This window comes from Lentzea fradiae (assembly GCF_900100955.1).
Classification (GTDB): Bacteria; Actinomycetota; Actinomycetes; order Mycobacteriales; family Pseudonocardiaceae; genus Lentzea; species Lentzea fradiae.
In genome coordinates, this window is record NZ_FNCC01000006.1 from 173015 (window position 1) to 229158 (window position 56144).

50 protein-coding genes and 4 tRNA genes (2 of these 54 running past the window's edge) are annotated in these 56144 nt (G+C 70.6%); 33 read left to right on the top strand and 21 right to left on the bottom strand.

The window, feature by feature from the left end; translation table 11 throughout:
• Both BLT23_RS15360 and BLT23_RS15365 read left to right on the top strand, forming a co-directional pair.
• Positions 1-591, top strand: partial view of a carbohydrate-binding protein gene (locus BLT23_RS15360; protein WP_245743972.1) — the final stretch only. 639 nt of this gene lie to the left of the window's left edge; only the last 591 of its 1230 coding nucleotides appear in the window; its start codon lies beyond the left edge, outside the window; its stop codon occupies positions 589-591.
• Positions 592-644: 53 nt separating this feature from the next.
• Positions 645-719 (top strand) — tRNA-Val (locus tag BLT23_RS15365).
• A gap of 52 nt (positions 720-771) precedes the next feature.
• Here BLT23_RS15365 and BLT23_RS15370 read toward each other — a convergent pair.
• From BLT23_RS15370 to BLT23_RS15380, 3 genes are read right to left on the bottom strand one after another with little or no spacing between them, the layout of a single operon-like run.
• Entirely contained in the window at positions 772-3606 is a 2835-nt protein-coding gene (locus tag BLT23_RS15370) for a DEAD/DEAH box helicase (RefSeq protein WP_090049742.1), read from the bottom strand.
• Positions 3581-4903, bottom strand: a complete 1323-nt coding sequence (locus tag BLT23_RS15375; RefSeq protein WP_090049744.1) for an ATP-binding protein — start codon at positions 4901-4903, stop codon at positions 3581-3583. The genes BLT23_RS15370 and BLT23_RS15375 overlap by 26 nt, the downstream gene beginning before the upstream one ends.
• A complete protein-coding gene (locus BLT23_RS15380) occupies positions 4900-6993 on the bottom strand; it encodes a tellurite resistance TerB family protein (RefSeq protein WP_176946763.1) in 2094 nt (697 codons plus the stop codon). The genes BLT23_RS15375 and BLT23_RS15380 overlap by 4 nt, the downstream gene beginning before the upstream one ends.
• A 511-nt stretch (positions 6994-7504) precedes the next feature.
• Here BLT23_RS15380 and BLT23_RS15385 point away from each other — a divergent pair.
• The 3 genes from BLT23_RS15385 (at position 7505) to BLT23_RS15395 (ending at position 13160) form a co-directional block, all read left to right on the top strand.
• Positions 7505-8746 carry a metallophosphoesterase family protein gene (locus BLT23_RS15385; RefSeq protein WP_245743973.1) on the top strand — a complete coding sequence of 414 codons (1242 nt, stop codon included), beginning with the start codon at positions 7505-7507 and terminating at the stop codon, positions 8744-8746.
• The gene (locus tag BLT23_RS15390) at positions 8746-12399 is read left to right on the top strand and encodes an AAA family ATPase (RefSeq protein ID WP_090049748.1); all 3654 of its coding nucleotides are present in this window, start codon (positions 8746-8748) and stop codon (positions 12397-12399) included. The genes BLT23_RS15385 and BLT23_RS15390 overlap by 1 nt, the downstream gene beginning before the upstream one ends.
• 110 nt (positions 12400-12509) lie before the next feature.
• Positions 12510-13160, top strand: a complete 651-nt coding sequence (locus BLT23_RS15395; protein ID WP_090049750.1) for a helix-turn-helix domain-containing protein — start codon at positions 12510-12512, stop codon at positions 13158-13160.
• Here the strand turns inward: BLT23_RS15395 and BLT23_RS15400 are convergent.
• Entirely contained in the window at positions 13142-13969 is an 828-nt protein-coding gene (locus tag BLT23_RS15400) for a hypothetical protein (protein ID WP_090049752.1), read from the bottom strand. The two genes, BLT23_RS15395 and BLT23_RS15400, sit on opposite strands and share 19 nt — an antisense overlap.
• Positions 13970-14122: 153 nt before the next feature.
• On the opposite strand from BLT23_RS15400, the gene BLT23_RS15405 reads away from it, so the two are divergent.
• From BLT23_RS15405 to BLT23_RS15430, 6 genes are read left to right on the top strand one after another with little or no spacing between them, the layout of a single operon-like run.
• Positions 14123-14518, top strand: coding sequence for a hypothetical protein (locus BLT23_RS15405; protein ID WP_218133759.1), 396 nt, complete (start codon positions 14123-14125; stop codon positions 14516-14518).
• Positions 14519-14534: 16 nt separating this feature from the next.
• A complete protein-coding gene (locus tag BLT23_RS15410) occupies positions 14535-15107 on the top strand; it encodes a DUF3558 family protein (protein WP_090049754.1) in 573 nt (190 codons plus the stop codon).
• A 16-nt stretch (positions 15108-15123) separates the two neighbouring features.
• Positions 15124-15696 (top strand): DUF3558 domain-containing protein, encoded by a 573-nt coding sequence (locus BLT23_RS15415; protein WP_090049756.1) that lies wholly within the window; start codon positions 15124-15126, stop codon positions 15694-15696.
• Positions 15697-15712: 16 nt separating this feature from the next.
• Complete coding sequence (locus BLT23_RS15420) at positions 15713-16267, top strand: DUF3558 domain-containing protein (protein WP_176946764.1); 555 nt, start codon at positions 15713-15715, stop codon at positions 16265-16267.
• A gap of 41 nt (positions 16268-16308) precedes the next feature.
• Positions 16309-17604 carry a PPE domain-containing protein gene (locus BLT23_RS15425; protein ID WP_176946765.1) on the top strand — a complete coding sequence of 432 codons (1296 nt, stop codon included), beginning with the start codon at positions 16309-16311 and terminating at the stop codon, positions 17602-17604.
• A 9-nt stretch (positions 17605-17613) separates the two neighbouring features.
• Positions 17614-18393, top strand: coding sequence for an ESX secretion-associated protein EspG (locus BLT23_RS15430; RefSeq protein WP_090049762.1), 780 nt, complete (start codon positions 17614-17616; stop codon positions 18391-18393).
• 4 nt (positions 18394-18397) lie between these two features.
• On the opposite strand, the gene BLT23_RS15435 is transcribed toward BLT23_RS15430, so the two are convergent.
• The 6 genes from BLT23_RS15435 to BLT23_RS15460 all read right to left on the bottom strand — a co-directional run bounded on the left by BLT23_RS15435 (position 18398) and on the right by BLT23_RS15460 (position 25089).
• The gene (locus BLT23_RS15435) at positions 18398-19558 is read right to left on the bottom strand and encodes a lactate 2-monooxygenase (RefSeq protein WP_090050354.1); all 1161 of its coding nucleotides are present in this window, start codon (positions 19556-19558) and stop codon (positions 18398-18400) included.
• A gap of 58 nt (positions 19559-19616) precedes the next feature.
• Entirely contained in the window at positions 19617-21776 is a 2160-nt protein-coding gene (gene secD / locus BLT23_RS15440) for a protein translocase subunit SecD (RefSeq protein WP_090049764.1), read from the bottom strand.
• A 43-nt stretch (positions 21777-21819) separates the two neighbouring features.
• Positions 21820-22149 (bottom strand): hypothetical protein, encoded by a 330-nt coding sequence (locus BLT23_RS15445; protein ID WP_090049766.1) that lies wholly within the window; start codon positions 22147-22149, stop codon positions 21820-21822.
• Positions 22149-23102 (bottom strand): tetratricopeptide repeat protein, encoded by a 954-nt coding sequence (locus BLT23_RS15450; protein WP_090049768.1) that lies wholly within the window; start codon positions 23100-23102, stop codon positions 22149-22151. The genes BLT23_RS15445 and BLT23_RS15450 overlap by 1 nt, the downstream gene beginning before the upstream one ends.
• 45 nt (positions 23103-23147) lie before the next feature.
• Complete coding sequence (gene rox / locus BLT23_RS15455) at positions 23148-24575, bottom strand: rifampin monooxygenase (RefSeq protein WP_090049772.1); 1428 nt, start codon at positions 24573-24575, stop codon at positions 23148-23150.
• Between the two features lie 121 nt (positions 24576-24696).
• Positions 24697-25089 (bottom strand): NUDIX hydrolase, encoded by a 393-nt coding sequence (locus tag BLT23_RS15460; protein ID WP_090049774.1) that lies wholly within the window; start codon positions 25087-25089, stop codon positions 24697-24699.
• Between the two features lie 236 nt (positions 25090-25325).
• Here BLT23_RS15460 and BLT23_RS15465 point away from each other — a divergent pair, with 236 nt between their 5' ends.
• Together BLT23_RS15465 and BLT23_RS15470 are read left to right on the top strand one after the other, a co-directional pair.
• Complete coding sequence (locus BLT23_RS15465; RefSeq protein WP_090049776.1) at positions 25326-25526, top strand: hypothetical protein; 201 nt, start codon at positions 25326-25328, stop codon at positions 25524-25526.
• A gap of 52 nt (positions 25527-25578) precedes the next feature.
• Positions 25579-27111 carry an AMP-binding protein gene (locus tag BLT23_RS15470; RefSeq protein WP_176946766.1) on the top strand — a complete coding sequence of 511 codons (1533 nt, stop codon included), beginning with the start codon at positions 25579-25581 and terminating at the stop codon, positions 27109-27111.
• Positions 27112-27278: 167 nt separating this feature from the next.
• Here BLT23_RS15470 and BLT23_RS15475 read toward each other — a convergent pair whose 3' ends face one another.
• Positions 27279-27620 carry a hypothetical protein gene (locus BLT23_RS15475; protein ID WP_090049778.1) on the bottom strand — a complete coding sequence of 114 codons (342 nt, stop codon included), beginning with the start codon at positions 27618-27620 and terminating at the stop codon, positions 27279-27281.
• A gap of 102 nt (positions 27621-27722) precedes the next feature.
• On the opposite strand from BLT23_RS15475, the gene BLT23_RS42040 reads away from it, so the two are divergent.
• The 3 genes from BLT23_RS42040 (at position 27723) to BLT23_RS15485 (ending at position 30092) form a co-directional block, all read left to right on the top strand.
• Complete coding sequence (locus BLT23_RS42040) at positions 27723-27854, top strand: hypothetical protein (protein ID WP_281248846.1); 132 nt, start codon at positions 27723-27725, stop codon at positions 27852-27854.
• Between the two features lie 214 nt (positions 27855-28068).
• Positions 28069-28557, top strand: a complete 489-nt coding sequence (locus tag BLT23_RS15480) for a PH domain-containing protein (RefSeq protein ID WP_342713663.1) — start codon at positions 28069-28071, stop codon at positions 28555-28557.
• Positions 28554-30092 (top strand): PH domain-containing protein, encoded by a 1539-nt coding sequence (locus BLT23_RS15485; protein ID WP_245743974.1) that lies wholly within the window; start codon positions 28554-28556, stop codon positions 30090-30092. Before BLT23_RS15480 ends, BLT23_RS15485 begins: the two co-directional genes overlap by 4 nt.
• 10 nt (positions 30093-30102) lie before the next feature.
• On the opposite strand, the gene BLT23_RS15490 is transcribed toward BLT23_RS15485, so the two are convergent.
• A complete protein-coding gene (locus BLT23_RS15490) occupies positions 30103-31038 on the bottom strand; it encodes a GlxA family transcriptional regulator (protein WP_090049780.1) in 936 nt (311 codons plus the stop codon).
• Positions 31039-31115: 77 nt separating this feature from the next.
• On the opposite strand from BLT23_RS15490, the gene BLT23_RS15495 reads away from it, so the two are divergent.
• A complete protein-coding gene (locus BLT23_RS15495) occupies positions 31116-32375 on the top strand; it encodes an MFS transporter (RefSeq protein ID WP_090049782.1) in 1260 nt (419 codons plus the stop codon).
• Here the strand turns inward: BLT23_RS15495 and BLT23_RS15500 are convergent.
• Positions 32307-33827, bottom strand: a complete 1521-nt coding sequence (locus BLT23_RS15500) for a helicase HerA-like domain-containing protein (protein WP_090049784.1) — start codon at positions 33825-33827, stop codon at positions 32307-32309. The genes BLT23_RS15495 and BLT23_RS15500 overlap by 69 nt on opposite strands.
• Positions 33828-33898: 71 nt before the next feature.
• On the opposite strand from BLT23_RS15500, the gene orn reads away from it, so the two are divergent.
• The 3 genes from orn to BLT23_RS15515 all read left to right on the top strand — a co-directional run bounded on the left by orn (position 33899) and on the right by BLT23_RS15515 (position 36328).
• A complete protein-coding gene (orn, locus tag BLT23_RS15505) occupies positions 33899-34504 on the top strand; it encodes an oligoribonuclease (RefSeq protein WP_090049786.1) in 606 nt (201 codons plus the stop codon).
• 66 nt (positions 34505-34570) lie between these two features.
• Positions 34571-34643, top strand: a tRNA-His gene (locus tag BLT23_RS15510).
• A 59-nt stretch (positions 34644-34702) separates the two neighbouring features.
• A complete protein-coding gene (locus BLT23_RS15515; RefSeq protein WP_090049788.1) occupies positions 34703-36328 on the top strand; it encodes an ABC-F family ATP-binding cassette domain-containing protein in 1626 nt (541 codons plus the stop codon).
• 4 nt (positions 36329-36332) lie between these two features.
• Here BLT23_RS15515 and BLT23_RS15520 read toward each other — a convergent pair whose 3' ends face one another.
• Positions 36333-37472: a L,D-transpeptidase gene (locus BLT23_RS15520; RefSeq protein ID WP_245743975.1), complete on the bottom strand. Its 1140-nt coding sequence runs from the start codon at positions 37470-37472 to the stop codon at positions 36333-36335.
• Between the two features lie 280 nt (positions 37473-37752).
• Between BLT23_RS15520 and BLT23_RS15525 the strand changes: the two genes are divergently transcribed.
• From BLT23_RS15525 to BLT23_RS40030, 5 genes are all read left to right on the top strand, one after another.
• A tRNA-Lys gene (locus BLT23_RS15525) sits at positions 37753-37826 on the top strand.
• A 216-nt stretch (positions 37827-38042) separates the two neighbouring features.
• Entirely contained in the window at positions 38043-38561 is a 519-nt protein-coding gene (locus tag BLT23_RS15530) for a YbaB/EbfC family nucleoid-associated protein (protein ID WP_090049792.1), read from the top strand.
• A gap of 34 nt (positions 38562-38595) precedes the next feature.
• On the top strand, positions 38596-38892 hold the full coding sequence (locus BLT23_RS15535) for a type VII secretion target (RefSeq protein ID WP_245743976.1): 297 nt from the start codon (positions 38596-38598) through the stop codon (positions 38890-38892).
• Positions 38889-43433: an RHS repeat-associated core domain-containing protein gene (locus tag BLT23_RS15540; RefSeq protein WP_090049794.1), complete on the top strand. Its 4545-nt coding sequence runs from the start codon at positions 38889-38891 to the stop codon at positions 43431-43433. Before BLT23_RS15535 ends, BLT23_RS15540 begins: the two co-directional genes overlap by 4 nt.
• Positions 43433-43822, top strand: a complete 390-nt coding sequence (locus tag BLT23_RS40030) for a hypothetical protein (protein ID WP_143035945.1) — start codon at positions 43433-43435, stop codon at positions 43820-43822. Before BLT23_RS15540 ends, BLT23_RS40030 begins: the two co-directional genes overlap by 1 nt.
• A 509-nt stretch (positions 43823-44331) precedes the next feature.
• On the opposite strand, the gene BLT23_RS15550 is transcribed toward BLT23_RS40030, so the two are convergent.
• The 3 genes from BLT23_RS15550 to BLT23_RS15560 all read right to left on the bottom strand — a co-directional run bounded on the left by BLT23_RS15550 (position 44332) and on the right by BLT23_RS15560 (position 46482).
• Positions 44332-44562, bottom strand: coding sequence for a hypothetical protein (locus BLT23_RS15550; protein ID WP_090049797.1), 231 nt, complete (start codon positions 44560-44562; stop codon positions 44332-44334).
• 64 nt (positions 44563-44626) lie between these two features.
• Positions 44627-45283: a response regulator gene (locus BLT23_RS15555; RefSeq protein WP_090049798.1), complete on the bottom strand. Its 657-nt coding sequence runs from the start codon at positions 45281-45283 to the stop codon at positions 44627-44629.
• Positions 45271-46482, bottom strand: coding sequence for a sensor histidine kinase (locus BLT23_RS15560; protein WP_090049801.1), 1212 nt, complete (start codon positions 46480-46482; stop codon positions 45271-45273). The genes BLT23_RS15555 and BLT23_RS15560 overlap by 13 nt, the downstream gene beginning before the upstream one ends.
• 185 nt (positions 46483-46667) lie before the next feature.
• Here BLT23_RS15560 and BLT23_RS15565 point away from each other — a divergent pair, with 185 nt between their 5' ends.
• The gene (locus BLT23_RS15565) at positions 46668-47804 is read left to right on the top strand and encodes a serine hydrolase domain-containing protein (RefSeq protein WP_090049803.1); all 1137 of its coding nucleotides are present in this window, start codon (positions 46668-46670) and stop codon (positions 47802-47804) included.
• A gap of 121 nt (positions 47805-47925) precedes the next feature.
• Positions 47926-49128, top strand: a complete 1203-nt coding sequence (locus BLT23_RS15570) for a serine hydrolase domain-containing protein (RefSeq protein WP_218133761.1) — start codon at positions 47926-47928, stop codon at positions 49126-49128.
• A 64-nt stretch (positions 49129-49192) separates the two neighbouring features.
• Here the strand turns inward: BLT23_RS15570 and BLT23_RS15575 are convergent, their stop codons facing one another.
• Positions 49193-50431 carry an NADH:flavin oxidoreductase/NADH oxidase family protein gene (locus tag BLT23_RS15575; protein ID WP_090049805.1) on the bottom strand — a complete coding sequence of 413 codons (1239 nt, stop codon included), beginning with the start codon at positions 50429-50431 and terminating at the stop codon, positions 49193-49195.
• A gap of 77 nt (positions 50432-50508) precedes the next feature.
• Here BLT23_RS15575 and BLT23_RS15580 point away from each other — a divergent pair, with 77 nt between their 5' ends.
• Positions 50509-51084, top strand: coding sequence for a TetR/AcrR family transcriptional regulator (locus BLT23_RS15580; protein ID WP_176946767.1), 576 nt, complete (start codon positions 50509-50511; stop codon positions 51082-51084).
• A 58-nt stretch (positions 51085-51142) separates the two neighbouring features.
• Here BLT23_RS15580 and BLT23_RS15585 read toward each other — a convergent pair whose 3' ends face one another.
• Complete coding sequence (locus tag BLT23_RS15585) at positions 51143-51796, bottom strand: fasciclin domain-containing protein (RefSeq protein WP_090049809.1); 654 nt, start codon at positions 51794-51796, stop codon at positions 51143-51145.
• A gap of 120 nt (positions 51797-51916) precedes the next feature.
• Here BLT23_RS15585 and BLT23_RS15590 point away from each other — a divergent pair, with 120 nt between their 5' ends.
• The 3 genes from BLT23_RS15590 to BLT23_RS15600 all read left to right on the top strand — a co-directional run bounded on the left by BLT23_RS15590 (position 51917) and on the right by BLT23_RS15600 (position 53906).
• On the top strand, positions 51917-53113 hold the full coding sequence (locus BLT23_RS15590) for an amidohydrolase (protein WP_090049811.1): 1197 nt from the start codon (positions 51917-51919) through the stop codon (positions 53111-53113).
• A gap of 33 nt (positions 53114-53146) precedes the next feature.
• Positions 53147-53755, top strand: a complete 609-nt coding sequence (locus BLT23_RS15595; protein ID WP_090049813.1) for a lysoplasmalogenase — start codon at positions 53147-53149, stop codon at positions 53753-53755.
• 77 nt (positions 53756-53832) lie between these two features.
• Positions 53833-53906 (top strand) — tRNA-Lys (locus BLT23_RS15600).
• A 67-nt stretch (positions 53907-53973) separates the two neighbouring features.
• Here BLT23_RS15600 and BLT23_RS15605 read toward each other — a convergent pair.
• The gene (locus tag BLT23_RS15605) at positions 53974-54639 is read right to left on the bottom strand and encodes a Type 1 glutamine amidotransferase-like domain-containing protein (RefSeq protein WP_090050369.1); all 666 of its coding nucleotides are present in this window, start codon (positions 54637-54639) and stop codon (positions 53974-53976) included.
• Positions 54640-54943: 304 nt separating this feature from the next.
• Between BLT23_RS15605 and BLT23_RS15610 the strand changes: the two genes are divergently transcribed.
• A complete protein-coding gene (locus tag BLT23_RS15610) occupies positions 54944-55171 on the top strand; it encodes a hypothetical protein (RefSeq protein ID WP_143035947.1) in 228 nt (75 codons plus the stop codon).
• 11 nt (positions 55172-55182) lie between these two features.
• Here the strand turns inward: BLT23_RS15610 and BLT23_RS40035 are convergent, their stop codons facing one another.
• Complete coding sequence (locus tag BLT23_RS40035) at positions 55183-55575, bottom strand: SigE family RNA polymerase sigma factor (RefSeq protein WP_143035948.1); 393 nt, start codon at positions 55573-55575, stop codon at positions 55183-55185.
• A 164-nt stretch (positions 55576-55739) separates the two neighbouring features.
• On the opposite strand from BLT23_RS40035, the gene BLT23_RS15615 reads away from it, so the two are divergent.
• Positions 55740-56144, top strand: the 5' portion of a protein-coding gene (locus tag BLT23_RS15615; RefSeq protein ID WP_218133762.1) for a DUF6518 family protein. It continues 150 nt past the right edge of the window; 405 of the gene's 555 nt are visible here — the first part of the coding sequence; its start codon is at positions 55740-55742; its stop codon lies off the right edge, out of view.

Genomic DNA, 56144 nt, shown 5'->3' on the forward strand with positions numbered 1-56144 from the left:
ATGCTGCTCAACCTCGCGATGGGCGGCGCGTTCCCGAACGCGCTGAACAACAACCAGCCGACCCCTGTCGCGGCCACCCAGTCCGGCCACTCCCTCGTGGTCGACTACGTGGCCGTCTACTCGACTGGTGGCGGGACCACCACTCCCCCGACGAGCACGACCACGACCACGTCGAACCCCGGCGGCGGGGGCTCCGCGTACAACGAGCTGCAGGCGGAAAGCGCCTCGGAACGGTCGGGCGGTTCGGTGTCACCGGGTGACGGCGGCTCCGGCGTGCACCAGATCGCGAACGGCGGCTACCTGAAGTTCTCCGGCGTCAACTTCGGCTCCGGCCCGGCGCGGCAGTTCTACGCCCGCGTGGCCTCCGGCGCGGGCGGCGGCGTCAGCGGCCTGATCGAGGTGCGGCTCGGATCGCGCACCGCGGCACCGGTCGGCTCCATCGCGGTCGGCAACACCGGCGGCTGGGAGGCGTGGAAGACCATCCCCGCGAACATCTCCAACATCTCCGGCACGCACGACGTCTACATCACCTTCACGAGCGGGCAGCCAGCTCCGTACGTGAGCGTGAACTGGGTGAAGTTCGGAACCTGACCCCCGGCTTCGCGGTGGCCCGTCCGTCCGCTAGGATTTCGTCCGTTCGCCGCGGACGATTAGCTCAGCGGGAGAGCACTACCTTGACACGGTAGGGGTCACTGGTTCAATCCCAGTATCGTCCACCAGAAGTACACCCGGAGGGCCTGTCGGTGATCATCACCGGCAGGCCCTCCGGCGTCACCACGAAACGCCGTGCTCTGGTCCGATGACGACCTTTCGTACCTCGTGGGGCGCATGGGCCAGGTAGTGGCGCAGCAGATCCGCGGTCGCCTTGGCATCAGCCAAAGCACGATGGGCCGCGCCATGGCCACCGGGCACGCCGACCGCCGCCAGGCAGTCCGGCAACCTGCGGCGCCCCGCCTGATGGATGCTGCTGTCGAGCTTCATCGTGCACAGCGACCCGCGAGGGGTGAATGGGTGACCGGCGCGGGCGAACTCCGCGTCCAGGAAGTTCAGGTCGAACGAAGCGTTGTGGGCCACGACGACGGCGCCTTCCAGGTGGATGGCGAGAGTGGGCGCCACGTCGGCGAACACCGGGGCACCGGCCACCTCGTGCTCGGTGATGCCGTGGACCTCCATGGCCGCGAGTGGGCGCTGGGGATCGACCAGTGAGCTCCATTCGCTGAGCACGGTCCCGTCCGGGGCGACGCGGACGACCGCGACCTCGATGATCCGGTCGTGACCCCTGGCGGCGAAACCGGTGGTCTCGATGTCGACGACCGCGTAGACCGCCGGGGTGGTGATGAGGGGCGGCGGGACGTGAGGAGTTCCGGTGATGACATCCACGTCGTACTCGGGCAGCCGGCCGACCAGGTCCACGAGGGCGGAGCGGGCTCCTGCCATGTCGAGGTATCCCGCGGCATAGGCGCGGGTGCGCAAGTGCTCGCCGAGGTGGACGTCGTGCTTCTCGACCACGGTGTCGGGCAATGCGGCGGCGATGTCCTCGGCGGTGGTGTCGTCCTCCAGCAGCAACTGCTGGAAAATCGCGCGCAGCTGCGCCGGGGTGCACTTCGGCACGGTGAAGGCGACGCCGTCCCGGGCGGCCTGCACACCGGCGCGGGTCAGCCAGGCCGTGAGGGTGTTGAGAACGCGGTCGCCGCGCCAGGGGAACACGATGGTGTCGTCACCCCTGGCGAGTGCACCGTTGCGAGTGAGGTCGAAGCGGCGGTAGGCCGCACGCCCCTCGTCGAGCAGCCGTTGAGCGGTGGCGTCGAGGTAGGCGGGGACGTCGTCGGACTCGTACCAGGTGCGCATGCGACGGCGGACCTCGTCGTGGATCTCGGCACGGCCGCCGGCGAACCTGGGCGCCCGTCCGCCGTGGGAGGGCTCGACCTGGATCAGGGACGCCCGGTCGTCCACGGAGACGACCTTCCAGCGCCTGCCCGCGAAGATGACGAGTGAACCGACCTCGGTGGGCGTGGTCACGTGCAGCGTGCCGAGCGTGCGGGAGCCGTGGACCAGCCGGTACTCCTGCTTCTCCGCGAACACGGCGTAGAACGAGTAGCGGTCGACGATCTGCTCCCCGACCTTGCCGAGCAGGAGCAAGCCGTCGGGTTCCTGCTGGACGATTCCGGCGTGGCCCAGGTCGCGCAGGAGTGCCGCGAAAGTCGCCTTGTCGACGTGTGAGAACGGCCCGGAGAGGCACAGCGCCCGGAACAGCTCGACCGGATGAGCTCCCTGGTGCTGGGCGATGACGGACATGACCTGCTGCACGAGCGTGGACAGATGCAACGAGGACGTGTCCGCTGGCTCGTACCAGCGCTCAGCGAGCAGACTCATCATCGCCACGGCTTGGAACAGCTCCGCGCGCAGTTCGTCCTGGGGCGTGATGTCGGCCGTGATTTCCTGAGCGGTCACGTACATGCGCAGCACGGCGGGTTCGCCCCGCCGCCCGGAACGGCCGATGCGTTGCCGCAGGCTCGCCACCGAGGGCGGCGCCCCGACCTGGGCGACCGAGGTGAGGGTGCCGATGTCGATGCCCATCTCCAGAGTGGAGGTGCACAGCACGGTGACGGGGCGGCTGCTCTTGAGCAGGTCTTCGACGTGCTCCCGCACGTCTTTGGCGAGGCTGCCGTGGTGCGGGAAGAACTCGTTCGGCACGGCGCGTTCCTCGCTGCGGCGGCGCAGCCGGTCCGCGTACAGCTCGACGTCGCCGCGCCGGTCGAAGAACATGAGGTTGTTGCCACCGCGCAAAGCGGTGAAGACGTGCTCGCTGATCCGCTCGACGGAGATCCCCACGTCGGACTCGTCGTCGTCCCCGGCGGTGGCCGCTTCGTTCACGTACCCGCGGAGGATGACGCTGATGTCGCTGCTCTGGTGTGACGCGGTCAGCAGATGGACGTTCCCGCCGTCGCCGGGGCGCAGGTAGTCGCGCGCCGACCCCATGTCGCCCAGGGTGGCCGACAACCCGATGCGGGGAACCCTGCGGCGGACGACGAGCTCGACGCGGTGGAGCAGGGACTGGAGCTGCGCGCCGCGCTCGGTGCCCATGAAAGAGTGCATCTCGTCGACCACGACCCACCGCAGGGCCCGCAGCAGCCAGCCGATCTCCGTGCCCCGCAGGACGAACATGGCCTCCAGCGACTCCGGCGTGATCAGCAGGACGCCCTCGGGCTTGGTGAGCACCTTGGCCTTGGCCGAACCCGGTACGTCACCGTGCCAGCGGTGCACCGGCAGGTCGAGGCTTTCGCACAGCTCGTCGAGGCGGCGGTGCTGGTCGTTGATCAGCGCCTTGAGCGGTGACACGTAGAGCACCTGGACGCCACCCTCGGACACCTCGTCGAGCAGGGCGGAGCAGATCGGCAGGAACGCCGCCTCCGTCTTGCCCGACGCGGTGGCCGCCGAGACGATCACGTCCTCGGTGCCCTTGAGCACCAGGGGGATCGCCTGCTCCTGGGCGTCGTTGAGCTTCGGCCACCCCTGGCGGTAGACCCAGCGCTGGACCTTCCGGTGCAGGCGGAAGAACTGCGAGGACGCCGGCGAGGTGTCAGAGCCGGAAGGTGGCCAGCTCATCGTCCACTCTCGACTCGTCCGGCTCCGCCGCCTCGATCGGTTCGAGGTCGGGGTTCCGCTCCGCCTCGAAGCGCACTCCACCGATGAGCGGTTCCCACGGCTGGCCGGGGTTGTTCTCCAGCACCGACAGCAGGTTGAGGAACTCGCGGATCGTGGTGCGCGGGGTGCGGAAGTAGGCGTCACCGATGTTCTGCGAGCAGTGGTGCATGAACGCGTGCAGCGCCTCGTCGGGCACGAGGTACTGCTGCGGGTCGCCCGAGGCGTGCACGTGGCGCAGCTTGGTGAGCAGGATGTAGAAGTCCTCCTGGGTGAGGTTGGTCAGCCGCAGCACCGGGCCCGAGTGGTCGACCAAGCCGTTGGTGGCGAAGGCGTTCTCCGCCAGGCGCGACTGCAACGCCTCGTAGGAGTACAGGCCGCGGCGGGTGTCCATGAGGAACTCGGGCGTGCCGCCGAACAAGAAGCCGACATGGGTGCTGATGCCCTGGAGGCTGTCGTTGACGATGCGCAGGATCTGCTCGTAGTTGGCGGACCGGGCCTGCGAGGAGGTCAGCTTGTAGAGGTTGACCATCTCGTCCAGGCACACCAGCAGTCCGCTGTACCCGGCCATGCGCACGAACCGGGAGAGCAGCTTGAGCTGGTCGTAGAAGCTCGCGTCGTCCACGATCGTGCGCACGCCGAGCGCGGCGCGGGCCTCGGTCTTGGTGGTGAACTCGCCGCGCAGCCAGCGCACCGCGTCGATCTTGAGCTGTTCGTGGCCGGTGTCGTGGCCCCGCCAGTACGCCTCGACCACCGTGCCGAAGTCGTAGCCGCCGACCAGTTCGGACAGCTCGGCCATGCGCTGCCGGATGACGATCTCCGGTGCCACGCCCTGTTCGCGCGCGGTGGTGAGCGCCTGGGAGACGAACCGCTCGACGATGCCCGCCAGCGCGCCGCCGTCCGGCTTGGCCGAGGTGGAGGTGTTGCGGGCCAGTTCGGCGTAGAGGCTGCGGGCCTGGCCGCCGGTGGCGTGCAGACGGCGATCGGGCGCGAGGTCGGCGTGCATGGTGACCAGGCGCTTCTTCAACGCGGCCGCGCGGATGAGGTTCAGGAAGAACGTCTTGCCCGAGCCGTACTCGCCGATGACGAAGCGGGCCGTGGAACCGCCGTCGGCGACGCTGTCAAGGTCCCGCAGCAGCGACTCGACCTCGCGGGCACGTCCGACCTGGACGTGCTGCTGGCCCGACCGGGGCACGACGCCTGCCCGCAGCGACTGGATGATCGCGTCGCGGTCCCTGGGCCGGATGCGCGTGTCGTTCATGCGAGCAGTTCTCCCATTGCGTAGTCGTTGATCACGAGCTTGTCACCGTCGTCCTCGACGACCGGTTCGTCGGCCACCTCGATCGCCGCTTCGTTGAGCACGTCCAGCGCGCCTTCCGGCAGCAGCGCGGTCTCGGCACACAGGGCGTCGAAATCCGCACGGCTCCAGGACGGGTGGGCGGCCAGCTTTCTCAGCAAGGTCGAGTGGGCCGCGTCGAGGGGACCGACGAGCTCCACCTCGACGACCGGTGCGGGTGGCTGTGGTGCCGTCTCGTCCGGTTCGTCGTCGAAGACGTCGGCGAGCAGGGCCGCGACCGCGGCGCTCTCCCGCATCTTGGCCTCCACCAGGGCGGGGTCCAGCCGGATGGCTCCGGCCGGTGGCTCGGGCTTCGGCGGCGGCGGGATGAGGTGGCCGGTCGGGCCGGTGTCCGCGGGCACGACGACCACCGGTTCGGTGGCGGGTGCGGGCCGGGCCGGCGTGGCGGTGAGGGCGTGCAGTTCGGTGTACACCGAGTCCGGCTCCTGCCCCAGCAGCTTGTAGATCTTGCGCAGCGTGTCGACCTCGGCGGGCGAGACGACGCCGTCCACGGCCGCGATGGCGGTGGCGAACTCGGCGACGTGGCTGCGCTGGGCATCGGTCAGGGCGCCCAGGCGCTTGGTGAGCCCGGTCAGCTTCAGCTTCGAGGCCAGCAGCCAGTCCAGGTGGGCGGTCAGCCTGCACCGCTCCCCCGGCGTCAGGTGCAGGCTCGACTCCAGGTGGGAGACCAGGTGGTCGCGTTCGGCAGCGGACACGTCGTCGTCGGCGGCCGAGACGACCGCGGCGAGGTGTAGCAACGTCGTGGCGGCGGTGTACTCGGGTGTCGCGGTCGTGGGCTGCGCGGCGGTGACCCGGAACAGCACGGCCGGTCCCGCACTGTGCACGGAAGCGCCCATGCGCACGTCGGGCTCGATGCCGACGCCCAGCTTGTCCAGCAGCTGCGCCAAGCCGACCGCGTCGGCCTTCGCGAACTTGCCGGGGGTGCGGGACGGCCAGAGGGAGGTCAGGTCGGCCAGTTCGAACCGTGCCTGCCGCACGTCGTCCGGGAGAGTCCGGCCGACCAGGTCGCGCACCGGGCGCAACCCGTCGAGGTCGCCGGTGAACAGTTCGTCCGGCAGCAGGGCCAGCGCGGGAAGCGTTCCCGCTGCCTCGGGTTGACGGCCGATCAGGCGGCTGTAGGCGTCCAGGTCGTCGGTGCACGACTCGACCAGCGCCTTGAGCGCCTTCGTCGGCGCGGCGGCGGTGAGCACGTCGGGCACGTCCAAGGACAGGCTGGTCGTGCCCAGCCCTCCACTGGCAGGGCGGTAGGAGAGGGCCACCCGGCCTTTGAGCGGGCGGACCTTCATGCCATCGGTGTAGCGGGCCTGGTAGCGGACGTTGAACAGCGCACGGAACTCGTCGGGGCACCGCGTCACGGGCGTCCGCGGGTAGATCTCGGGGTGGAGCATCGCCCACGACCAGGCCCACTCGACGGGTACCGGAAGCTTCTCGGCCGCGAAGCGGCCGACACCCGCGCGCAGGGTGAGCGGCGGGGACCACCTGTCGTGCTCGGCCGGGTCGGGCGCGGCGCCTTCTCCCTTGGTGATGAGGGCGCACAGAACCTGCTGGAACTCGGTCGCGTACCCGCGGAAGGACGAGTTGCCGCCGTAGACGGAAAGCAGGCGGACGACCTCCCCGAGGATGCGCGGCAAGTCGGCCCGCGCATCCGGGTCCTGCCGCGCGTCGACCAACGCGCGTCGCTCGAGACCGTAGAAGTAGAGGAACACGTAACCGATGTAGGCGTCGGGAGCCCACCGGCCGCTCTCCAGCCACAGCAGGTACGCGGCCCTGCTCCGCGGCGTCATCGAGTGGTAGGCAGGCCAGTAGTCCATGTCCTGACCGGCGAGGTCGGGCTTTCGCCAGTCGATCGGCAACGTCGGGTCGACGACCTCGACGTTGTGGCGGAACACGGCCTCGCCGCGGGACAGCTTTCCGAGGTAGATCATCCCGCCGGGCAGCGACCGGCCCGCCACCGTCGCCGTCGTTCCCGCCGGAACCCAGGCCGGAGCGGACACCGCAGGCTTTCGGGGTGGAGCCGGCCGGGGAGGCGGAGCCGGAGGTGGGGTGACCCGCGGCGGCTGGGCCGCGACGACCGGCAGGGCGGGCGGTGGCAGAGGAGGTGCTGGTGCGTACTGCGGGGCAGGTGGCGGCGGTGCGTACTGCGGGGCGGGTGGCGGCGCGATCGCGGTTGACCCGCCCCCGAACCTCTGGCGCAGCCGGTCGAACAGCCCCACTCGGCCTCCTCGGGTCTGCGCCGTCCGGGCGGGACGGGCTCGAAAAACGGTGATAGCGACTACGTCGCGTCAGATCCATTCGACGTTAGCGCCCAAACGGGTGAATTACGTCGGTGACACTTTCGCCTTGTCGCAGCACCCGGCAGATACGTGAGAACTACTCATAATCGGCGTTCGTGACCCCTTGTAGCGCCCTGGCACACGGCTGCGATGTGCGAGCCATGATGCTCTTGCGTGATCACCTTTCAACGCCATTCCCCCTGGTCCGCTCGCTTCGGGGAAGAGCGCGGCGGTGACCGGGGTGCGGATCGTGCACGCGGCCGACATCCACCTCGACAGCCCTCTGCGCGGGCTCAGCAGGTTCGCCGACGAGGACCTCGCCCAGCACCTGCGGCTGGCGTCGCGGCGTGCGCTGGAGAACCTGGTGAAGCTGGTCGTCGACAAGGACGCTCAGGCTCTCGTGCTGGCCGGGGACATCTACGACGGTGACTGGAAGGACTACGCGACGGGTCAGTTCTTCGCCAGGCAGATGGACCTGCTGGACCAGCACCGGGTGCGCGTCTTCATGGTCGCGGGCAACCACGACGCCGCCAGCGTCGTCACGAAAGCCGTGCCCCTGCCCGGCAACGTCACCGTGATGAGCACCGACCAGCCGCAGTTGGAGATTGACGACGACCTGGGCCTGGCGGTCCACGGTCAGGGCTTCGCGGCGCGGGACGTCCACGACAACCTGGTGCTGGCGTACCCCGACCGGGTCGACGGCCTGGTGAACGTCGGCATCCTGCACACCGCGGTCTCGGGGGCGGAGGGGCACGCGAGGTACGCCCCGTGCGCACCCGCGGACCTGGAGCGGAAAGCCTACGAGTACTTCGCGCTGGGCCACGTCCACACCCGGCGGGTCGTGAACGAGGACCATTGGGTGGCCGCGTTCTCCGGCAACCTCCAGGGCAGGCACGTGAACGAGACCGGCCCGAAGGGCGCCCTGGTCGTGGACCTCGCCGTCGAGAGGAAGGCGGAGCTGTCCTTCGAGCCGCTGGACGTGGCCCGGTGGGGGCAAGTCCAGGTGGACGCCACCGGCCTGCGCTCGGTCGACGACGTCTACGACGCGGTGGCGCGCCGCCTGGCGGAAGAACGGGCGACGACGGGCGACCGGCCGCTGCTCGCCCGCGTCACGATCATCGGCGAGACTGCGGCGGCGGGGGCGTTGAGCGACCGGGTCCGGCTGACCGAGACGGTGCGGCCACTCGCGGAACGCACCGGGGTCACGATCGAGAAAGCCGTCTCGCACGCACGAGCACCGCGGAGCGGGAGCAGGGTTGAGGAGCGGTTGCTCGACGCTGTCCTCCGGCGGCGCCAGGAGCTGACCGAGGATCTCGGCCCCGTCCACGAGATGGCGAAAATGCCCAACCGCGACTTCGGCTTCGAACTGCGCAGGAGCGGCCTGCTCGACCTGCTCGACGACGACGCCCTGCGCGGGATCACCACAAGGGCGATGGACGACCTGCTGGCCAAGATGTCCTCCGAGGTGAACTGATGCGCGTCAGAAGGCTCGAACTCGCCCGCTACGGAGCCTTCGAAGGCAGGTCGGTCGAGTTCGGCACCGGCCTCAGCCTCGTCCTCGGCGGCAATGAGACCGGCAAGAGCACGACCCTCGACGCCCTGGCCGATCTGCTGTGGTCGATCCCGCTCAACTCGTCGCGCAGCTACCGCTTCAGCAGGCAGGCACTGGCGCTGCGCGCCGACCTCCTTCTCCCGGACGAGACGGAGCTGCGCGTCGAACGCGTCGCGAGCGGCTTGAGCGACCCCGTGACCCGCGCCGGGATCGCGGAGGTGTGGCAGGGCGACGGGGACGACCGCAGCCTCTGGAAGACCTCGTTCGGGCTGTCGCACGAAGCCCTGCGGGCTGGTGGGCGGGACCTGTGCCAGGCGAAGGGCGACCTCGCCTCGTTGATCTTCCGGGCCCGCAGCGGGCACTCGGTCCACGGCATCCTCGAAGACCTGTCGGCACGGGCCGACGCGCTCTACCGGAGCCACCGCAACAACAAGAACGTCGAGGCACGCCGGGCACTCGCCGAGTACGAGGAGGCCAAGACCGAGGCGGAACAGGCGATGGCCCGCGCCCACCAGGTGATGGACGTGCGGGCGGCGGTCGAACGGGCCAAGGCCGACCTCTCCCAGCGACGTGCCGAGGCCGGCACGGCCAAAATCGAGCACGACACGTGGAGCGCGAAGCTCAGGATCGCCGGAGCGGTCCGGGACCTGGCACGCCTGCGGGCCCGCGCGGCCGAGCTGCGCGCCGCCGGTCCGTACCTGCTGGGTGAGGATCTCGCTGCCTGGGAGGAGGCGGCCGGGCAGCTCCAGGCGCTCGACGAGATCCTCGCGGACGTCGAGCGGCAGCGGGAGAAGGTGGGCGAGCAGTCCGCGGCGGTCACCGTCGAGCACGAGGTCCTGGCGGAACAGTCCGCGATCACGCTGCTGGCCCACGAGTGCACGGCACGGACCGAGGGCATGACCACCGCCGAGACCGCCCGCACCGATGCCGACCGGCTGGACCATGAGGCCGCGGTGCTGCTCTCCGGTCTCACCGGTACCGACGACCTGCCGGTCGCGGACGCGCTGTCCCGGCTGTGGCTCGGCGAGGACCGGATCGCCGAGCTGGACGCCGTCGCGGCGAAACTCGACGAGGCGGACCAGGAACTGGCCACGGCCGAGCAGACGCTATCGGCCGCCCTCCGCCAGGAAGCCGCCGACAGCCGCGGCCAGGCCGCGCCACCTCCGGAATCCATCGCGGCGCTGCGCGAGGCCGTCGACTCGCTGAAGGTGCCGGGGTCGGCGTCGGCAGCGTTCAACGAGGCGCTGCACGCGGCGCACGAGGCGACCTCCGAGCGCGCTGCTCTGCTCACGAGTGCGGGTCTTCCCGCGAACACGACCCTCGGCGCCGTTCCGTCGGTGAACGCCGTCAGGACCAGCGGTGACCGCCTCGTCGCGTGCGAGGAGGCGGAACGCGCCGCGCAACGCGCGGTAGAGCTGGCCGCACGACAGGTCGACAAGCTCGAAAAGCGGTTGCGTGTGAGCGGTGATCACGACGTGCCCACCCCCACCGCGGTGGCGGACGCGCGTGCCGGACGGGACAGGCTCGTCGACGACGTCGTGCGGGCGTGGGTGACGGGGGTTCCCGCGACGAACGCGCCAGACCTCCCGGTGGCGGTGGAACGCGCCGTTCGGCAGGCCGATCACGTCGCAGACCTGCTGTCCGAGCACCGGGAAGCGGTCGCGGCACGAGCGGGTCTGCTCGCTCAGATAACGGCTGCCCAGGCAGAGGCCGCCGACGCGGCGGGACAGGCCGACGCGGCGGCGTCCGAACTGGCCGGGGCACGAGACGCCTGGACGGCCGTCTGGCGGCCCGCGGGTGTGGCCGCTCCCCCGCCCGCCGAGGCGGACGCGTATCGCGCGCTCCTGGTCGACGCGCTGGCCGCCGAGGGCAGGGCCACGGCGGCGCGGGACCTCGTGGAGGATCTGCACCCCCAGGCCGAACAGCAACGCGCCTACCTGACCGAGGTGCTTGCGCGAGCCGGGCGTCCCCGCCCCGGCGCCGATCCGGACAGCCTGCTGGCGGCCGCCGAGCAGGTGCTCGCCGAGGACGACGACGCCCGTGCGTCGCGGGCCGTGGCGGAGCGGATGCGAACGTTGCGGGAGGAGGCGCAGCACCAGCGGGACCAGGCGTCGGCGACTCGCGCTTCGGCCGACGCGAAGTGGAGGGGTGCCCTCACCGCGGCCGGGTTGCCCACGTCGAGTCCGGCGGGGTGGTACCGGCGGCGAGATGTCGTGGCGCAGGCCCGTGTCCTGCACACCGATGCGAAACGCCGCCGGGACGAAGCCGGTGTGCTCCAGGAGCGCTATGAGATCTTCGCGGGAGAACTCGCCAGGGTGACGGCCCGGCTGGGCATCGACCTGACCGCCGATCCCGCGGAGACCACCGCTCTGCTGGCCGACCGCCTGCAAGCGGCACAACAGGCCAGAACGAGGTCGGACGACTTCGAGGCCCGGCTCGCCGCCCTGGAGAAGGACATCGAGAGCACCGCACGACGGCGGCAATCCGCTCTCGATGAACTGGCGGATCTCGGAGGCCGTACCGGGACCGGTGATCTGGAACGGGCGGCGGGCCGAGGGCGGCACCTCGCCGAACTCGAAGAACGGGTCGCGAAGCACACCGAGATAGTCAGGGCCGCACTGCCGGACCTCGACGTCGAGCAGGTGGTGTCCGAACTGGCGGACGCCGACGCCGAGTCCCTGCGTTCTGCGGCGGCGTCCGCCGCAGAACGCGCCCAGGCAGCCGATGAAGCTCTTGATCGGGCGTTCACGGACCATGTCCGGCTGACGCAGCAGTATCAGGAGCTGACCACGCGCCCCGGAGCGGCGGAACTGCACGCCAAGGCCGAGGAGAAGCTGTCCGCACTCGCCGAGCGCGTCGAGGAGTACCTGGTCGTCGAGATCCAGCGGACCGTCCTGCGAGACGAATTGGAGGCCTACGAGCGCAAGCACGCCTCACCACTGCTCGACGCGGCGGGCCGCATCCTCGAACAGCTGACCGAGGGCCGGTACGTCGGGCTGCGACCCGTTCACGGCAAGGATGGGCGATCGTTGCGGGTGGTGGGGGCGGACGAACAAGCGCACGCACCCGACGAACTGTCCGAGGGGACGGCGGACCAGGCGTTCCTCGCACTGCGGCTCGCGGGCATCGCGTCGTTGCAGGAGAAGCGGGTGGCTCGCGGCCTGCCCACCCTCCCTGTCGTCCTCGATGACGTGCTGATGACGTTCGACGACGCCAGGGCCGCGGCGGCCATCCGCGTAATGGCCGAGTTGGCGGAGCGGTGGCAGATCATCGTGCTCAGCCACCACACGCACATCCGTCAGGTGGCGGAGGGCCTGGGCTTGGCCGGCGTGACCGTGTCGGAACTCGTGGCACCGGCGGCACTGGAGCCAACGCGCGCCGCGGAGGAAGTCCGTGCCGCGATCCGTGAGGGCGCGGCGCGGGAAGAGGTCGCACCGGTTCACATCGCCCGCCCCAGTCAGGCGCAGGACCTGACGGCCGTGCGGGTGTGGGCGCGGCAGAACGGGTTCTCGGTCAAGGAACGGGGACGCGTGCCCAGCGACGTGATCAAGGCATACGAAGCCGCGAACGCGTGAACGGGTCGCGGAGAGGCTCGTTCACCCAGGTCAGAGCACGTTGATGAGCCGCTGACGCGATATCGTCCATCTGACGCCGCATCCTTCTGGATGCGGCGTCATTTGCTTTGATGGAACCCGTGTACGCCGAACGTCCCGCTCCCGCGGGTCTGGCCTGTCTCTGGACGCGCACCGTGTCGTCACCGACCGTGCAGCGCGTCGTACCGGACGGCTGCACCGATCTCATGTGGACCCCGTCGACCGGTGCCCTGAACGTGGCCGGCCCCGACACGCAGGCGCAGCTCGCGTCCGTGGCCCCCGGCACGTTGTACGGCGTGCGGCTGCCGCCAGGCGCGTTCCCGTCGGTGTTCGGCGTGCCCGCCCACGCCGTGCGCGACCTCCGGGTGCCACTGACCGACCTCGTGCCGTCGGCGCGGCTGGAGTCGTTCACCTCGATGGTGGAGTTCTGCGCGTCCCGCGTGACGGTCGATCCTGTGCTGACCGCCACCGCCGCGTTGCTGCGGACCGGTGACGTGACGACGGCGGCGTGGGAGATCGGCCTGAGCGAGCGCCAGCTCCGGCGGCGTTGCCTCGACGCGTTCGGCTACCCGCCCAAGGTGCTGCAGCGGGTGCTGCGGTTCGACTCGGCGCTGCGCCTGGCGTGGACCGGCGTGCCGTTCGCCACCGTCGCCGCGGAGGCGGGCTACGCGGACCAGGCACACCTGGCCCGCGAGGTCCGCGCGCTCGCCGGCGTGTCGCTGGGTCAGCTGATCCGGCCGTGACGGCGCAATGTCAGCAATGCGTCGACCGTCGCGATCGAGCGCCATTCGAAACGGGTGATCGGCGTGAAGGCGGGGAAGTTGAAATCCCAACCACCGTCTTCCCGCTGACCTCGTTCCAGGGCGTCCAGATCTTTCTCGAGCTGTTCTTCGAAGAACCACCGGCAGGCGAGACTGGTCGGTTTCCGCGCGTACTCGTGCGGCCCCAACACCTCACCTTCCGCATAACCCTCGGTGCTCGGCGTCAGGTGCCGCAGCTTCTCGGCGACCAGCTCCGCACGCGCCCGGTCCGGCACCTCGTCCAGGAACATCGCCGCCGCGCGCAGCTCGTACGGGTGGGTCTCCCGCAGCTCGTCGATCTTCAGCCAGCAGTAGTCCGTCGCCAGGTCCAGCCACGGATGACTCACCCCGAGCTCGTGCAACGCGGCCGCGATCTGCGCCGTGAGCAGCAGTCCGCCCTGGTCGTCGGCGGTGATCCAGGGCGCCATCGGGTGCCCCTTCGAGGTCGACAGGCCGAACGGGACACTGCCGTCGGGACACGTCGCTTCGAGCCAGCCCAGCACCGGCTCGGCGTGCTCGGGGGCTCCCGCCTCGGCGAACATCTGCAGGGCGCGCAGAACGTGCAACGGCTGGCTGGTGGGCCCCCGGTGATCGGGTTCGAGCCCGTACCCGTACCCGCCGTCGTCGTTGCGGTAAGCCAGCACCGCACGCACCACCGCTTCGGCACCACCACCGTCGAAAGCGTGCTCGAACCAGCGTTGCTCCAGCGTGCGGGCATTGTGCCAGAGGAAGTACCTCGCGCGTTCGATCATGTGCCGACCGTAGGCCGGTGGGCGGGCGGGGTCTTGAACGAAACGGCCATGTGACCTGATCAGCTCATTCGTTCGCCTACGGGCGGAACCGCGGCTGTGTAAAAATCCTCTTACCGGGGTGTGGAGTTCTGAGGGGAGCTGGCTGAGATGCTGATGTTCGACGCAGTGGTGCCGGTGACGAAGGCCGTGGCGGCGGGTGCCGCTGCGGGCGCGGCGGCGGGTGCCTCAGCCGGTGGAACCGCGAAGTTCAGCGTCGACCCCGACCAGGCCGAGAAGATGATCCAGGGTCTCGAAGCCGCCGTCGCCCGGCTGCGCCAGCTGCGCACCACGGGAGACGAGCTGACCCAGTCCGGCGCCCCCGGTCCCGACCCGTACAGCGGCTGGGCCACCCTGGCGATGCGCAGGAGCGCCGGCGACCAGGACGGTGGCTACGTCTGGTCCAACGACAAGGCACGCGTCGCGCTCGAGCAGACCATCGCGAACATCAAGAAGGCCCTGGCCGAGTACCGGGGCACTGACGAAGCCGCTGAGAACGCGGTGAAGGGCTGAGACGACCTTGAAGCGCATGACCGCTCTGCTGACCGCCGTCATCGCCGTCGGCGTGCTCGCCGGCTGCTCCGAGAAGACCGGCGGCACCGCGGGCACGACCCTCACAACCGGCGGTGGTCAGACGAGCACAGCTCCCACCAGCGAGAGCTCGTCCTCCGGTCTCAGCATCGCCAAGTTCGCCGACAAGCCGTGCGACCTGCTCACGGAGGCCCAGGTCGCGAAGCTGGGCGAGGTCGCCGCACCCAAGACGAGCACGAGCACGCTCGGCCCGAAGTGCACCTGGGAGGGCAAGGACATCCTCAAGAACTCCACGTACGTCGTCTACGCGACGGTGGACCAGGACGTGGAGGCCATGGTCGACCGCGTCAAGACCAACCCGATCTTCACCGAGAAGAAGATCGGCGACGTCCGCGTCTTCATCAACGACTCGACGGACGGCGTGATCCACTGCCGGGCGATCATCGAGGTCTCGAAGACCGACTCCGCCACCGTCGACGCCGACATCGCCGCGGAGGAGCGGGCGGCCAAGCCGGCGTGCACCGAGGCCGAGTCGGTCGCGGCCATGGTCATCGAGACGCTGAAGGGGTAGCGCGACCTTGAAGCGCATGGCCGCCTCGTTCACCGCCGTCATCGGTGCCGTCGTCATCGCCGGCTGCTCGATGCAGGCCAGTGGCAGCGCGGGTACGGCTTCCCCCGTCAGCGGAGACCTGACCAGCAGCACATCCGCCGGTGAAGGATCGTCTCCGGGCCTCAGCATCGCCGAGTTCGCCGACAACCCCTGCGACGTGCTGACCGCGGAGCAGGTGGCGAAGCTCGGCGGCGTGAACGCCGGGAAGCCTGGGACCAGCACGCTCGGCGTGACCTGCGAGTGGGCGGGCAAGGTTCCCACCGACAACTCCACGTACACGGTCTACGTCACCGAGGACAGGGACGTGGAGGCCATGGTCCAGAACGTCAAGGGCCAGCCGATCTTCACCGACAAGAAGATCGGTGACGTGCGGGTGGTGGTCAACGACTCGACCGACGGAACCCTGCACTGCAGGGCGATCATCGAGGTCGGCAAGACCGACTCGGTCACCGTGGACGCCAGGATCGCCGCCGCCGAGCGCGCTTCGAAGCCGGCGTGCACCGAGGTCGAGTCGGTCGCGACGATGGTCATCGAGACGCTGAGGGGGTGAGCACACCTTGAAACGCTTGATCGCTCTGCTGACCGCCGTCGCCGCCGTCGGCGGGTGCACCGGCACGAAGACCGACGGGGCCGCCACCGCGGCGTCCGCGAACACGGCCGGAACGACGAGCAGCGCGCCTTCGGACAACGGCCCGAGCATCAGCCAGTTCGTGGCCAACCCGTGCGGCATCCTCGATGCCGACCAGGTGGTGACTCTCGGCTCGGTTCGCGCGGCCACGCCCGGAACCGGCACACTCGGCCCGAACTGCACCTGGAAGGGCCAGGACGCGATCAAGAACTCGACCTACGTCGTCGCCGTGACCGAGGGGCAGGACTTCGAGGACATGGTCAGCAGGGTCAAGGCCAATCCCGTTTTCACCGACAAGGAACTCGACGGCATGCGCGTGATCACCACCGATCGCGCCGATGGTGAGCTCGCCTGCCTGACTTCCATCCAAGTCTCCAAGAGCGACTCGATCACGGTGCAGCTCAACACAGCCGCGGACGAACGGGCGACCAAGAAGGCGTGCCCGGAGACCGAGCGGGTCGCGCAGTTGATCGTCGAAAACCTGAGGGGGTAGCAGAAATGCCTGGAGATGAGCCGAACATCGCTGGTTTCGCAATGCTTCCCTTCGCGGGCGGTGAAACCGTCTACAAGTGGTTCGAGAAGGGCAGAGGCCCGAGCCGGAGCACAGCGCCCACCGCACAGGCGTGGCGAGAACTCTCGGCCGGCCACAACGACGTCTCGCGGCTGATCGAGAAGGCCGTCGCCGACTCCGGCGCGTCGTGGGAAGGCGCGGCGGGTGACGCGGCGCGGGGTGCCACCTCGCCGTTGGCGACCTGGGCCGACGTCACGGGGCAGTCGGCGACGTCGGCCGCGACCACGGCGGACACGGTGGGTCAGGCGTACGTCAACGCCAAGAACTCCATGTCGAAGCCGCCCGAGGTGCCGGACAAGCCGTTCCTCAACGACTGGGCGTTCTGGGAGACCGACTACGACCAGGCGGTCGAGAAGAACCAGCAGGTGAGCGAAGCGAACATGCGCGCGTTCAACCAGTACGGGAGCGCGGTCGAGGCGAGCACGAACAGCATGCCGACGTTCATCTCGCCGACTGCCAACGACGCGAGCATGGAGCAGGGGAACGGCTCCACGAACATCAGCAGTGTCGACAAGATCAACGATCACAGCGGCAACACCAGCGGTACCAACAACAACACGGGCTCCGGCAACCGCAGCGGGGTCGACAACGGCTCCACGAACACGTCCGGGTGGAAGCCGCCGGGTGACACTACGAACCCGTCTTGGCTGGAGCCCGGTCCGCCGAAGACGCAGACGCCTCCCGGTTTCGTCGACCCGAACGACCCGCGCAACCCGCGGCCACCCGGTACCGACGTCGGTGTGCCGCCTGGTGGGCGGTATGACCCGAACAACCCCAACGACCCGCGCAACCGCGGGCGCCTCGACCCGAACGACCCGCGCAACCGTCCTGGTGGCACCAACAACGGTGGTCGCGGGCCCGGCGGTGGTGGCGGCGGAGGCGGCGCCGGTGGTGGCAGCCGTGGTGGTGGTCTCGGCGGTGGTGGTCTCGGCGGTGGTGGCCTCGGTGGCGCCGCGGCGGCTCGTGGCATCGGCGGGCCCGGTGGCATGGGTGGTGGGTTCGGTGGCGCGTCGGGTGTGGCCGGTGACGCCGGTCGCGGTGGCGGCAGCTTCGGGCCCACCGGTGCCGGATCGGCTGGTGCGGCGGGTGCCGCCGGTCGTGGCGGCTTGGGTGGCATGGGTGCCGGTGCGATGGGCGCCGGTGCCGGTCGTGGGCAGGGAGAAGAGGACAAGGAGCACAAGTCCGCGTCCTACCTGCAGGAGACCGAGGACATCTTCGGTGACGGGACGATGGTGGCACCGCCCGTCATCGGCGGCTAAGGGGAGAACGTGCTTCGGAGCAAGGTCGCCATCGGGGTCACGGCGCTCTACCAGGCGTGGCAGGCCGCCGGTCTGCCGTCGCTGCACAGGGCGCTGCTGACCCAGGTCGACTTCGACGAGGAGCGCCTCGAGTCGGGTGACGTGGGCGAGCTGGAACAGCTGCAGCGCTCGGCCTGGGCGCAGCTCGAGCAGTACGGGCTCGCGCGGGGCGGGCAGGTCCACCCGGACCTGGCCGGCGCGTTGCGGCTCGTGGTCGAGGCGGGTGTGGAGTACTGGGCGTTCTTCAGCGCGAAGGACGGCCCTCAGCAGAGCGCGCTGGTCGTGGCGAACGGCCAGGACGTGCTGCGGATCGTGCTCACGCCCGACAAGCTCTTCGTGCTCGAGCCGATCCGCGCGGAGGAGGCCCCGCAGGCACTGGTGGGTGCTCTGCCGCCCACGCCGGCGGGCAAGGGCGCCCCGATCACGGTGCCCGAGGACGCGCTGAAGCCGAAGCAGCAGCCCCGCTACGAGGACACCGGGTCGTTCCTGCAGCAGAGCCGTCCGGTGAGCACGCCGAACGACCAGCTGGTCACGCAGCTGAAGGAGATCCTGAACCAGCCGCGCACCGGCGGTGGCCAGGTCTTCTCGGCCAAGCGCGACCACCTCGGCCGCAAGCAGCGCTGCGTTCACCCGCTCACGTTCATCGACACGCCGGGTGGACGGTACCTCGCGGCCAAGAGCGAGGGCTGGCTGCGGGTGCAGCCAGCCGACTTCGGCACGCTCGCCCGCATGACCGCGACGATGCCGTAGGACGTCAGGAGAACCGCAGCGCGTCCGGCCCCAGGTCGGCCGGGCTGCGGTGTCCCGACAGCCCGAGCGTGAGGTCGAAGTCCGCGAGCAGGCCGCGCAGCACGTGCTTCACACCGACCTGGCCGCCGTGCGCGAGCCCGTACGCGAAGGGCCGTCCGACCATCACGGCCTTGGCGCCCAGCGCCAGTGCCTTCACGATGTCCGCGCCCGTGCGCACGCCGGAGTCGAACAGCACGTCGACCTGCTCCCCCACCGCCTCGACGATCGACGGCAGCGCGTCCAGCGACGCGACCGCGCCGTCGACCTGGCGGCCGCCGTGGTTGGACACGACGACACCATCCATTCCGGACTCGACGGCCCTGCGCGCGTCGTCGGCGTGCTGGATTCCTTTCAGGACGATCGGGCCGTCCCAGTGCTCGCGCAGGAACGACAGCTGGTCCCACGACTTGTCGGTGCCGGTGAACAGCTGCACCCACCGCAGGATCGCCATCGGCAGGTCGTCCTCCGGCGCCTTCTGCAGCCCGGCGCGGAAAGCCGGGTCGCTGAACGGGATCGCCGTGCCGACGCCGCGCAGGAACGGCAGGTACGCCTGGTCGAGGTCGTGCGGCCGCCACGCCAGCGTCCACGTGTCGAGCGTGACGACCAGCGCGGTGTACCCGGCCTTCTTCGCGCGCTCCAGCAACGACGCGCACACGTCGGGGTCGTTCGGCCAGTAGAGCTGGTACCAGCGCGGCCCTTCGCCGGACGCCTCCGCGACCTCCTCGATGGTGTGCGACGACGCGGTCGACAGCACCATCGGCAGCCCGAGCTCCGCCGCGGCCCGCGCGGTCGCCAGCTCGCCGTCCGGGTGCAGGATCGACTGCACGCCAACGGGTGCGAGCATCACGGGTGCGGGCAGCTCGGTGCCCAGCACGGTGACGCCGAGGTGCCGTTCGGTCGCGTTCGTCAGCATCCGCGGCACGATCCGGACGCGGTCGAACGCCTCGCGGTTCGCGCGCATGGTGGCGCCCGATCCCGCGCCTCCCGCCACGTACCAGAACGGACCCGGGCCCAGCCGGTCACGCGCGGACTGCTCCAGCGCGTCCGGGTCGGTGGTGAACGGCGGCACGGTGCCGCCGAGTCCTTGCAGGTAGATCTCATTCTGGTACGAGGCGAAAGACGTCATGCGCATACTTTGCTACGACCGTGCGGGGCTGGGAAGCACCAGCCCCGCACGCCCGGAACTACACCTGTGCGGTCGCCTGCCGCGCGGGCTTTTTCGCGGCCGGGCGACGCGGCCAGCGCGACTCCAGCCAGATGGCGATCGGCGCGGCGGTGACCACAGTGGACGCCGTGCCCGCGACGAGGCCGATCAGCAGTGCCGTCGCGAAGTTGGCCAGGGAGCCGTCGCCCAGGACCAGCAGGGCGGCCAGCACGAACAGCACACCGATGCCGGTGTTCACGGTGCGGGGCACGGTCTGCACCACCGCGTCGGACACGACGTCCGGATACGGTGACTTGAACCGGGACCCGCGCAGCTCGCGCAGGCGGTCGAAGACGACCACCGAGTCGTTCACCGAGTAGCCGATGACGGTCAGCAGGGCGGCGAGGAACACGCCGTCGGCGGTCTTGCCCAGCCACGCGAACACGCCGACCAGCACGAGGACGTCGCTCAGCAGGGCGGCGACGGTGGCGAGGCCGAGGCGCCAGTCGAAGCGGACCGCCAGGTAGACGAGCTGGGCGGCGACGGCGATGGCGAGGCCGATCACGGCGTTGCGGCGCAGTTCGGAGGACAGCGACGGGCCGATGAGCTCGTTGCTGGACTGGCGGGCGCCGCCGTCGACCGCGGACGACACGACCTGGCCGATGCGGTTGGACGTCGCGTCGTCGATCGGGCCGGTGCGCAGGGTGATCTCGTTGCCGGACGAGGAGACGACGACGTCGTCGAAGCCCGCGTCGGCCAGTGCGGTGCGCACGCGGCCCGCGTCGACGGCGCCGCTCGCGTCGAAGTCGAGCATGCGGCCGCCGGTGAACTCGACGCCGAGGTTGAGGCCGCGGGCGAACAGGCCCGCCACCGCCACCAGGATGAGCACGCCGGCGCTGGCCAGCCACAGCCACGGGCGCCGGTAGAGGACCACGGACAGCCGCTGGCGGACGAAGCCGAGCGTGTGCAGGCCGCTCAGGGCGGGGCGCTTCGCGATGAACCGGGTGCCCATCGCCCACTCGACCAGCACGCGCGACAGCACCAGGGCGCTGAACATCGACGCCAGCACACCGATGGTCAGCGTGACGCCGAAGCCCCTGACCGGGCCGGTGGCGAGCCAGAACAGCAGCCCGGCCGCGAGCAGGGTGGTGACGTTCGAGTCGGCGATCGCGCTCAGCGCGCCGCGGAAGCCGTTCTCCGAGGCGCGCCGGAGGTTCGCTTTCCGCCCGTACTCCTCCCTGGCCCGTTCGAAGATCAGGACGTTCGCGTCGACCGCCATGCCGATCGCCAGCACGAAGCCGGCGAGGCCCGGCAACGTCAGGGTCGCCCCCACGGCGAGCAGGCCCGCGTAGGCGACGGCCGCGTAGCCGATGAGGGCGAGAACGGCCAGGAAGCCCGCGAGCCGGTAGGCGATCATGAGAAACAGCGAGGTCAGGGCGATGCCGATGATGGCGGCCTTGGCGCTCGCGTCGATCGCCTCTGCGCCGAGGGTGGCGCCGACGGTGCGCTGCTCGATGACCTCGACCGGCACGGGCAGGGCGCCGGAGCGGATGACGAGGGCGAGCTCCTTGGCCTCCTCCTGGCCGAAGCGGCCGGTGATCGTGGTGGCGCCACCGGCCTGACCGGCGCCGCACGGCGTGTCGAGGCTGACCTCGGGCGACGAGATGGTCTCGCCGTCCAGCACGAACGCGATCTGGCGGCCGGGCGTGCCGGACGGCTCGCAGGCCGCCTCACCGGTGACCTTCTGCCAGGTGCCCGCACCGGCGCCCTGGAACTGGATGTTGACGACGAAGCCCGCGCCCTGCGAGTTGCGCGCGGACTGCGCGTCCGAGATGCCCTCACCGGTCATCACGGTCTCGCCGTTGCGCTGCACGTTCAGCTGCGCGGTGCGGCCGAGGACCTTGACGGCCTCCTCGGGGTCCTGCACGCCGGGCAGCTCGACGACGATGCGGTTCTCGCCGGAGCGGGCGATCACCGGTTCGGCCACGCCGAGCGCGTCGACGCGGCGGCGCAGGACCTCGAGCGAGCGGTCGGCCGCGTCGGCGTCGCCCTTCGCCTCGAGCACGATCTGGGTTCCGCCGCGCAGGTCGAGGCCGAGGCGCGGATCGGTGGTGAGCAACAGGAATGCGGAGGCGACGAGGACACCGAGCGCTATGAGACCGCGCACGAGCAGGCCCCGTCGCGCGGTGTCGCGCGACATGGGTGGAAAAGCCTTCCGGGAGAAGAAAAAGGGTGTGTGGGGATCAGAGACCGGAAGGCGGTGAACGGTCCCGCTGCGGCGTCCAGCGGATGCCGTCGGGCGTGCGGTGCAGGCGGTGCGCGAAGGCGATCACGTATCGCAGCGGCAACGCGGGCTTCGCGACCGGCGGCACGTCCATCGGCACCTGGGCCTGCGGCACCTGGGCGGCCTGGTGGTTGTGCGGTCTGGGGGCGGTGAGCGGGAGGTTCGCGTACTCGTGGCCGTGCCGGACGACCGAGCCGCCTTCGGCCAGTGCCGGTTCGGCGGGCGCGGCGACGATGAAGAGCTGTCCCAGGAACAGCAGGAAGGCGAGCGCGACCGCGTTGCGACGCATCACCGCTTCCTGCCTCCTCCGACGTACACGAGCGCGCCCCCGACCACAGCGCACAGCCAGGACAGCACCAGCGGCTGCATCGTGGTCGCGCCGAACAGCAACGCCACCGTCCACCCCGCGAGCACCAGTGCCGAAGCAGCGAGCAACGACACCGTCACGGCGAGCTTACGCAGTCCGAACAAGGTCTTGAAAGGACGCAGCCGCAGCGCGACGACGAGACAGCACAGCAGCAGGGCTCCGGTGAAGAACGCGAGGTACGGCGTGGGCCGCGGCATACCGGCGACCAACGCGAGCAGGCCACCGCCTACGAGCAGCAACGACAACGTGCGCAGCGCCCGCCACACCTGCGCCTTGTTCATCCGCGCGGGCCCTGGCGGCTTCGCGGCACGGCGTCGTTGCACGGTCGCGAGGTTGGCCTTGGAGTCCGAGTCGGACGGGTCGAGCTTGATGGCGGACCGGTAGGCGTGCTCGGCGGTGCCCCAGTCGCGCATCCGCAGCGCCGCGTCGCCCAGCACCTGGAACGCCCGCGCCTCGGTGGGCGCGAGCTGCGACGCGTGCAGGGCCGAGTCGAACGCCTCGACGGCGCCGTCCGGGGACTCGGCGAGCACCTCGGCCAGCACGACGTAGCCGCGCCAGTCGCCGGGCTTGCGGCGCACCGACTCGCGGGCCGCGACCGCCGCCTCCTGGTGGCGGCCCAGGTCGTTCAGCGCGAGCGCGGCCAGCCGCTGGGGCCAGGCGGGCTCGCCGTCGAGGATCATCGCGCGCTTGGCCGAGTCGAGCGCCTGGTCCGCCTCCCCCAGGTCGAGGTGGGCGGCCGCGAGCCGGCACCACGCCTCGGCGTGCCGGGGGTTCGCCGCCACGAGGGGCCGCAGCAGGTCGATGGCCTGCCGCGGCTTCCCCGAGGCGGTGAGCTCGGCTGCGCGCAGCAGCACGGCTGTCATCGGCTCGGACACGCCGCACAGTGTGACAAAGCGCCGCGCACACCCGGACGGGTGACCTCAGGAGGAGGCGCCGAACCAGCGGGCGAGCGCCTCGTCCAACGACCGCTGGTCGTCGCCCGCCCACGCCACGTGCCCGTCGGGCCGCAGCAGCACGGCGGGCACGTCGAGCTCCTCGCTGACGTCCACGACGTGGTCGACGCGCCCGGACCAGCCCCGCGCCGACAGCGACCCGGTCTGGTCGAGGAGGACGCCCCTGCCCTCGTGCATGAGGCCGTAGAGCCCGCCGCGCTTGAGCGCGAGGTCGCCGATGCGCCGTCCCACCAGGTCGTCGTCGGAGCCGAGGTCGTAGCGGACCTTCACGGCGATGATCATCTCGATGAGGTACCGGTTGACCTCCTCGATCTTCGCCAGCTCCGTGACCAGCCGCCGCACCGCCTGCGGGCCCGGCTCGACCTTCATCAGCTCGATCTGCGCGCGGGTGTTGTCGAGCACGTCCGCGGCGACCGGGCGCCGTTCGGCCTCGTAGGTGTCGAGCAGGTCCTCGGGCGCCCAGCCCTGCACCGCGGCGGCGAGCTTCCAGCCCAGGTTGAACGCGTCCTGCACGCCGAGGTTGAGGCCCTGGCCGCCGGTGGGCGGGTGGACGTGCGCCGCGTCGCCCGCCAGGAACACGCGCCCGGACCGGTAGCGCTCGGCCAGCCGGGTGGCGTCGCCGAAGCGGGACAGCCAGCGCGGCGAGTGCACGCCGAAGTCTGTGCCCGCGACGCTGCGCAGCTGCCGCTTGAAGTCGTCGAGCGTCGGCTGGACCTCGCGGTCCTCGGTCACCCCCTCCGCCGGGACGACGACCCGGTAGGTCGCGGAGCCGCCGATCGGGCCGACGCCGAACCGCTTCTGCGTCTTGCGGACCTCCAGCATCAGCGGCATCGCCTCCTCCCACGGGATGCCGATCTCCATCTCGCCGAGCAGCGTCTCCACCCGCGACGGCTCGCCGGGGAAGTCGATGCCGGCGAGCTTGCGCACGGTGCTGCGCCCGCCGTCGCAGCCGACGAGGTACTTCGCCCGCAGCGACGTGCCGTCCGCCAGCTCCACGGTCACGCCGTCGTCGTCCTGGCTGAACGCCGTGACGGTCTGCCCGCGCCGCACGTCCGCGCCCACGTCGAGCGCGTGTTCGGTGAGCAGCCGTTCGATGTGCGGTTGCGGCAGGCCGAGCACGACCGGGTACTTGGTGTCGAGCCGTTCCGGCGCGGGGCGGTCGATCCCGGCGAAGAAGCCGGCCAGCGGGTGCGTCGTGCCCGCGTCGAGGAACCGCTGCGCGAGGCCGCGCTGGTCGAGCACCTCGATGCTGCGCGCGTGCAGGCCGAGTGCCCGCACGACCTTCGTCGGTTCCGGGTCGCGTTCGAGCAGCAGCACGCCCACCCCGTGCAGCCGCAGCTCGCCCGCGAGCATCATGCCGGTCGGCCCGCCGCCGGCGATGATGACGTCGATCATGGGTTGAACCCCGTTTCCCCAGGTTGATGGCCTTTCGCCGGGCAATGGTGAAGCATGGCCCGGGTCTTGCCGCAAGCCCTGGGGTGCGCTATATGTTGAAGTGGGAAGAAGTGCGCGGGCGTCAGGACAGCTCGCCGCGCTCCCGCAGATGGGCGAAGACGATCCGGGCCATGTCCGACACCCGGTCCGCGTCCGCGCTGGTCAGCCAGGCGATCTCCGCTATCTCGGCCGACGCCACCGGCTCCCCCTCGAACGACGCGGTGTAGCAGGCCATCCGCAGGGTCACCCCCGGCGGCTTGCCGTGCGCCTGCGCCTCGAACGTCCCCGCGTACCGCGCCGACGAGGCGTCGATCTCGACCGACAGCTCCTCCCGGATCTCGCGGACGAGCGTCTCGACGTCGGTCTCCCCCGGCTCGCGCTTGCCGCCGGGCAGGTAGAACGTGTCGTTGCCGGCCGACCGGGTGCCGAGCACGCGGCCGTCCTTGAGATAGAGCCAAGCCACCTTGTCGATCATGCGAACGACCCTAGGCGAGCGGCCCAGGAGCCGCGCCGTCCCGCCGATCACAATGCGTTGCGGCTTCGGCATTTTTCACCCCTCCAGGTGACTTCGTTACTCCACGTCCGGGGCCCGCCGCAGCTCGGCGGTGCGAGGGAAGAATTCGCCGTAATGACCTGCCCGCCTTCCCGTCTAATGGGTGTGAGCGCCGGAACCGCCGAGCCGGCGCCCGAGCGAGCTGGAGGAACGCACCCGTGGGAGCCAAAGAGGAGTGGCAGGTGAGCTGCCGCGACATCGCTTCGCGCCGACGGGACATGACGGTGTTCGTCAGCCAGGGGCACATCGTGGTCACCGTGCCGCCGGGAGAGGCCGCCGTGCTGACACCACTGGAGGTCGGCCGGTTGCGCGCGGCGCTGCGGGACGCGGTCGTGAGCGCGACGAACACCGAATTGTGACCGCCATCACACCATTACCTACTGACCAGTAGGTTGATGGCACAGTGGGTTCATGCTGATCCGCGTGCTGCTGACCCTGGTCAAAGCCGGAGTGATCCGCCCACTGGGCCCGCGGGGGCTGTCCGGCACCCTCGCCGGCTACCTCCAGTGGGACATCACGCTCGCGTGGGGATACCGGACCGGCGCCGCCAGGCACCCCCACCGCGCGGCGATCATCGACGACGACGGCGTGCTCACGTACGCGGAGGTCGACGAACGCACCAGCGCCCTCGCGCACGCCTTCCACACCGGGGAACGCGTCGGGCTGTTGTGCCGCAACGGTCGCGCGTTCGTCGAGACGCTGACGGCCTGCACGAAGATCGGCGCCGACGCCGTCCTGCTCAACACGGGCCTGAGCGCGGGCCAGCTCGCGCAGGTGGCGCGGGAACAGCGGATCGACCAGCTCGTGGCCGACCGCGAGTTCGCGGACGTGCTGCCGGACGTGCCCACGTACTTCAGCGACGAGCTCGACTCCCTGATCCTCAACGGGCCCGGCACGCCGCTGGCCCGCCGTCCCCCGCGCGGACGGCTGATCGTCCTCACCTCCGGCACCACCGGCGCCCCGAAGGGCGCGCACCGGCCGGAACCCGCGAGCCTCGCCCCCGCCGCCGCACTGCTGTCGCGCATCCCGTTGCGGTACGGCGACGTCATCTCGATCACCTCCCCGCTCTTCCACACCTGGGGCCTCGCCGCGTTCCAGCTGAGCCTCGTCCTCGGCGCCACCTTGGTGCTGCGCCGCGGTTTCGACCCCGCGCAGGCGTTGAAGGACGCCGAACGCTGCACCGCCATGTTCGTCGTTCCCGTGATGTTGCAACGCATGTTGGAGACCCCGCACCGGCCGAAGCTGCGGGTCATCGCGACCAGCGGCTCGGCGTTGCCGCCGAAGGTCACCACCCGCGTGCTCGAGGAGTTCGGCCCCGTCCTCTACAACCTCTACGGGTCGACGGAGGTGAGCTGGGCCAGCATCGCGACGCCCGAGGAGATGCTCAAGGAGCCCGGCACCGCGGGAAAGCCTCCACTGGGCACCCGGCTGGCCATTGTGGACGATCACGGCGTTCCGGTGGCACCCGGCGAGACCGGCCGCATCTTCGTCGGCAACGACATGCTGTTCCACGGCTACACCAACGGCACCGGCAAGGAGTCGGTCGACGGCCTGATGTCCACCGGCGACCTCGGCTACGTCAAGGACGGCCTGCTGTTCGTGGCGGGGCGCGACGACGAGATGATCGTCTCCGGCGGCGAGAACGTCTACCCGCGCGAGGTCGAGGACCTGCTCTCCACGCTCGACGGGGTCCGCGAGGTCTCGGTGACGGGCGTGCCGGACGACAACTTCGGCCAACGCCTCGCCGCCTACGTCGTCGGTGACGAGAGCCTGACAGCGGACCGGATCCGCGCACACGTCAAGGCCAACCTGGCGCGGTTCTCCGTGCCCCGCGACGTCTTCTTCCTCGACGAGCTGCCCCGCAACGCGGCCGGGAAGGTGGTCAAGCGGGAGCTCCGCGAAGCTCCGGCGCGAGGCAGCGGGCAACCGCCCGCGGGTAGTTGACGACCGGACTTTCGCGGCGGATGCCGCATCGCCCGTTCGGCCGCTTGCCCTGACCCGGGTACCTGCTGTTATCGGGCGGTCCGCCCTTCCCGCCGAGGGCGAACTGGGTGATGTCGCAGATGACCCGACTGTGTCATGCTCCGTTCACAACGTGTCCGGTCGACGAGCTAGGGGCGGTCATGACGGGGCAACGTCGCCCGCTGCCGATGTCCGCGGGCCCAGTACTCGCGCGGCGCGGCCCGTGCCACGTCCCGCCACAGCAGCGGATCGGCGCTCTCGGCGCTGACGGGCCCCAGCACCGCGGCACGCACGGATTCGGCCGTCCGGGCGAGGCGCCGGAGCGAGGATGCGCGCAGGATCTCCACGAACGCGTCCACCGCCGGACCGGGAGACCACGACTTGCGCAGCTTCACCGCCGCCCCCACCAGCCCCTCGTGGCCGGGCACCCCGCGCACGACGGCGGGCGACGGCACCCTCTCGCCGGACTCCGGGCGGGACACGTAGCTCATCGACACACCAGGGCAGGCGAGGTCCTCTTGCGACAGGCCATGGCGCACCCCGGCCGCCCACCCTCTCCCCACGGTCGCCACCCAACGGAACGGAGCACCTCAATGAAGCTGAACCCCATCGCCCGCACCATCGCCGCCCTGGTCCTCGGCCTGGGCGCGCTGTTCGCCCTCGGCGGCACGGCCTCGGCGAACGAGCCGGGCGAGTTCACCCCGCCGTACGTCATCCAGCCCTGAAGTGATCCAGCCCTGAAGTGATCCGACTCTGAAGTGATCCAACCCTGATGTCACAACGCTGACGGCGTGCAGCCCTGACGCCGCCGGACACCGTTGACCGGGCAGGGGCACCGGGTGGTCCCGCCTCCCTCGCACGCGGGACCACCCGGTGCCCCGCACCCCGGTTCGCCACACCTGTCCACACCGCCCGCGGTGCGTGAGGCACCCTTGTGGGGTGACTCCGCAACTGCGCACGCCCCGTCACCAGGTGAGCCCCAGGTCCGTCGTGCTGTGGACGATGCAGGCGGCCTTGTTCTGGCTCGTGCTCTTCGTGCCCCAGCTGATCGTGTTCCTGCTGGTGAGCGAGCCGCCCACGTGGGAGGTGGCGCTGCTGGCCGCCACCGGGGCCGTCGGCCTGCTGCACACCGCGGTCGAGCCGAGCTGGCGCTACCGCGTCCACCGCTGGGAGACGACGCCGGACGCCGTGTACACGCTCTCCGGCTGGCTCAGCCAGGAGTGGCGGGTCGCGCCGGTGTCGCGGATCCAGACGATCGACACCAAGCGCGGGCCGTTCCAGCAGATCCTCGGCCTGGCGACGGTGACGGTGACGACGGCGTCCGCCGCGGGTCCGGTGGAGATCGAAGGGCTGGACCACGACGTCGCGCGGCGGCTGGTGGTCGAGCTGACGAACACCACACAGGCCACGCCGGGTGATGCCACGTGAGCAATCCGTGGGAGGCCCCTTCCGGGCTGCCGGCCGCGCCGGAGGCGACCGAGCCGCGGAGCGAGTGGCACCGGCTGCACGTGCGGATGCTCGTCGTGCGCCCGCTCAACGAGGGCGTCACGGCGCTGGCGGCCGTGTTCTTCCTGCTGTTCACCGGTGACGGCGAGAAGTGGCGGATCATCGCGAGCTCCGCGACCGTCGCCGCGATCCTCGCGTTCAGCTACTTCGTCTGGCGCACCACGAAGTACCGCATCACCGACGAGCGGGTCGAGCTGCACACCGGGTTGTTCACCCGCAAGCAGCTCGCCGTGCCGCGCGATCGCATCAGGACGGTCGACCTCACCTCGAAGCCGGGCCACCGGATCTTCGGCCTGTCCGCCGTGCGGATCGGCACCGGCCAGCAGGACGTCCCCGGCTCGGACGGGCTCACCCTCGACGCCGTGACGCAGGAGGAGGCCGAACGGCTCCGGGTGTTGTTGCTGCAGAAGGGAGTCGCCCCGCGACCCGCCGCCGAGCCCGGCGAGGAGACCTCGGCGGAGCCGGTGGAGGTGCCGCGGTCGGAGGTCATCTCGCAGCTCGACCTGAAGTGGCTCAAGTACGCGCCGCTGTCGCTGTCCGGGCTCGTCGCGATCGGCGCGCTGATCGGCCTGCTGACCAACTACGCGGACGACTTCGGCCTGCACCCGGTGCAGAGCCTGTTCGAGTGGCTCTTCGAGGACCCGAGCGTCGGGGTGATCGGCGCGTCCGCGATCGGTCTCGTCGTGGCCGGTCTGGTGCTCTCGGTGCCGATCTACGTCATGCAGTTCTGGAACTACCGGCTCACCCGCGAGCCGGACGCGACCCTGCGCGTGCAGCGCGGCCTGCTCACCACGCGGTCCGTCTCCGTGGAGGAGCAGCGCCTGCGCGGCGTCGACATCCAGGAGCCGCTGCTGGTGCGCGCGGGCAAGGGCGCGAAGGCAGTGGCGGTGACGACGGGCCTGGGCTCGAAGGGCGAGAGCAACCTGCTGCTGCCGCCCGCGCCGATCGAGGTGGCGCACCAGGTCACCCGCGACGTGCTGAAGGTCGACGACGACCCGACGACGAGGACCCTGCGCCCGCACCCGTTCGCGGCGCTGCGGCGCAGCCTGGTCCGGCACGTCGTGCCGTGGGTCGTGATCGCCGCCGGACTCGCGGTCTGGGCCCCGTCGTGGGCCTGGCCGATCCCGGTGGCGATCATCCCGTTCGCCGCGCTGGTGGGCTGGGACAACTACCGCTCGCTCGGCCACGCGCTGGACGACCGGTACCTCATCACCCGCAACAACTCGTTGGTGCGCAGCACCGTCGCGTTGCAGCGCACCGGCATCATCGGCTGGCGCATCCGGCGGTCGTTCTTCCAGCGCCGCAGCGGGTTGATGACGATCGGTGCCACCACGGCGGCCGGTGCGGGCGTCTACCACGTGACGGACGTCGGCGAGGCGGACGGCCTGCTGCTGGCGGACGCGGCGGTGCCGGACCTGTTGCGCCCCTTCCTGGCCGAAAAGTCCACAGAGGACTGAAAGCCCGCGGTCAGGCGCTGCGGAACGTCTGCCGGTAGGCGCTCGGGGACACCCCGATCGTCGCCGCCAGCTGCTGCCGCAGCGCCGCGCCGGTCCCGAACCCGGCGTGGTTCGCGACCTGGTCGATCGGCAGGTCGGTGGTCTCCAGCAGGTGCCGGGCGCGCTCGACGCGCTGCTGGGTGAGCCACTGGCCGGGCGACATGCCCGTCTCCGCGCGGAACCGGCGGGTGAACGTGCGCACGCTCATCCGCACCTGCGCGGCCATCGCGGCGAGGTCGAGCGGCTCTTGGAGGCGTTCCAAGGCCCACTCGCGGGCGAGCGCCGTCGACGTGTCCGGGTAGCTCGGCACCGGCCGGTCGACGAACTGCGACTGGCCGCCCTGCCGCCACGCCGGGACGACGCAGTAGCGGGCGATCCAGTTGGCGACCTCGCTGCCGTGGTCGGACCGGATCACGTGCAGGCACAGGTCGATGCCCGCGGCGACGCCCGCCGAGGTGAGCACGTCGCCGTCGTCGACGAACAGCACGTCCGGGTTCAGCCGGACCTTCGGGTAGAGCGCCCGGAACTGGTCGGTGGCGCCCCAGTGCGTGGTCGCGGGCCTGCCGTCGAGCAGCCCGGCGGCCGCGAGCACGAACGCGCCCGTGCAGATCGACATGATCCTCGGCGCGTTCGTCGTGGTGAGGGCCTCCAGGACCGCCGGTTCGAGCCTGCCCTCGCGCGCCGGCGGGTAGTGGGTGCCCGGCACGAGCACGGTGTCCGCGTCTTGGAGCGCCTCCAAGCCGTGGTCCGGCGTGATGGTGAAGCCACCGGTCGTCGGGATCGGGCGGCGGTCCGGCGAGCAGACGACCACCTCGTAGAGGTCCGCGAGCCGGGCGAACATGTGCGTCGAGGTGCCGATGTCGAACGCGACGGACTGGTCGAGCGCCAGGACGGCGATCCGGTGCATGGCCCGATTCTTTCACATGTTGGCTTTTCGGCCACTGGCCGCCCGATCGCCGCTCGCCGAACCTTGTCGTCGTGAGAATGCATTGGGCCTGGGTTGTCGCGGGTGTGTCCTTCATCGCCCTGGTGGGCGCGGCGTCGTTCCGCGCGGCGCCGGGTGCGTTGATCGAACCGTTGCGGGCCGAGTTCGGCTGGTCGACCGGCACGATCTCGCTGGCCATCTCGATCAACCTGCTGCTCTACGGGCTGACCGCTCCGTTCGCCGCCGCGCTGATGGACCGCTTCGGCGTGCGGGTCGTGGTGACCTGGGCGTTGACGATGGTCGCGATCGGCAGCGGGCTGACCGTGTTCATGACGGAGTCGTGGCAGCTCGTGCTGCTCTGGGGCGTCGTCGTCGGGCTCGGCACCGGGTCGATGGCGCTCGCGTTCGTCGCGACGATCACCGGCCGGTGGTTCGTCCGGCACCGCGGCCTCGTCACGGGGGTGCTGACGGCGGGCGGCGCGGCCGGTCAGCTGGTGTTCCTGCCGACCGTCGCGTGGCTGTCCGAGAGCTACGGCTGGCGGCCCGCGTCGCTGGTCATCTGCATCGCGGCGCTGGCCGTGGTGCCGCTGGCCGCGTTCTTCCTGCGCGAGTACCCGCGCGACGTGGGCCTGCTGCCGCTCGGCGCGAGCGAGGACACTCCCCCGCCGCCGTCCGGTGGTGCCGCCCGGCGGGCGCTCGGCGGGCTGGTGCACGCCGCGAAGACCCGGCCGTTCTGGTTGCTGGCCGGTGGGTTCGCGATCTGCGGCGCGTCCACGAACGGTCTGGTCGGCACGCACTTCATCCCCGCCGCGCACGACCACGGCATGCCGACGACGACCGCCGCGGGCCTGCTGGCGCTGGTCGGCGTGTTCGACATCGTGGGCACCATCGCGTCCGGCTGGCTGACCGACCGCGTCGACTCACGGCTGCTGCTCGCGTCCTACTACGCGCTGCGCGGCCTGTCGCTGATGCTGCTGCCGCAGCTGTTCGGCGAGGCCGCGCACCCGTCGATGCTGGTGTTCATCATCTTCTACGGTCTCGACTGGGTGGCGACCGTGCCGCCGACCGTGGCGTTGTGCCGCCAGTACTTCGGCCTGTCCGGGCCCGTCGTGTTCGGCTGGGTGTTCGCCTCGCACCAGCTCGGCGCCGCGCTGGCCGCGTCCGCCGCGGGCCTGACCCGCGACCACCTGGGCAGCTACGACCTGGCCTGGTACGTCGCGGGTGCCCTCTGCATCGGCGCGGCGGCGCTGTCAGCGTCGCTTGCGCGAGGTTCCGAAGACGCCCCGCGTGATCTCGCGCGCCAGGGTGCTGCCGGCTGACCGCAGGAACGACTTCACGGCGGTGTTGCCCAGCACCTTCTCGACGAGCCCCGGTTCCTCCTTCTCCTGCCTGCGCGGAGGAGGTTCCGGGGCCTTCTCCTGAGGCGGAGGCGGTGCGACCTTCTTCATCAGCTGCTCGTAGGCCGACTCGCGGTCGACGGTCTCCGCGTACTTGCCGTGCAGCTCCGACTCCGCCGCCGCCTGTTTGATCGCGTCGTCGCCGATGGTGTCCATCAACGACCGGGGCGCCCGCAGCCGCGTCCAGGCGACCGGCGTCGGAGCGCCCTTCTCGCTCAGCACCGTGATGATCGCCTCGCCGATGCCGAGCGACGTGAGCGCCTTCTCCAGGTCGTAGTGCGGTGTCGTCGGGTACGTCTTCACCGTGCGCGCCAACGCCTTCTGGTCGTCCGGCGTGAACGCGCGCAACGCGTGCTGGACCCGTGCGCCGAGCTGCGACAGCACCTCGTTCGGGACGTCGGTCGGCAGCTGCGTGCAGAAGAAGACGCCGATCCCCTTGGACCGGATGAGCTTCACGGTCCGGGTGATCTGGTCGAGGAACGCCTTGGACGCGTCGGCGAACAGCAGGTGCGCCTCGTCGAAGAAGAAGACCAGCTTGGGCTTCTCGACGTCGCCCTCCTCCGGCAGCGTCTCGAACAGCTCGGCCAGCAGCCACATCAGGAACGTGGAGAACAGGGCCGGGTTGCCTTGCAGCTCCGCCAGCTCCAGCAGGCTGATGACACCCCGGCCGCCGCGCTGGCGCATCAAATCCGCCGGGTCGAGCTCGGGTTCGCCGAAGAACCTGTCCCCGCCCTGCGCCTCCAGGTTCACGAGCGCCCGCAGGATCACCCCCGCCGTCGCGCCGGAGACCCCGCCGATGCCCTTCAGGTCCTCCTTGCCCTCGTCGCTCGTGAGGTGCTGGATGACGCTGCGCAGGTCCTTCGTGTCGAGCAGCGGCAGGCCCCGCGAGTCGGCCCAGTGGAAGATCAGGCCGAGCGTCGACTCCTGGGTGTCGTTCAGCCCCAGCACCTTCGACAGCAGGATCGGCCCGAAGCTCGTGACGGTCGCCCGCAGCGGCACGCCGAGGCCGCCGGTGCCGATCGACAGGAACTGCACGGGGAAGGACTGCGGCTGCCAGTCGTCGCCGGTGTCCTGCGCGCGGGACGTGGTGCGGTCGCTCACCTCGCCCTGCCGCGACAGCCCGGACAGGTCGCCCTTCACGTCCGCCATGAGCACCGGGACGCCGTTGGCGGACAGCTGTTCGGCGAGCAGCTGCAGGGTTTTCGTCTTCCCGGTACCGGTCGCGCCCGCGACGAGCCCGTGCCGGTTGACCATGGACAACGGGATGCGGACCTGTGCGGCGGGTTCGACGGTTCCGTCGACCAGCACCGCGCCCAGCTCGATGGCCGCGCTCCCGGAGGCGTAGCCCGCAGCGATCTCACCCTGAGCCGTCATGCACGGGGAGCGTAACCGTGTTGCCGCACGCCGCCACTCGAAGCCGGGCGCCGCGCAGTAATGTTCCCGGGGTGATGGATCGTCTGGTGTGGATCGACTGCGAGATGACCGGACTCGACCTGGGCAAGGACGCTCTGATCGAGATCGCGGCACTGGTCACGGACGCCGAGCTCAACGTGCTCGGCGACGGCGTGGACATCGTGATCCACGCGGACGACGAAGTGCTCGCCTCGATGCCGGAAGTCGTCATGGAGATGCACGCCAAGTCGGGCCTGACCGAGGAGGTGCGCGCCTCCGCGGTGACGCTGGAGGAGGCAGAGGCCGCCGTGCTGGCCTACATCAAGGAGTGGGTGCCGGACCCGCGCACCGCTCCCCTGGCCGGCAACTCCATCGCCACCGACCGCGGCTTCATCGCCCGCGACATGCCCGCGCTCGACGCGCACCTGCACTACCGCATGGTCGACGTGTCGTCGATCAAGGAGCTGTGCCGGCGCTGGTACCCGCGCATCTACTACGCGCAGCCGGGCAAGGGCCTCGCGCACCGGGCGCTCGCCGACATCGTCGAGTCGATCCGGGAGCTCGCCTACTACCGGCGCACGGCGTTCGTGCCGCAGCCGGGACCGACGACCGAACAGGCCCAGGCCGTGGCCGCTGACCTGCTGAAGAACGTCAAGTAGCCCCCCGATTTCAATATCGGTAGCTGCCGTTGCTATGCTTTCCTCGCCGGTCAACGACCGGCGATGGTGGGTGTAGCTCAGCCGGTAGAGCACTGGGTTGTGATCCCAGGTGTCGCGGGTTCAAGTCCCGTCACTCACCCTTTGTCGAAAGGCCCTCGCGATCGCGGGGGCCTTTCTTCACGTCCGGGGAGCTTCTTCATGACCACTCTTGTCGCCAAGGACCTCGCCGCCGGACACGGTGACCGCGTCCTGTTCTCCGGCCTCGACCTCGTGGTCGCTCCCGGCGACGTCATCGGGCTCGTCGGCGTGAACGGCGCCGGCAAGTCGACGTTGCTCAAGACCCTCGCCGGGCTGGTCCCCGCCGAGTCGGGCCGGATCACGCTGAACCCGCCGTCCGCGTCCATCGGCCACCTGCCCCAGGAGCCGGAGCGCCGTGAGGGCGAGACGCTGCGGGACTTCCTGGCCCGCCGCACCGGTGTCGCGGCTGCCCAGGCCGCGCTGGACGCCGCCACCGAGGCGTTGACCGCGGGCAACGACGAGGGCTACTCCGACGCGCTGGACCACTGGCTCGCCCTGGGCGGCGCGGACCTGGAAGAGCGCTCCCAGGAAGTCCTCGACGACATCGGCCTGGCCGTGGGCCTGGACGCGCTGATGACGTCGCTGTCCGGCGGTCAGGCGGCACGGGCGGGCATGGCGTCGTTGCTGCTGAGCCGGTACGACGTGTTCCTGCTCGACGAGCCGACCAACGACCTCGACCTGGACGGCCTGGAACGGCTGGAGAAGTTCGTCACCGGCCTGCGCGCCGCGACGGTGCTGGTGTCGCACGACCGCGAGTTCCTCGCCCGCACGGTGACGAGCGTGCTGGAGCTCGACCTGCACCAGAACGCCGTGCACCTCTACGGCGGCGGCTACGAGTCGTACCTGGAGGAACGGGCGCGGGCCCGGCAGCACGCCCGTGACGACTACGAGGAGTTCGCCGACACCAAGGCGTCGCTGGAGGCCCGTGCCCGGATGCAGCGGGCGTGGATGGAGAAGGGCGTGAAGAACGCCCGGCGCAAGGCGGGCGACAACGACAAGAACGCCCGCAAGTTCCGCGCCGACGCCACCGAGAAGCAAGCGTCGAAGGCCAGGCAGACCGACCGCATGATCGAACGGCTGGACGTCGTCGAGGAGCCCCGCAAGGAGTGGGAGCTGCGGATGGAGATCGCCGCGGCCCCGCGGTCCGGTGCGGTCGTGGCGTCGTTGCGGGCGGCCGTGGTCGAGCGCGGCGGGTTCCGGCTCGGCCCGGTGGACCTGCAGGTCGACTGGGCGGACCGGGTCGCGATCACCGGGGCGAACGGTGCCGGCAAGTCGACGCTGCTGGCCGCGTTGCTGGGCCGGGCGGAGCTGACCTCCGGCTACGCGACGCTGGGGTCCGGCGTCGTGGTCGGCGAGGTGGACCAGGCCCGCGGACTGTTCCTCGGCGACCTGCCGCTCGCCGACGCGTTCGAGCAGGCCGTGCCGGAGATGACGCCCGCCGACGTGCGGACGCTGCTCGCGAAGTTCGGGCTGAAGGCGGCGCACGTGCGGCGTCCGGCGGCGTCGCTGTCACCGGGTGAGCGGACGCGGGCGGCGCTCGCGCTGTTGCAGGGCCGCGGGGTCAACCTGCTGGTGCTGGACGAGCCGACGAACCACCTCGACCTGCCCGCGATCGAGCAGTTGGAGCAGGCCCTGGACAGCTACCCCGGCACGTTGCTGCTCGTGACGCACGACCGCCGGATGCTGGAGGCCGTGCGGGTGAACCGTCACCTGACCGTCGCGAACGGCCAGGTGACGGTTTCCTAGCGCTCTAGCGGTTGCCCTGCACCCAGGTGCTCCAGGGCACCTGCCAGTCGCCGAAGCCGTCCCACTCCTGCAACGGCGGGCCACCGGAGTTGGTGACGATCACCACGTCGCCCTGCTTGCTGTTGTCGAACACCCACTTGGCGTTCTCCTGCGACAGGTTCAGGCAGCCGTGGCTCACGTTGCGGTGCCCCTGGTCCCCGACCGACCACGGCGCGCCGTGGAAGAAGATGCCGCTGTTGGACATGCGGTACGCCCAGTCGACCGGGGTGCGGTAGCCGCCGTTCTCCAGCGCCAGGCCGTACGTGGTCGAGTCCATGACCATGTGGGAGTACTTCTCCATCAGCACGTACGTGCCGGTGGGGGTGGCGTCGGCCGGCTTGCCCATCGAGGTCGGCATGGTCCGCACGACCTGGCCGTTGACCTTCACGTTCACCTGGTGCGTCTGCCCGTCGGCCTCGTAGATGACCTCGTCACCGACGGTCGTGGTGATCGTGCGGTCCTCCTGGCCGTAGATGCCGTCACCGACGTGCTTGCCGTAGACCTTGATGTTCATCGTGATCTTGGTGCCCGGCTTCCAGAACTTCTCGGGACGCCAGTGCACCTCCTTCTTGTTGAACCAGTAGAAGGCGCCCTCGACCTTGGGCTCGGTGGTGATCTCCAGCATCTTCTCGGCGGCGACCTTGTCGGCCACCGGCTCGTCGAAGTAGAAGGCGAGCGGCTGCCCCACCCCGATCGTGGTGCCGTCCTGCGGGTTCACCGACACGTAGGTGAGCGTGCGCGGCTTCACCGTCGTGAAGGACGACTCCTTGGTCTCGGTCTTGCCGTCCGCGCCGGTCGCCGTGGCGCTCAGCTTGTACGTCTTCGAGTACCCGAGCGGCTCGGTGTTGGTCCACTGCGTCGACTCGGGGTTCATCTTCCCCTCGACGACCTTGCCGTCGGCGTTGGTGAGCTTGACGTCGGTGAGCTTCCCGTCCGCCGCCGTGGCGATCACCGGCAGCCCGGGAGACACGTCCGCGGCACCGTCGTTGAGGGCCAGCGTCAGCGTGACCGGTTTCGGCGGAGGAGGAGCGGCGCTCGACTCCCCACCGGCGCCCATGGTCGCCCCGCCGTCATCCCCGCCCGAACAGCCTGCGATCAGAATCACAGCGAGTCCCGCCGCGACCACCCCGCGACCGCGCCTGCCCCACATCGCCATCGACGCACTTCCGATCTGTCTTGTCGCCACTCCCGGAACCGCCTGCACGAAGCGTTCAGCGTCCCCCTAATCAGGGGACGCCCAGTAGTGGTCAGAAGTTGCCCGAGTGGCCGGATCGTTACGCGGTCGATGCACCCCCACACCCCGGCTGACCAGCCGATTGGGAGTGCGCGTCGGCCATGTGCTAACGTTCTTCACGTCGGAACGCGAGTTACCGGCACACAAACAAGCGCCGCTAGCTCAGTTGGTTAGAGCAGCTGACTCTTAATCAGCGGGTCCGGGGTTCGAGTCCCTGGCGGCGTACACCGGAGAAGCGGGTGGAGATTCGTCTCTACCCGCTTTTTCGCGTTTCCGGACTCATCTTCATTCGTCGCTGTGGATCATGATTTGCGACCCGCAAGACATTGCCTGACGCGTCGATCAGCGACCCTGGCCCGTTAGGCCGTTCGGGCCCAGCTCGTCCAAAACGCCGTTCCACGCCACCCCCGCTGTGATGATGGGCGCAAGGGGGAATGCGTCGTGATCGGTGGAAGCCCGGAGCAGGTTGAGCGCCAGATCGAGGACTGGGCGCAGCAGGCTGAGCAGAAAGCTCAGCGTTATCAGCAGATGAGCGCGGCGGTCTCGGCCGTCAGTGCCACCGAGTCGTCGCCGGACGGCGTGGTCAAGGTGACCGTGAACGCCTCCGGCGCGATGTCGGCGCTGGAGCTGACCGACCGCATCCGCGAGCAGAGCGGGTCCGCGGTGGCCGCGCAGATCATGGCGTGCGTCCAGCGGGCGCAGGCCAAGCTCGCCGGCCAGGTCGCGGCGGCCATGCAGGCCACCATCGGCGACGAGCAGTCGACGATCGACACCGTCGTGTCCGGTTACGAACAGCGCTTCCCCGAGCCGGTCAGCCCTGCCACCAGCACCTCCCCCGGATACAAGCGCATCGGTGAGCTGGAGGACGACACACCGCCTCCACCGGTGGAACGACGGCAGCCGCAACGCCGTCCGCGTGACGAGGACGACGACTTCGACGGCGGTTCTTACCTGCGTTGATGCCTGCGGCCAATCCACAGGGGAGGGGATTGTCGTGACCGGATTCGAGCTGGTGCCGGAGGAACTGCGTGCGCACGCGGCGCGCCTGGACGGGATCAGGGACAAGCTGTCGACGGCGCTCGACGCCGCGCGCACGGTCAGCCTGCCGACCGGGGCGTACGGCGTGATCTGCCAGTTCTTCCCGCCGATGGTCGATCCCGTCGAGCAGATGGGCATGGACGCCATCTCCGAGGCCGTGTCCGCGATGGAGTCGACGGCGACCGGGATCCGCGAGACGGCGACGGCGTACGAGGCGGTCGACGAGACCAACAGCCAGGCGTTCGGCTCATGAGCAACCCGCTGGTCGCGCAACGCCAGGACTCCACCACCGGCGTCACCGGCATCGGCATCCTGGAGTCGGTCAACGACGTCAAGTCCGGCATCGAGTCGGGGTCGTGGCTCGAAGCGGGACTCGGGCTCGCCGGTGCCGGCATGGAGGCGCTCGGGCTGATCACCGACCCGGTCGGCACGCTGTTGTCGTACGCGGTGTCGTGGCTGATGGAGCACGTCAAACCGTTGTCGGACGCATTGGACTGGCTGGCGGGTGATCCGGACACGATCGCGTCGTACGCGGCGACGTGGAGGAACGTGTCGGCCGCGATCGGCACGGCCACGCAGGACTTCACGCGTGAGGTCGAGACCGGGACCTCCGGCTGGACCGGCGCGACCGCGGACGCCTACCGGGCCAGCGCGAAGGCCGAGGCGGAGCACCTGGCCGGCGCGGCGGACGCGGCGGGCACCGTCGGCACGGTGGTCGAGGTCGTCGGCGTGCTGGTCGGTGTGGTGCGGGAGACGGTGCGGGACCTGATCGCGGAGTGCATCGCGACGTTGATCGCGCGGATTCCGCGGTGGATCGCGGAGATCGCGGGCACGCTGGGCATCGGCACCGCCGCCGTGTTGCCGGAGGCGATCGCGTTGATCGCCAAGTGGGTGCGGCGGATCAGCGAGTTCATCCAGAAGCTGGTGCGGTCGATCGGCAAGCTCCAGCCGTTGCTGAAGAAGCTGGACGAGATCTGGGCGGCGATCAAGAAGGGGCTCGGGTCGCTGCGCAGGGGTGCCAAGGGTGTCGATGGCGTGCACGCTCCCGATGGCGTACGTCCGTCCTCTGTGGACGCCCCCGGCACGCCCCACAGCTTGCCCGGTACGACCAGCCCGTCCGGCACCACGTCTCCGTCGAGCGCGCCGGACACGACGTCACCATCGAGCACGACCTCGCCGTCCAGCACCTCAAGTGCGACAAGTTCCAGCCCGACAAGCTCCAGCCCGCCGAGCAGCAGTCCGGACGCGACCTCGCCCAGCGGCAACAGCTCGTCCAGCTCCTCGCCCGGTTCGGCGAAGCCCGGCTCGTCGCCGGACGCCGACAGCCCGAGCCGGCCGGACAACCCGGACACCACCAGGGCTCAGGAACCGAACCGCGTCTGCGAGAACGACCCGATCGACGTCGCCTCCGGCGAGATGGTGCTCGGGCAGTCCGATGTGGAACTCCCGGGCGTTCTGCCGCTGGTCGTCCGGCGAACGCACGTCTCGTCGTACACGGCGGGAACCGTGTTCGGTCGATCGTGGGCGAGCTCGTTGTCGCAGCGCGTCGAAGCGGACGCCAAGGGACTGGTGTTCGTCGCGGACGACGGCATGATCCTCGTCTACCCGAACCCGCAGGCCACCGAGGTGCTGCCGGTGACAGGGCCGCGCTGGCCGTTGTCCCGGACTTCCAGCGGGTATCTGGTGCAGCGCACGGACAACGGCCAGAAGCTTCACTTCGCCGACACCGGCCATCTGGAGGCGATCACCGACCGCGGCGACCACCACCGGATCGACTTCGAACGGCACCCGTCCGGTGACCTCAAAGCTGTCCGGCACAGCGGCGGCTACCACGTCGACGTCGACACCGAAGGTGGCCGGATCACCGAGCTGCGGCTGCGCAACCCGGAGACCGGCGAGGGCACCACACTCGTCAAGTACCGCTACGACCACAACGGCAACCTGTTCGCGGTCTTCAACTCCTCCGGTCAGGCACTGACGTTCGACTACGACGCCGACGGCAGGATCGTGCGGTGGATCGACCGCAACGGCGGCTGGTACCGCTACCGCTACGACGCTCAGGGCCGTTGTACCGCGAACGAAGGAGCCGACGGGTTCCTCGACGGCTCCTTCGAGTACGAGCAGGGCGTCACCCGGTTCACGGACGCGCTGGGCAACGTCACCAAGTACGTGATCAGCCGGCGCGGCCAGATCCTCGCCACCACCGACCCGCTCGGCAACACCACCACGCAGGAATGGAACGAGCGCGACCAGCTGGTGTCCAAAACGGACCCGTTGGGCCGGACGGATCGTTACGAGTACGACGAACGCGGCAACCTCACGGTGTGGACCCGGGCTGACGGCACCCAGCTGCGCGCCGAGCACGACGACAACGGCCGTCCGCTCGTCACGATCGACCCCGACGGCGCGATCTGGCGGCGCACCTACGACGAGGCGGGCCGGGTCACGTCGGTCACCGGCCCCACGGGCGAGCTGACCCGGTGCGAGTACGACGAGCTCGGTCAGCTCGCCGCTGTGACCGACCCGCTCGGCCGGGTCCGGCGGACCGAGAGCAACCGGCTCGGCCTGCCGGTGCAGGAGATCGACCCCGACGGCCGGATCACCCGCTACCACCGCGACCACTTCGGCCGCGTCACCACGATCATCGAACCCGGTGGCCGGGTCACGAAGCTGACGTGGACGGTGGAGGGCAAGCTGCTCAGCCGCACCGGCGGCGACGGCGCGACCGAGGTGTGGCGCTACGACGGTGAGGGCAACCAGGTCGAGTACCGCGACGCCACCGGGCGGTTCAGCACCGAGACGGCGACGCACTTCGACCTGCCGCGCACCAGAACGTTCCCGGACGGCTCGCGGCTGGTCTTCTCCTACGACAAGCTGCTGCGGCTCACCTCGGTCACCAACGCGCACAACCAGGTCTGGCGCTACGAGTACGACGCGGCCGGGCGGTTGGTGGCCGAGCACGACTTCAACGGCCGCACGATCCGCTATCGCCGCGACGCCGCCGGTCAGCTGGTCGGCAAGGTCAACGGCCGCGGCGAGGAGATCGCGTACCTGCGCGACAACGTGGGCAAGGTCCGCGAACGCCGTTTCGGTGACGTGGTCGAGACGTTCGAGTACGACCCGGTAGGGCGGCTCATCCGCGCCCGCAACCGCGACGCCGATGTGGTCCTGCGCCGCGACCCGCTCGGCCGTGTGCTGGAGGAGAGCGTCAACGGCCGGGGCGTGTTGTCGACGTTCGACGCGATCGGCCGCCGTACTTCCCGCACGACCCCGACCGGCGTGCTTTCCCGTTGGCGGTACGGCACTTCAGCGCTCGCCGAACAGCTGCACACCGGCAGCCACACGATCTCGTTCGGCTACGACGCCGCAGGCCGCGAGACCGCCCGCACCGTCGACGCGCTGACCGCCATCACCCGCGGCTGGGTCGGCGAACGCCTCGACACGCAGGCAGTCGCGGTGCACGACGTCGAGGTGCAGCGCCGCCGTTACCACTACGACCGGGCCGGAACCGTTGTCGGCGTCGACGACCTGCTCGCCGGCGACCGCCGGATGGCGCTGGACGACGGCTCCCGCATCACCGAGGTCACCGGCCCCGGCTGGCACGAGCGTTATGCCTACGACGCGACCGGCAACATCACCAGCGCCGTGTGGCCCGGCGGTGGCGAAGCGCAGGGCCCGCGCCAGTACGCGGGCGCGGCGTTGATGGCGGCCGGCAACATCCGCTACCGGTACGACGACCAAGGCCGCGTGGTCCAGCGGCAGCGCAAACGCCTGTCCGCCAAGCCCGACACGTGGCACTACACCTGGGACGCGGACGACCGCCTGGTCGAGGTCGTCACCCCGGACGGCGTGCGCTGGCGCTACCTCTACGACCCGCTCGGCCGTCGCATCGCCAAGCTACGCGCCGATGGTCTTGAACGCGTCGACTTCTGCTGGGACGGCCTGGTCGTCGCCGAGCAGATCACCACGGCAGGCACCGCGACGACGTGGGACTGGGAACCGGGCACGTTCAACCCGATCTGCCAGACCGAACGCGTGCGCGGCGCGGACCAGGCGTGGTTCGACCGCGAGTTCCACTCGATCGTCACGGACCTGGTCGGCGCGGTCTCCGAACTGGTGTCCGCCGACGGCACAGTGGCGTGGCGCCGCCAGGCCAACATCTGGGGCGCTTCCCGGGGTGCGGCTCCGACGCCGTTGCGCTTCCCCGGCCAGTACTACGACGCCGAGTCCGGCCTGCACTACAACAACGCCCGCTACTACGACCCGGAGACCGGCCGCTATACGTCGATCGACCCGCTGGGGCTGGCACCCGCGCCGAACCCGCAGGCGTACGTGCCGAACCCGTTGTCCGCGACCGACCCGATGGGCATGTCGCCGTGTCGCACGTTCTACAGCGTGCAAGGTCCGTCCGACGCCGATCGTCTGCTGAACCACGGCGGCGAACCGTGGCCGTCCGGCGTCGATCCTCAGGGCCGCCCGCGTTCGGAGCTCGGCGAAGGTCTGTACGCCTGGGAGAACCGGGCGCAGGCCGAGCGGTATCTGGAGAACGTGAGCGGCAGGCCGGGTGGACCGTCCGACTTGGAGATCATCGAGCACCGGATCCGGGGCGAGGACTACGACAACCTGCGGCACGCCGACATGACCACAATGGACGATGACGCGGCCACTGACCTGTGGAACTCGGGCGGCAACCACGACTACGATCACGTCACGCGCGGAACGGGCCGTTACGGCAACGAGCACTACTTCCGCGGCTCGGTGTTCCACCTGTTCACCAACACCAGGAGCACGTGATGTTCGATGGCCGCACCGGTGAGTTCGTGCTGAAGCGGCAAAAGGGCGGCGTCGGGTACTTCGGGCAGGTCCGGGTGCGAGTGGTCGCCGGGGTGGAACCTGTCGTGTGGCAGGTGGATCCGGCGGATTCCTCGTCGTTGCAGCCGGGGACCGACCACGAGCTCGTCGCGGCCGCGCTGGCCGGGGTGGCTGACGGGCTGCGGCTGGTGGCCGAGGCAGGAGTGGACGTCACCGGGTGGTCGGCCGAGGTGGTGCACGTGCAGCTGAACTTCACGGACATCGAGGAGTCAGCGGTGCGGGCGGCGGGTGCGCTGGCGGTCGGCGACGCGTTCGAGGTGGGGATGGAGCCGGTCTTCGACGGCGGATGGACGGCCCGGCTGGCGGGCTGAACGCCTGCGGCGCGGTGGACGCCGATGCTGTCACCTCGGTGCGAACACGACGCTCACCGGCGCGGATGCCTCGCCACCCCCGGTGTCCTGCACGAAGAGGACCATCACCGCGAGGAAGACGAGCAACAAGAGGACGCCCACCAGCGCGATGATCCGGCCTCGGCGCGAGCCGGCGCCGCGACGGTCCCCCACCTCCGCCACTGCCGGCGGCGACGCCACGGACAGCCCGGCGTCCTCTGGCGATCTTCCCGGACTTGCGCAGCCTCGACAGCAACGGATACATCGCGCCCTCGCTCGCCGTCAGCCGCAGCTCGTCGCTGATCCGGCGGAGCAGCTCCGTGCTGTACATCTCGCGCTCCGCGACCAGCGCGAGCACGCAGTACTCGAGCGTGCCGCGCAGCAGTGCCGTCGTCACCGGCTCCTCAGCCACGCCATACACGGTGGCTTGCGACGCAAGGGGTGTCGCCGTGGGGGTGGTCCGGCGTCGCCCGATCAGGTTCGGTGCCGCGCTACCGCGACAGCGTCCGCAGGTCCTCGAACGCCTGCAGCAGGTGTGCGTCCAGGCCGGTGGAGGGCTCGGCGAGCCACCGCGGGACCGCGTGGTGGCAGGCGGCCCAGCCGGTGCGGGCGGCCAGGACCGCGAGGCCGTCGGGGACGCCACGGTCACGCAGGCCGCGCACGACGACCTCGATCAAGCCGTCGTGCTTGGCCAGCTCCCGTTCGCGCAGCGCCGGGGTCACGGCGACTACTTCACCGCCGAGGCCGGCGCACGGGCCGACGAGGTCTGGCGCCGGGCCTGACGCGTCATCTCGCCCCGGTGCCTTCGAGGTAGCGCAGCACGGCCGTCACCCGCCGGTCCGCGCGGTCGTCCGGGGTGAGGTCGAGCTTCGCGAAGATGTTGCGGATGTGCTTGTGCACGCCGCCTTCGGTGACGCAGAGCTTCTCGGCGATGGCGGCGTTGCCGAGCCCTTCCGCCATCAGCGCGAGGACCTCCCGCTCCCGCGGGCTCAACCGGCCGAGGGCGCTGGTGTGCGGGTTGCGGGCCAGCAGCTGGCCGACGACCTCGGGGTCCACGGCGGTGCCGCCGCCCGCCACCCGGTGCAGGGCGGTGAGGAACTCGTCGACCCGGCCGACCCGTTCCTTCAGCAGGTAGCCGAGGCGATTGGCGCCGCCGGTCAGCAGCTCGGTGGCGAACGCCTGTTCCACGTACGCCGAGAGCACGAGCACCGCCAGGCCGGGGCGGCGGCGTCGTGCCTCGACGGCCGCCACGATGCCCTCGTCGGTGTGCGTGGGCGGCATCCGCACGTCGACGATGGCGACGTCCGGTTCGTGCTCGGTCACGGCGGCCAGGAACGAGCCAGGAGTGTCGGCGGTCGCCACCACGTCGAGCGACTCGGCGCGCAGCAGCAACGCCAGACCCTCGCGCAGCAACGGGTCGTCCTCCGCGATCACGATCCGCACGGCAGCTCCACTCGCATCGTCGTCGGTCCTCCCGACGGGCTGTCCAAGGTGAACCGGCCGTCGTACGCCTCCACCCGGCGGCGGATGCCGGCCAGACCCGACCCGCCGGTCTCGTCCGCGCCGCCCTTGCCGTCGTCGGTGATCCGCAGCCGCAGCCGGTCACCCGCTCCGGCCACCTCGACCACCGCCCGTGTGGCGCCGCTGTGCTTCGTGATGTTGGACAACGCCTCGGCCACCACGAAGTACGCGGTGGCCTCGACCGAGACCGCGCACCGGCCGGGGACGTCCACCACCATCTCGCACGGCACCGCGCAGCTGGTCGCGAGGCCCGTCAGGGCGCCGGAGAGCCCGCGGTCGGCCAGCACCGGCGGGAGGATGCTCCTGGCGACCGCGCGCAGTTCGGACAGCGCCTGCTCGGCGGCGTCCTGGGCGCGGTCGAGGGCGGCGTGCGCGGCGGCGGGATCGCGGTCCACGGCCCGCCGGACGGCGCCGAGCAGCACGTTCACCGCGACGAGCCGGTTCTGCGTGCCGTCGTGCAACGACCGCTCGATGCGGCGCAGCTCGGCGGCGTGCGCGTCCAGGGCGGCGGCACGGGTCGCGGTCAGCTCGGCGATCCGCAACGAGAGGTCGGCACCCGCGGGCGGCGCCAGCAGCTGGCGTCCCGGCCACTCCTGCAGCCGCACGAGCACCGGCCCCGCCACGACGAGGAGGGCGGCGTAACCGAACCCGGTCAGGGCCACGCCGAGCGCGCTGGGCAGGTCGGTGACGGCCCAGAAGATGAGGTCGGGCCTGTTGTCCGACGGCGGAAGCCGGTGGTACCAGAGCGGGTACGTCAGGTTCTGCACCGTGTAAGCGGGCAGCGCGAGCCCGAGGAACCCCGCCGCCAGGCCGAGGGTGGTGTGCAGCGGGAGCCAGGCCAGCTCGCGCAGCACCGTCACGTCGCGCAGGGCGGCCCGCGCCGAGCGCGGCACCGGTCCGGGGTCAAGCACGCCGAGCCGCGCCCGTTCCCGGTTCGCGACCGATCGCAGCGCCTGCAACGCCGCTGGCAGCAGCAGAACGCCGACGCCCAGGAGGCCGAGCACTGCGACCACGCCGAGCACGACGACGGCGGCCACCGCGAGCAACGCCGTGCCGAACCCGCCGACGAGGCGCACGACGACGTCGAGCGACGCCCGCAGACGCTCCCGGACCCGAGCCATGACACCTCCCCGGCCGGGACCCTAACCGACCTCGGGGCCGCCGGAAGCCCTTGCGGCGGAAGAGGGGTGCCTCCTGCACCCCGGTTCGTCCAGCAGGCTGGATTGTTCGCCCGGACGGACGCGAACAGACTCCGGTTCTTGTGAAATCCCTTTCTTCTCAACCGAAACACGCGCGGTACCGCCGCGTGGTCGCCACCACGGCGGCCGTGCTGGCCGCGGCCGGTGCCCTCGTGTTCGTCCCCGCCGGTCAGGCGGAACCCCGTCCCGACGCTCTTCAGCAGGGCATCGACAAGCTCGTCGGCCCCGACCGGCACCCCGGCGCGCTGGCGGCGGTGCGCGACCGGCACGGCCGGACCCGGCACTACACGGCCGGGGCGGGCGACCTGCGCACCGGCGCGAAGGTGCCGGTGAACGGCAGGGTGCGGATCGGCAGCGCCAGCAAGATGTTCGCCGCCGTGCTCGTGCTGCAGCTCGCCGGTGAGGGCAAGGTGGACCTCGACGCGTCGGTCGAGCAGTACCTGCCCGGAATGGTGCACGGCAAGAACGTCGACGCCTCGAAGATCACGGTCCGCCAGCTGCTCCGGCACGACAGCGGCCTGCCCGAGTACACCGACGCGTTGTTCCCCCGCATCGAAACCCTGCTGGAGTACCGGGACGTCTACTTCGAGCCGCGGCAGCTGGTCGACCTGGCCAACGGCATGGAGGAAGGCCGTCCTTCCGGCGGCGGGTGGTCCTACAGCAACACGAACTACGTCCTGGCCGGTCTCATCGCCCAGCGGGTCACCGGACGCCCGTTCGACGAGTTGGTGACCACCAGGGTCATCCAGCGGATCGGCCTGCGCGACACCTACGCGCCCGCGGTCGGCGAACGCGACCTGCACGGCCGGCACGCGCGGGGCTATCAGCGCGACATGGCGACCGACGAGCTCGTCGACATCACGCGGATGGACCCGGGCTGGGGCTGGGCCGCGGGCCATCTGGTGTCCACTCCCGACGACCTCAACACGTTCCTGCGCGCACTGCTGGACGGGAAGCTGCTCGCACCGGCGCAGCTGGCCCAGATGCGCGACACGATCCCGCTGGACCCGGAGGCGCCCTCGGGCGCGGGCTACGGACTCGGCTTGTTCCGGCTGCCGTTGAGCTGCGGTGTGGTCGCGTGGGGCCACGGCGGCGACATCCAGGGCTACTCGACCGTCAACGGTGCCACCGAGGACGGCCGCACGGCCACCCTCGTCGTCACGTCGCTCAACGGTTCGGTGAAGGACAAGTCCGTCGCCGCCGACCGCAGCGCGCTGCTGGATGCCGCGCTGTGCAAGAGCTGACGACCATCGGGGTGGTGCTGGCTGTACCCCGGTTGGGCAGTGCGCGGGATCGTGCGGACGCGGGCGCCGCCGAAAGACTGTGCGTGTTCGCAAGTCAGTCCTATTTGGAGAGTGCGTCTTGTTGAAAGGTCTGAGAACCCGCACGGGTTCCGTGCGCGGGCGGCGTGGCGTGGTCGCCGCCGCGCTGGCGGCGGTGGCGGTCGCGAGCCTCGGGGCCGTCTCGGTCGCCTCGGCGGGTCCGTCGGACAAGCCGCGGCCCGGTCACGACAGGGCGTTGCAGGCGGAGCTCGAAGCCATCGTCAAGGACGGCTCGGTGCCCGGTGTGCTCATGTCGGTGCGCGACCGCAACGGCCGGGTCACCGACTACACCGCCGGTGTCGGCGACATCCGCACGAAGTCGAAGGTCCCGGTCGACGGCCACGTCCGGATCGCCAGCATCACCAAGATGTTCACCGCGGTGGCGACCCTGCAGCTGGCCGGGGAGGGCAAGCTCGCGCTCGACGACACCGTGGAGAAGCACCTGCCGGGCCTGATCAGGGGCACCGGTGACGGCGCGTCCGTCCACGGCGGGAACATGACGGTCCGGCAGCTGCTCAACCACACGAGCGGCATGACCTCCGAGATGCCGTTGCTGTCGCAGGGCATCCTGCCGGTCAAGGACCGGTACTTCGAGGCACGCGAGCTGCTGGACGCCTCGCTGACGCGGGAGCCCGCGTTCGCGCCCGGCCAGGAGCGGGTCTTCTCCTACAGCAACACCGGTTACATCACGCTGGGCCTGCTGGTGCAGAAGGTCACCGGCCGTCCCCTCGCCGAGGTGATCACCGAGAAGATCATCAAGCCGGCCGGGCTGAAGGAGACCTACTACCCCGGCCCCGGTGACCGCGAGATCCGCTCGCCGCACCCCCGCGGGTACCTGTTCGAGAAGACGGACAAGGGCGAGCCGATCCCCGGCAAGCTGGTCGACATCACTCGGTTCGACCCGTCGATCGCCGGTGCCGCCGGTCAGATGATCGCGACCCCCAGCGACATCAACAAGTTCCTCGTCGCGCTGGAGAGCCGGCTGCTCAAGCCGCGCGAGCTCGCAGAGATGCGCAAGACGGTGGAGACGGCCCTGTTCCCGGGGTGGCGGTACGGCCTCGGCGTCATCGAGATGAAGCTCAGCTGCGGGATCACGGCCTATGGCCACGGCGGTGACGCGGACGGCTTCCAGACCCGTGCCGCGATCACGCCCGACGGCCGCGCGGTCACCATCGCCGCCACCAACGACGAGGCGGGCGTGATGGAGGTGATCTCGGTCTTCGACAAGGCGCTGTGCGCCAAGTAATGCCTTCCTGGGGTAAGGAAGGGCAGGCCGGGACTCGTCCCGGCCTGCTTGCTTGCGTTTCCGGTCAGTTCGCCGTGACCCGGCTGTCCAACCAGGACCGATAGCGGCGCAGTGCGGCGCGGCGCCGGCGGCGTTCCCAGAGCAACGCCATCGCCGGGTGCGCCTGCTTCGGGTTCGCGTCGCCCTTCGCCAGCGCGGCGATCCGGCAGTGCACGGTCGCCTGGGTGGCGGCCGCGGCGATCGCCTTGTCCCGCCACCGCACCGGGGTGACCTCCGCGGCGGCCTCCTCGCCGAGCAACCACCGTACGGGCAGGGTGGGATCGACGGCGAGGGCGGTCGCCACCCCCACCACGGCGGCACCACGCGCCAGCGCGCTCTCCGCGACCGTCCGGCGGCGCACCCCTCCCGTGATCATGATCGGCACCTTCGCGGTGGCGAGGATCGGCGTGGCCGCGTCGAGGAAGTACGCCTCCCGGGCCAGCGTGCTGCCGTCCGCCGCGTGCCCGTTGGTGGCCAGGCTTTCCAGCGAACCGCCGGACAGCTCGACCAGGTCGACCGCGAGCTCCGAGAGCATGTCCACGACCCGTGCCGCGTCGTCCGCGTCGAACCCGCCGCGCTGGAAGTCGGCGGTGTTGAGCTTGACGGCGACCGCGAACCCGCTGCTCACCTCGCGCCGGATGGCGGTGACGACGTCGAGCAGCAGGCGGGCCCGGTTGCGCAGGCTCCCGCCCCACCGGTCGGTGCGCCGGTTCGTCAGCGGCGACAGGAACTGGCTGATGAGGTACCCGTGCGCGGCGTGCACCTCCACGCCGGTGAACCCGGCGGCCTCGGCCATCCGCGCGGTGTCGGCGAACCTGCGCACGGTCTCCTCGATCCGCTCGGGCGTCATCGGCGCCGGCGGGGTGTAGAGGCGGGAGTACCGGCCGATGTCCACCGCGACGTCCGAGGCCGACCAGACCGGGCCGGGCAGGTCGGAGTTCACGACCCGGCCGGGGTGGTTGATCTGAAGCCAGACCTGGCCGCCGCCGGAGCGGGCCGCGCTCGCCCAGCGCCGGAACGGTTCCAGCGGGGTGTCGCGTTCCAGCACGACGTCCGCGGGCGCGGCCATCGCCCGGTGGTCGACCATCACGTGCCCGGTGATGAGCAGGCCCGCGCCGCCCTCCGCCCACCGCCGGTACAGCTCGGCGAGCTCCGGTCCCGGCAGCTGGCCGTCGGCGGCGAGGAACTCCTCCATCGCCGCCTTCGCGACGCGGTTGGGCAGCTTCGTGCCGTTCGGCAGCTCCAGCGGCGTGTCCAGACCCATCACGGCTCCCTTTGTGTTGACGCTGTCCACATTATGGACAGCGTCAACATAGCCCACCCGATATGTACACTGTCAAGATGAGTCGCACCGGCTATCACCACGGCGATCTGCGGGCGGGCCTGCTGGCCTCGGCGCTGGAACTGGTGGAGACGTCAGGGCCCGAGCAGCTGTCGTTGCGCGCCGTGGCCCGTGCGGCAGGCGTGTCGCCGAACGCGCCGTACAACCACTACGCGGACAAGGCAGCGCTGCTGGAAGCACTCGCCGAACACTGCTTCGACCAGTTGAGAGGCGAACTGGCTGCCGCCGTGTCCGCGGCCGATCCCGGCGACGAGATCACCGCCGTCGCGACCGCCGCCGTCCGGTACGCCCTCGGCCATCCCGGCCTGTACCGCCTGGCCGTCGCGCACCTGTGCAGCGACAACCCGCGGACGCGGGCCGCGGAGGACGCGATGAAGGCGGTGGTGGAGAACAGCGTCACCGCCGCGACCGGCCGTCCCGGTTCGGCGGCGCTCACCGCCGGGGTCTGGGCGCTCGCGCAGGGGCTCACGCTGTTGCTGGTGGACGGATCGCTGAAACCGCCGCCGCAGCAGGACGTCGACGAGTTCGTGCGCGAGGTCGTCCAGGAGACCCTCACCCTCGGACGGCCCGACTGACCCACGACGGCGCACCCCCGTGCTCGACGAGGGTGCGCCTCTGTGCGGATCGAGGCCGTCAGGCCGGGAGCAGCACCGTGTCGATCAGGTAGACGGTGGCGTTCGCGGTGCGCACGCCACCGCAGATCACGTTGGCGTCGTTGACCTTCAGCGCGTCGCCGGAACCGGTGACCTTCACGGTGCCGGACTGCACGGTCTTCTGGTCGCCCGCGATCTTGTCGGGCGTGATCTGACCGGGGACCACGTGGTAGGTCAGGATCTTGGTGAGCAGGGCGTCGTCGGTCTTGAGCGTCTCGATCGTCGCGGGGTCGATCTTCGCGAACGCCGAGTCGACCGGCGCGAAGACCGTGAACTCGCTGCCGTTCAGCGTCGACACCAGGTCGACCTTCGGGTTGAGCTTGCCGGACACCGCGCTGGTCAGGGTCGTGAGCAGCGGGTTATTGCCCGCCGCGACCGCGACCGGGTCTGCGGCCATGCCCTCCACGGAGCCCGCGCCGGACGGGACCTGCTTCGCGTAGTCGGCGCAGCCGGGGCCGACGAGGGTGCTCGCCGGATCGGCCATCGCCGACGACGAGGGCGCCGTCGAGGTGGCGACGGACGTGGTCGAAGAGTCGCCACTGGCGGCCGTGTCCTCCGAACCGCACGCCGCGCCGAACAGGGCGAGGGAGACGGCGCCGAGGGCCAGAGCGGTGCTGCGAACGGTCTTCTTCATGACGAGACATCTCCAAGGGGTCTTCGAGCGGGTTCCTGCCCGTGATTCGGGACCCCCCGAGAACCGGATGGGTGCGGTTACCATTCCGTTACCAACCGGCCGGGTGACAGGATCTGCGACATGGCCGATCTGCCCGAGCTCTACCGCGACCTGCACCGCCACCCCGAGCTGTCCCTGCAGGAGTTCCGCACGGCCTCCGTGCTGGCAGAAGCCGTGCGGGAGCTGGGGTTCGAGGTGACGACCGGCGTCGGCGGCACCGGCGTGGTGGGCGTGCTGCGCAACGGAGACGGTCCGGTCGTGCTGCTGCGCGCGGACATCGACGCCCTCCCCGTGGAGGAGGCGACGGGCCTGCCCTACGCGTCGACCGCCCGTGCCACCGACGCCGGGGGCGACCAGGTCCCGGTCGCCCACGCGTGCGGGCACGACATGCACGCCACCTGCCTGGTCGGCGCGGCGGAACGGCTCGCGCGGACGCGTGACGAGTGGAGCGGCACGGTCCTCCTCGTGTTCCAACCGGCGGAGGAACTCGGTCTCGGCGCCCGGAACATGGTGGAGGACGGCCTGTTCGACCGCTTCGGGACACCCGACGTCGTACTGGCCCAGCACGTCGGCCCGTTGCCGGCTGGCATGATCGCGCACGGCAGCGGCCCGGTGCTGGCGGCGTCGGACTCGGTGCACGTGACGCTGTTCGGCCGCGGCGGCCACGGGTCGGCGCCGGAGAACACCGTCGACCCGGTGCTGATGGCGGCGCACGTCGTCGTGCGGCTGCAAGGAATCGTCGCCCGTGAGATCGCACCGAGCGAACGCGCCGTGGTCACGGTCGGCCGGGTGCAGGCCGGCACCAAGGACAACATCATCCCCGAGACCGCCGAGCTGGGGATCAACATCAGGTCGTTCGACGACCACGTCCGAACCACCCTGCGCGACGCGGTCGAACGGATCGTCCGCGCGGAGGCACAGGCTTCCGGCGCACCACGCGAGCCGGAACTCACCTGGAGCGACGGCATGCCGGTGCTCGTGTCCGATCCGGACGCGACCGCCCGCACCGTGGCGGCGTTCACCGAGCACTTCGGCGCGCACAACCTGATCCCCGGCGCCGTCGTCAACGCCAGCGAGGACGTCGGCCACTTCGGCGCGGTGGCAGGGGCGCCGACGGTGTTCTGGTTCCTCGGCGGCATCGACTTCGGCACCCGCGAACCCGGCAGACCCGTGGCGATGAACCACTCCCCCGAGTTCGCACCCGACATCGAACCGACCCTCACGACCGGGGTCGACGCACTCGTCGTCGCCGCCCGCGCCTGGCTCCGTCTAACCTGAGTCCCGCGACTCGCACCCGTGAGAGGGCGTTTCATGAAGAAGCAGGCGTACGCCGCCGCAGCGGTGCTGGACTCGATCGCAGCGATCGCGTTCCGCACCAAGAAAGTGCGCAAAGTCACGAAGACCGCGCTGATGCCCACCCTGGCCGTGGCGGCCCCTCCGCGCGACCCCGGCATGGCCGTCGGCCTCGCCGGGTCGTGGGCAGGCGACGTCGCCCTGCTCGGCGACTCCGACAAGGCGTTCCGGACAGGACTGACCGGCTTCCTGGTGGCGCACCTCGGCTACACGGCGGCCCTCGCCGGCCGCTCCACTCCGGGCTCGCGCAAGGCGGTCCTCCCGATCCTCGCGGGCTCGGCCGCACTCGCCACCGCGTTCGGCAAAGCAGCAGGCCCGATGGGCAAACCGGTGGCCCTCTACGCCCTGACGCTCGGCACGATGGTCGCCGCCGCGTCGACCGCCCGCGGCGAGGGCTCACGACGCGTTCTCGGTGGCGCGGCACTGTTCGCGGTGTCCGACGCCCTCCTCGGCGCCAGCCGGTTCGTCCTCAAAGGACGAGCGGCACGCGTCGCCACCGCGGGCGTCATCCCGACCTACACGGCCGCGCAGTGGCTCCTCCACACCGGGTTCTCGCGCGAGGGGTGACCCCCGGTGCGAAACCCGGTGGAGGGGCTGTGCTAGCGTTCTCCGTGTCGGAAGCAGCAAGGTCCGGCACTGGTCAAGCGCCGCTAGCTCAGTTGGTTAGAGCAGCTGACTCTTAATCAGCGGGTCCGGGGTTCGAGTCCCTGGCGGCGTACATCGGAGAAGCGGGTCGAGAGTCATCTCGACCCGCTTCTTCGCGTTCCGGCGACCAGGCGCTGCTTTCACCGATCCTCGAACAGCGTCCACTCCCCTTCGGAGACCACCTCCACGGAGCCGTCGACGACCTTGATGGCCGTCTGCTCGTCGATGGCATAGGCGGGAACACCGAGACCGGTGGCCCACCGCTCGGCGTCGGCCGGGGTGTTCTCCGGGAAAGCGTTCAGGTGCGGGAAGATCGCGAAGTCGACGACGCCGAGGGTCCGGTCGTCCTCTGCGGACGGCCACTCGACGAAGTACGAGCCGATCCGGGGCGTCATCACCATGCTGCCGGCGCTCACCCCGACCCAGACCAGGTCGGGCAGCGACGGCAGCAGGTCGGCCAGCCTGGACTCGCGCATCCAGTGGCACAGGTACGTCGCGTCGCCGCCGTCGACCAGGAGCACGTCGGCGTCGCGGACCCAGGGAACCCAGCGCCGCTCGCCGATGCTGGGCAGCGCGGTGAGTTCGAGGACGCCGAGCGAAGCCCAGCCCAGGCCGGAGAAGTTCCGCCACGCCGAGGTGGCCGCAACGAAGCCCCGCACGGACGCCGGACCGCACATCGGATGTCCCCACTGGGCGGTCGGGACGCAGAGGGCGTGGCACTCGGAGATCGGTTTGCCGAGGAGCTGCACGAGTGCCTCGTGGATGCTCGGGTTCGTGACGCCGCCGGATGTGAGCAAGAGCTTCACGGCTGCCTCCAGGTCGCGCGGAAGGGGACGTGTCGGCAGACCGCTGACGGCGCCGGAGCTCATCGCGGCTGGTGATCGCGGAGTGCGTGCGCCAGCATGCCAGGGTGGTCACAGACGTCACGTTCTTCCTCGCGCCCGACGACGAGTCCGCCGCCCGGACGCGCTCATCGCGTCCCGGGCGGGCGTTCACCGGTGTGGTGGATCTCGGAGGCTTCGACCCGGACGACGCCATCGCGGACTGGATGGCCTTCTTCGACGGTGAGGAAGGCGCGTCAGTGCCGAGTGGCCGCGGTACGTGGCCGAGATGCGCAACGACGGCATCGCCGTGCTCGCCTTCCCCGGTGAACTGGTCACAGCGCTCGCGCGAGCCCGGCTGGACGAGCTGCGCCGGCTGGCGTCGTACTGGGGTGAGCGGCTCGCGGAGGCGAACGAGCTCGAGCTGACCGGCGCCGACCACCTGACGGTCGTGGAGAGCGCGGCCCGGCTGGCCCGGTCCGCCGGCGGCTCGGGGCTCTACTGCTGGCAGTGGTGACGGCCCGGCCGTCACCACTGGCCGGACGTGACGATCGCCTTCAGCTGTTCCAGGGTCATCGGAGGACGGGGTGCGAGCATCCGGCCGCCCGGCGTGCCGAGCACGGCTCCCTGTAGTAGCGCAGGACCACGGCCGCGCGCTGTTTCTTCGGCAGGCCCGCGAGGCGGCTGATCATCGCGTCGCGCTCGGCCCGTTCGTCGGCGCCGTCGGAGACCGCCGCCGGCTCCACCTCGGCACGCGGTGTCGTGCGGCTCGTCCATCACGGAGATCCGTTCCCAGCGTTCGAACGCCCTGCCCAGCACGTCGCTCACCAGGTCCTCGGCCAGCCAGGTCCGGCAGGTCAGGACCGTGGCGAACCGCATCAGCGCGGGACGCTGCCTCGCCACGTACTCGGCGAACTCCATCGGCCACTCCCGATCATCGGCTTCATCTCGACTCCGCACCCCCAATGGAGAAGTGCCCCGGGACGTTGCACACGGCCGCGAACCCGGCGACTGTGGCCGAAAGGACGTGCCGGGTCGGCCGAGATGCCGATGCCGGACGGGGGACCCGCGACGACCATGATCGAATGATCTACGCGTTCCCCGCCGGCCTGCTGCTCGGCGTGCTGACCAACCTCGGCCAGGGCGTTCTCCCGGGCGGTTTCAACTCCCTCGCCAACTCCGGGGCCATCTGGGTCGTCGCGGCGTTCGTCGCGGGAGCGCACTCCCGGCGCCCGGTCCTCTCCGGCGTCCTGACGCAGGTGGGCGCGGTGGCGGGGTACTACGGCTACGCCGAGCTCTTTCGCGACGGCATGGGTGACCTGCACGCGCCCTCGGTGTGGCTGGCGCTGGCGTTCGTCGCGGGGCCGATCTTCGGCACGGCCGGGAAGTGGTGGCGGCACGACGAGGGGTGGCGGCACTGGACGGGTGCCGGGGTGCTGGGCGCGGTGTTCGGGATGGAGGGCCTGTGGCACTGGCTGGTGCTCGGCTAC

Excerpts from the sequence above, each read along its gene's own strand:
- BLT23_RS15370 (WP_090049742.1), bottom strand. The coding sequence starts at position 3,606 with ATGAGCTGGCCACCTTCCGGCTCTGACACCTCGCCGGCGTCCTCGCAG.
- BLT23_RS15375 (WP_090049744.1), bottom strand. The coding sequence starts at position 4,903 with ATGAACGACACGCGCATCCGGCCCAGGGACCGCGACGCGATCATCCAG.
- BLT23_RS15390 (WP_090049748.1), top strand. The coding sequence starts at position 8,746 with ATGCGCGTCAGAAGGCTCGAACTCGCCCGCTACGGAGCCTTCGAAGGC.
- BLT23_RS15395 (WP_090049750.1), top strand. The coding sequence starts at position 12,510 with ATGGAACCCGTGTACGCCGAACGTCCCGCTCCCGCGGGTCTGGCCTGT.
- BLT23_RS15400 (WP_090049752.1), bottom strand. The coding sequence starts at position 13,969 with ATGATCGAACGCGCGAGGTACTTCCTCTGGCACAATGCCCGCACGCTG.
- BLT23_RS15405 (WP_218133759.1), top strand. The coding sequence starts at position 14,123 with ATGTTCGACGCAGTGGTGCCGGTGACGAAGGCCGTGGCGGCGGGTGCC.
- BLT23_RS15410 (WP_090049754.1), top strand. The coding sequence starts at position 14,535 with ATGACCGCTCTGCTGACCGCCGTCATCGCCGTCGGCGTGCTCGCCGGC.
- BLT23_RS15415 (WP_090049756.1), top strand. The coding sequence starts at position 15,124 with ATGGCCGCCTCGTTCACCGCCGTCATCGGTGCCGTCGTCATCGCCGGC.
- BLT23_RS15425 (WP_176946765.1), top strand. The coding sequence starts at position 16,309 with ATGCTTCCCTTCGCGGGCGGTGAAACCGTCTACAAGTGGTTCGAGAAG.
- BLT23_RS15435 (WP_090050354.1), bottom strand. The coding sequence starts at position 19,558 with ATGACGTCTTTCGCCTCGTACCAGAATGAGATCTACCTGCAAGGACTC.
- secD (WP_090049764.1), bottom strand. The coding sequence starts at position 21,776 with ATGTCGCGCGACACCGCGCGACGGGGCCTGCTCGTGCGCGGTCTCATA.
- BLT23_RS15445 (WP_090049766.1), bottom strand. The coding sequence starts at position 22,149 with ATGCGTCGCAACGCGGTCGCGCTCGCCTTCCTGCTGTTCCTGGGACAG.
- rox (WP_090049772.1), bottom strand. The coding sequence starts at position 24,575 with ATGATCGACGTCATCATCGCCGGCGGCGGGCCGACCGGCATGATGCTC.
- BLT23_RS15460 (WP_090049774.1), bottom strand. The coding sequence starts at position 25,089 with ATGATCGACAAGGTGGCTTGGCTCTATCTCAAGGACGGCCGCGTGCTC.
- BLT23_RS15470 (WP_176946766.1), top strand. The coding sequence starts at position 25,579 with ATGCTGATCCGCGTGCTGCTGACCCTGGTCAAAGCCGGAGTGATCCGC.
- BLT23_RS15475 (WP_090049778.1), bottom strand. The coding sequence starts at position 27,620 with ATGAGCTACGTGTCCCGCCCGGAGTCCGGCGAGAGGGTGCCGTCGCCC.
- BLT23_RS42040 (WP_281248846.1), top strand. The coding sequence starts at position 27,723 with ATGAAGCTGAACCCCATCGCCCGCACCATCGCCGCCCTGGTCCTCGGC.
- BLT23_RS15490 (WP_090049780.1), bottom strand. The coding sequence starts at position 31,038 with ATGCACCGGATCGCCGTCCTGGCGCTCGACCAGTCCGTCGCGTTCGAC.
- BLT23_RS15495 (WP_090049782.1), top strand. The coding sequence starts at position 31,116 with ATGCATTGGGCCTGGGTTGTCGCGGGTGTGTCCTTCATCGCCCTGGTG.
- BLT23_RS15500 (WP_090049784.1), bottom strand. The coding sequence starts at position 33,827 with ATGACGGCTCAGGGTGAGATCGCTGCGGGCTACGCCTCCGGGAGCGCG.
- BLT23_RS15515 (WP_090049788.1), top strand. The coding sequence starts at position 34,703 with ATGACCACTCTTGTCGCCAAGGACCTCGCCGCCGGACACGGTGACCGC.
- BLT23_RS15540 (WP_090049794.1), top strand. The coding sequence starts at position 38,889 with ATGAGCAACCCGCTGGTCGCGCAACGCCAGGACTCCACCACCGGCGTC.
- BLT23_RS40030 (WP_143035945.1), top strand. The coding sequence starts at position 43,433 with ATGTTCGATGGCCGCACCGGTGAGTTCGTGCTGAAGCGGCAAAAGGGC.
- BLT23_RS15560 (WP_090049801.1), bottom strand. The coding sequence starts at position 46,482 with ATGGCTCGGGTCCGGGAGCGTCTGCGGGCGTCGCTCGACGTCGTCGTG.
- BLT23_RS15575 (WP_090049805.1), bottom strand. The coding sequence starts at position 50,431 with ATGGGTCTGGACACGCCGCTGGAGCTGCCGAACGGCACGAAGCTGCCC.
- BLT23_RS15580 (WP_176946767.1), top strand. The coding sequence starts at position 50,509 with ATGAGTCGCACCGGCTATCACCACGGCGATCTGCGGGCGGGCCTGCTG.
- BLT23_RS15585 (WP_090049809.1), bottom strand. The coding sequence starts at position 51,796 with ATGAAGAAGACCGTTCGCAGCACCGCTCTGGCCCTCGGCGCCGTCTCC.
- BLT23_RS15590 (WP_090049811.1), top strand. The coding sequence starts at position 51,917 with ATGGCCGATCTGCCCGAGCTCTACCGCGACCTGCACCGCCACCCCGAG.
- BLT23_RS15595 (WP_090049813.1), top strand. The coding sequence starts at position 53,147 with ATGAAGAAGCAGGCGTACGCCGCCGCAGCGGTGCTGGACTCGATCGCA.
- BLT23_RS15610 (WP_143035947.1), top strand. The coding sequence starts at position 54,944 with ATGCGCAACGACGGCATCGCCGTGCTCGCCTTCCCCGGTGAACTGGTC.
- BLT23_RS40035 (WP_143035948.1), bottom strand. The coding sequence starts at position 55,575 with ATGGAGTTCGCCGAGTACGTGGCGAGGCAGCGTCCCGCGCTGATGCGG.